This window comes from Faecalicatena sp., assembly GCF_058819085.1.
Window position 1 is genome coordinate 1 of the sequence record NZ_JBZUUL010000048.1, and the last position, 57,671, is coordinate 57,671.

Below are 57,671 nucleotides of genomic sequence, written 5' to 3' on the forward strand. Positions count from 1 at the left end.
TCCGATCTGCAAGGCGGGCTATGTCGTCATTGTGGGTAATCATCACAACAGTTTGCCGGAACTCCGCACTGGTGCGCTTGATAAGCCCCAGCACTTCGGCGCTGGTCTTGCTGTCAAGGTTGCCGGTCGGCTCGTCGGCCAGCACAATAGCCGGTTTGGTAATCAGAGCGCGGGCAATCGCCACACGCTGCTGCTGTCCGCCGGAAAGATTGTTCGGCATATTTTTCAGTTTATCTTCCAGCCCCAGCAGGTGAACAATCTCGTCCAAAAACTTCTGATCCACCGTGTCCCCGTCCAGCTCCACCGGCAGGACGATGTTCTCATACACATTCAGGATCGGAACAAGGTTATAGTTCTGGAAGATAAAGCCGATGTTGCGGCGGCGGAAGATGGTGAGCTGTTCGTCGTTCATTTTTGACAGTTCTTTGTCCCGGACAATCACATTGCCGGAAGTAGGGGTGTCCAGCCCGCCCATCATGTGAAGCAGGGTGGATTTGCCGCTGCCGGAGGTTCCCACAACGGCCACAAACTCGCCATCGTTCACGGAGAAGTTTACGCCATCAAGGGCGCGGGTAATGTTCGGCTCTGTGCCGTAATACTTTTTCAGATCAATCGTCTGCAAAACGCTCATACTCAAAACTCCTTTCAAGGCTTTCTGCCTGTTGATAAGGCTATTGTAAAACCCAAATGTCCGCGAAATGTTACAGCGGCTAAAAAATTTCATTGAAAATCGGGGTGAAATGTTACAACGCTCGGACATTTCAAAAAAATTTACGGCGGGCAGCCGGAAATGGCCGTCCGCCGCGTTCTATTTTGTAGGCAGCATAATGGAAAATTCCGAACCCTTGCCCGGCTCCGAAACCACTTTGATATAGCCGCCCTGCCGCGTTACGATCTCGCGGGTCAGATACAGGCCAATGCCCACGCCCTGCTGCTCGTGTACTTCTTCCTCACGATAGAAGCGTCGGAAGATGGCGGCCTGATTGCTTTCGGAAATGCCCTTGCCGGTGTCGGTCACTTTGATCTCCACATACATTTCCCACAGCACCACCGACACCGTGATTTTCCCGCCTGCCGGGGTGTACTTCACCGCATTGTCCAGCAGGTTAAAGAGGGCTTCGGATGTCCACTTGCTGTCATGGGAAACGGTCAAATCTTCCGGGCAGTCCACGGATACGGCGATTTCCTTTTTCTCCGCTGCATACACGATTCCACTCATGGCCTGTGCCACGGTATCAAAGAGGCGGCCCGGCTTCTTATCCAACTGGATCACGCCCGTTTCCAACCGGGAAGTTTTCACAAGGGCCTGAAAGAGAAAGTCCAGCTTATCCGTCTGGCTGCGGATTCCCCAGATAAAGTCGGTGCGCTCCGCCTCGGTCATGGGCTTTTCCAGCAGGGTGTCCGTCGCCATTTTCAGATTGCTTACCGGCGTTTTCACCTGATGGGAAATATCCGATACAAGGGTCTGTAACTCCTGCCGTTCCTCATCCACCCGGCGGCGGTTCTCCTGCATGATCTGGTAAAGCCTTGCCAGCCGGTGTCCAATTCTGGCAAGCTGGGTTTCGCTGTTCTCCGGGCGCTGGGGCGCTTCATTCCCTGCGATCATGTGGTCTAAGGTCTGGCATAGGTCAGCGGTGAATTGTGACAGCCGCTTTCCAAACACCTGCGTCAGTACAAAAATCCCCACAAGGGCGCACGGCAGCAGCGCCCCGCCCGTCAGCAGCACCGCCGTCTGTTTTGTCACAAGAAACAGGGCTATGGTGATCCCGGACATGGAAAGGACAAGTCCTATTGCCACCCGGCCAAACATCCGCTTTACCGAGAGGTTTTGAAACATCATTTTGCCTCGCCTCCCGTCCATTGATAGCCCATGCCGTAAACGGTCTTGATGTAGGGCGCGCCGCCGTCGGATTCGATCTTGCTGCGAATCCGGCTGATGGAGGTTGTTAGAGTGTGTTCGTCCACAAACTTCTCGTCTATATCCCACAGCTTTTCCAAGAGCTGCCCACGGGTCAGCACTTGCCGGGGATTTTTACGGAACAGGTTCAGCATTTTGTACTCCATCGGGGATAGGGTCAGGGGCTTGCCGTTTAAGGAAGCCCCCTGCTCCGAAAAGTCCAGAAACAACCGCCCGTCATCGTAAATATCCTTGGCTGGTTTGTGGTGTTCCAGCATGGCGAACATGGCTTTGATTTTCCGCTGCAAGGCTCCGATCACAAAGGGCTTTGTGATGTAGTCCACCGCACCCACCTCATAGCCTTGTATCTGGTCGCTCTCCTGATCGTTGGCGGTCAGGAAAATTACGATGGTGTCCGGGTGCTGGGGCTTTATCCTCTTGCACAGCTCAAAACCGTTCCCATCCGGCAGGTTGATGTCCAGCAGCACCAAATCAAATTCCCGCTGGCGGATGGCGTCGGCTGCGGTTCTGGCATTTAGGGCAGAAGTCACACCGTAGCCGTCTGCGGTCAGGTTATAGGCCAACATCTTATTCAAAAAACTGTCATCCTCGACAATTAAAATCTGCTTCATATCCTCACTTCCTTTACTTTTTGCAGATAGTATAACAGGCAAATGTCCGAAAATTGTTACAAGGACAAATATATTTTTCATTTTACAGCTTTTTTCTGTGTACTGCAATTTTATAAAAGAAAAGACAGCAGTATCAAATTGCTGTCCTTGAGTTTTATTATAGCTAGTAGTGTATAAGCGTGGGTTCATCATATTTGGTGTGGTATCTTTAACTATGGGAAACTCCTCGTTCCCATTTGCTTACTGCTTTATCTGTGACGCTCAGCTTTTCTGCCAGCTCTCGTTGTGTCATCCTTTTTTCTTTTCTAAGTGATGATATCTTTTTCCCAGTATATATTGCATCCATTAAACAACGCCCCTTTCTCTCTTAGTATAAAGATTGAGTGCTGTTTTGTCACTCTACGAAAAGTAGAATCGCCCATTTTATCACGTTTTTTCAACGTTATGTCTGTTTTCTTTTTCAAATAAGCAGGTTACAAATCTACCAGTTGCTGGTATAACGAAATAATAATCACATCTATGGAAGCACGCATTCATCAGGTAAAAATCGTACTGACATAGATAACTAAAGGAGGAGAAAAGTTTGAAACCAAAAGGAAAAACAAAGAAACTGATGGCAGCACTTCTTGCTGTCATGCTGACAGCGGGGATGATACCTGCAACAGCGTTCGCCGCTGATTCCCCCGAGACAGTAGGAGAGATCGTACAGTCACACTCTCACGAACTTCGTTCGCTTCGCTTGACGGGCATACGCCCTATAAAAATAAAAGAAGGTGCTCTCATTCCTGCAAGCAGGATGAGCGCACTTTCTTCATCAGGCTTCCTCTACCTTTACGGCAGTGCTACAAGCTCACGAACTCCGTTCGCTTCGCTTGACGGGCATACGCCCTATAAAAATAAAAGAAAGTGCTCTCATTCCTGCAAGCAGGATGAGCGCACTTTCTTCTATTTTTGCACTGCCTATTTTTGCACAATGTTTATGATTCGTCCCGGAACGTAAATCTCTTTTATGATATTTCCTGTCAGTTTATCGGCAATGGCTTCTTTTCCGGCTGCTATTGCAGTGTCTTTATCGGCGTCTGCCGGGATGGTGATGACTGTTTTGGTCTTTCCGTTGATCTGCACGGCTACTTCGATCTCGTCATCTTTCATCAGGGCCTCGTCATAGGTCGGCCATCCTGCCTTGAAGACGGTTTCGTTATGACCTAACTGCTCCCACATTTCTTCTGCAAAGTGTGGTGCGAATGGAGCAAGAAGTACAGCGATTGTTTCTAATGTCTCTTTGTCGATTCCGCCCTCTTTCTTCGCGATCTCGATAAATTTGTTGTTGTATTCCATGAAACCGGAGATAACGGTGTTCAGGCTGAAGCTTTCGAGACGTGTTGTGATATCACAAACCAGTCTGTTGCGCTGTTTGATCATTTCCTTTGTTGCTTTGACCTCTTTTTCCTTACTGTCCATAAGCAGGTTCCAGAGACGTTTCAGGAAACGGTTTACGCCGTCGATTCCACGGTCATCCCACTCTGCATCCAGTTCCGGAGGTCCTACGAAAAGTTCGTACATTCTCAGGGAGTCGCATCCATAGTCTCTTACCAGATCATCCGGTGAAACTACATTTCCTTTGGACTTACTCATCTTGATTCCGTTCTTTCCGGTGATCATCCCCTGGTTGAACAGCTTGTGGAACGGCTCATCAAAATCAACCACTCCGATATCGTATAAGAACTTGGTATAGAAACGGGAGTACAGAAGGTGAAGTACTGCATGCTCTACACCGCCGATATACATATCTACCGGCAGCATCTCATCTGCTTTTTCTCTGGAAACAAGTTCTTTGTCATTATGACTGTCTACATAGCGCAGGAAATACCAGGAAGATCCTGCCCACTGAGGCATGGTGTTTGTCTCACGTTTTGCCGGCTTTCCGCAGACCGGACACTTGCAGTTCACCCACTCGTCGATTCCGGCAAGCGGTGACTCTCCTGTTCCTGTCGGCTCATAGGATTCTACCTCCGGCAGACGAAGCGGCAGCTCTTCCTCCGGTACAGGCACGGCTCCGCAGTCCGGGCAGTGGACGATCGGGATCGGCTCGCCCCAGTAACGCTGGCGGGAGAATACCCAGTCACGCAGCTTGTAATTGACCGTTGCGTGTCCGATACCTTTTTCTTCTATAATATGAGGAGCTTCCTTCTTCAGGACAGCGGACTCCATGCCGTTCCAATCCCCGGAATTGATCATGGTTCCTGATGCCTCTGTGTAAGCCTCTGTCATGTCCTCGATCTCTTTTCCGTCTTTCGCGATGACCTGAATGATCGGAATATCGAATTTCTTAGCAAATTCAAAGTCACGGTCATCATGTGCAGGTACACACATGATCGCACCTGTACCATAATCAGCCAGTACATAGTCAGAAAGCCAGATCGGTGTCTTTGCGCCGTTTAACGGATTAATCGCATAGCTTCCTGTGAAGACTCCTGTCTTCTCTTTATCCTGCAGACGGTCAACATTGGACTTCATAGAAGCATCGTAAATGTATTTCTCTACTGCTTCTTTTGTCTCAGGTGTGGCTAACTTTGCAGCCAGTTCATGCTCCGGTGCGAGCACCATAAATGTTGCGCCATACAGAGTATCCGGCCTTGTTGTGTATACAGTGATCTTTTCCTCTCTTCCTTCAACCGGGAAATCCACCTCTGCACCGTAAGATTTTCCGATCCAGTCAGACTGCATCTTCTTTACCTTTTCCGGCCAGTCCAGTTTATCTAAGTCATTTAACAGGCGGTCTGCATACTTGGTGATCTTAAGCATCCACTGGCGCAGGTTCTTCTTTGTTACCTCTGTACCGCAGCGCTCACATTTTCCATTGACAACCTCTTCATTTGCCAGACCTGTCTTACAGGACGGGCACCAGTTGATCGGGAATTCCTTCTCGTAAGCAAGCCCTTCCTTAAACATTTTCACAAAAATCCACTGGGTCCATTTGTAGAAATCAGGATCTGTAGTATTGACCTCCATATCCCAGTCATATAAAGCTGCGATCTCATTGATCTGGCGCTTGATGTTCTTCACATTCTCTGCTGTAGAGATAGCCGGATGAACCCCCATTTTGATGGCATAGTTTTCCGCCGGCAGACCGAAAGCATCCCATCCCATCGGATGTACAATATAATATCCCTGGAGTAATTTATAACGGCTCCATACGTCGGAGATAACATAACCTCTCCAGTGTCCTACATGAAGGCCGTTGCCTGACGGATACGGAAACATATCCAGGCAGTAATATTTTTCTTTCTTATTGCCGTTGTCATCCACCTTGGGATTTACCGGGTTCTGAGCCCAATTTTCACGCCATTTTTTCTCAACAGCCTTGTGATTGTACACAATCTTAGACATTTTTCGATTCCTCCTGTTTAGATCTCTTTTGTCTTTCCATTTTTTACACATTTCATTGAAAATCCTGACGGGTTTCCAACATAAGAAGTGGGCAAGCCCACTTCAAATCCCCCACTCATGAGAGGCTTGCACAGTTTAGCGCCGCCGCGATGCCGCAAAAGCGGTTATATCCCTTATTGCGGCGTGTGCATCCCCCGGTGAGTTCTTATGATATCAGGACATTCCAGAAGATTTTCCTGATATCATAAAAAAGCCTTCTCTTCTCAATTAAGAGACGAAAAGGCTTTGATTTCCGTGGTACCACTCTCATTCATCTGATCATCCAGATGCACTCATTGCTTCTGTAACGGGAAGACCCGCTTTTATCTACTATCCTTTCAATAAAAGAACTCCGAGGGGAGTTGGGAGATTACGTTTCTGCCTCGCACCGCCCGGCAGATCTCTGAAAACGATAGGCTCTTACTATTCCTCATCAACGTTTCTGCAATATTCTTACTTATTATAAGAAGAATGTTAAAATAAGTCAAGACCTTTTCTCTAAGATTGAGCAAAAGGCGCCGGAAAACTGGGAAGATGCATCACATCTGCATTTTGGTAACAGGCAGCATGAACAGTATGACGCGTCTTTCCTATCCTAATGCCACGTCCAGAATCATCATGAGCGTAAATCCGACAGCCACTCCGATGGTACTGATGTTGGTATGTGGTTCTGCCTGTGCCTCAGGGATAAGCTCTTCCACAACAACGTAGATCATCGCCCCGGCTGCAAACGCGAGCAGATACGGCAGGATCGGCACCACCAGGCCTGTCAGCAGTATAGTGATTACCGCGGCGATAGGCTCAACAATGCCGGAAAGAGTTCCGTATACGAAGGCTTTCGTCTTTGAGACGCCTTCCCCTCTCAGAGGCATGGATATGATCGCCCCCTCCGGGAAATTCTGAATAGCTATACCAATGGACAGAGCAAATGCTCCAGCCAGGGACATTGTCGTATTTCCCGACGCCACGCCTGCGAACGTAACGCCAACAGCCATACCTTCGGGAATATTGTGCAGTGTTACTGCGAGAACGAGCATGGTTGTCTTCTTGAAGTTGGATTTCACCCCTTCCTCATCTCCGGTCAGATGCATATGCGGTGTCACAGTATCTAAAAGCAGCAAAAATCCCATTCCTAAAAGGAAACCAACTGCCGCCGGGATCCATGCGATTCCTCCGCCTTCCTCAGCCATATCGATGGCAGGGATCAGAAGGGACCAAACGGATGCTGCGATCATGACTCCTGATGCAAAGCCTAAAAGGGCCTTCTGAAGCTTTTCGTTCATTTCCCTGCGCATAAAGAATACCATTGCTGCGCCTAATGTTGTCCCCGCGAAGGGAATGAGTATACCTATTATCATGTTTTGGTTCATGTGCGTTCCCCCATTCATCTTTGTAGTCTTTTGCATACAAGTTTATCTTATGCGTGAAGGAATACATTTGTCAATCAAATTATTTATCTCTTCTTTCCCCGCTTTTGAAAACACTATAGAGATCATAACCGGGATCTACAGTTTGTTCTTTATGATCCCACAGATATTCATTCCCGTCAAAAATTCATTAACAGCACGATTTTTCGCCTCATCATACTGATGGAAGGTCCACTCTGCCCGGGCCGGATCGCTGTAGACCTTCCAATATCCGGACAGCACATATCTTTTCCCCTCATTTTCAATAAATCCCTTTACATCTTCCAGCGGATAACCAAGGAAAATACCAATTTCATGAGGAAATCCGATCTGCTTTTCTGCGAATAGCGCCGCACGCATGACGAGGCGGTCCAGCATTTTGGAAAGCCCCATCTCTTCATATCCATAATCACGCAGGAAACTCCTTGTGCCGATCCGGTTGAGATACTCCCCCAATTCCTTCTCCCGATAAAATAAAACCATGATTCTATCCCCTGTTTCCAGAAGTTTCTTATAAGTAATCCCTGTATCTTTTAAAACAGACTCTAATCCATAGTACAGTGAATTCTCCAGCATAATACCGCAGGATACCCTCATCCCCTTTAACAGCGGTGCACATTGAAATACAATCTGAAATCTAAGCCTCACCTGTGCATTTTTATGTTGAAAAAAATAAAACAATACCTCTGCCGGCATCTCTTTTCCCTCCTGCAAATGCTTCTTGTTACCACTCCAATTTTATTTTTTCTTTTTGTGCAATTTATCCTTTTTTTAGTTGTTACTGGCGGCACTTTAGTGTATAATAGTCATAAGATATCTGAGCAGTGTTTGGCTCAAATAACATACATAAAGGAGAGATTCGCCATGGTAAATTTAATAACAGGTCCTAAGGGCAGCGGAAAGACACAGCAAATGATCGAACTTGCAAATGAGAAGGTGAAAACTTCCAACGGTAACGTAGTTTTAGTTAAAAAGAGTCATCGTGATACATACAGCGTAGACTTCAACGTCCGTGCAATCTGTATGGCAGATTACAAAGACATTTCAACTCTAGAAGAGTTTGTTGGTTTCATATATGGCATGGTAGCCGGTAACCACGATATTGAGACGATCTTTATTGATGGTGTATTGAAGCAGGCAGACATTTCCCTTGACAGCCTCCCTTATTTCCTTGAAAAATTGAATAAGATTTCCAAAGAGAATAATATTGAATTCTTCGTAAGCGTAAGTGCTGAGAAGAAAGAAATCACAAATATAGATCCTGAATCACCGGACTATTCTTTTCTTAACTAAATGAAAAGGAAAAAGGTACATCAACAGCGTCCTGCTGTCTGATGTACCTTTTATTTTGTCATATTCTATCCTGAAATATACGCCTCTGCTGTCTTTTCTTTTCTCTTTGCTTCACAAAGAGTGAAGCCCCATGTTACGACACATAACACAGCCATACCGATCCCGCTGATCAAAAACTGATTTTCTGCAGTATTGCTTCCGAAAACACCTGCGGAAACTGTTCCTAAAAGCAGGGGAGAGATCAACCCGCCGATCCCTCCGATGACTGCAAACACTCCACTTGCTTTTGCCACGGCTTCCATTTTGACAGAGAGGGAGATCAGGTATGAGCACTGTGCCATAAAGCAGCTTAGAGATGCCCCGCAGCACGCACTTCCAATATAAACCCCCGCCATACCGGGAATCAGAAGGATCGCCCCATATCCCGCCGCAGCCAGCAAAATTGAAACAGGCAGTGTATGTCTGCCCAGAAATCTGGAGATAAATGCAAAGCCTGCCCCTACCATCAATGCAAATGCAGCATTAAGTGCTGTCACAACACCTGTGACGGCTGTATTTTTCGTGATCTGCTCTAACACATAGATCGCAATGTTGGTATTGTATACAGTGATGAATAACGTATGTACAAAAGAGGCACCTGAGATCAGGTATACCTTTGCATTCAGTTTTGCCTTTCCGGCTTTTGCCTCCTTTGATGGCGGTGTATCTGGCAATAGGAGCCTGACTCCCACAAGTGAGATGAAAGCGATCATATAAACCAGATAAAAGAAACGATACCCCAGTCCTGAAAGCGCACCTCCGATCAGATTGCCTGCCATACTTCCCACGCCCATCCCAACCACGTGAAGTCCAAGATAAGCCGGGCGTTCGTTCGGCTGAAAGAATTCCGCTACGATCGCAGTATTGATCGGGGAAGTGATCCCGAAGCCAAACCCGATCAGGATCCTGGATACCAGCAGCATACCATATCCGTTCAGGAAGAACGGCAGTATCCCACAGATTCCAATTACAGTCAGTCCGGCCATTGCGATGTTTCTCTTACTGAATTTGGATGTCAGCCACCCGATGACAAGTGAACCTGCCATCAAAAGTGCATAGGGGATGGTCTGCAGGATCTGCACCGCGCTTGTCCCCTGTGCCGCATATTGTTTATTCAAAATACCTAAGATCGGCATGATCCCTGTAATGTTCAATCCGAATGCAAATGCGATCATAAAGATAGAAACTGCTATTTTTTTACGATTCATGATTTTCACCATCTTCTATCGTCTATGGCTATTCGTGTTCAAAACGGATCGCTTCTCCTGTCCTTGCGGACTCACGGACTGCCTCCATAACTGCCAGCACTCTTCTGACCTGTTCTGGCTTTACGATAATTTCTTCTTCCTTATTGAATGCTTTCAGGAAATGTACAAAATAATCTCGCTGTGCCACATCCACCTCTGGAAGCGGCTCGTCAACCAGGAGTCCTGGTGCTGCCGGGCCGAAGCTTCTTGTCGGACCTGCTGCCGTCATCGTGATCTTACCCGGTACATTTTCAAGGAGATGTGCCGTACGGACGATCTTTCCTTCCCCTGCAAAACCGTCGATCATGGCGCTTCCTGTATTTCCTCCGATAAACCATGCCCTCTTCGGCGTCAAATAGTAGGTTCCAAGCTCAATCTCGGCGGTGATCCCGTTTTTAAATTTCAAGATGATCTTGAAGAAATCATCCACCTTCTCGTTGATAACATTTCTTAAATCCGCATACAGGGAATCGATCGGGGAATCGATCATATCCAGCATCTGGTCGATCAGATGTACACCCCAGTCATAGAGCATTCCTCCGCCCATCTCCGGGTACACATGCCAGTCATGCATGTTTCCGTTGAAACCGTAGAGCTGGGATTTGATGATGTAGACATCTCCTACCATTTTCCTGTCATAGACTTCCTTCATAATGCGGTAGTCCTTGTCCCATCTTCTCTGCTGGTGTACGGTAAAGATCACTTTGTTTTCCCTGGTTACCTCCACCATCCTGTCAAACTGTGCGACAGTCATAGCTGCCGGTTTTTCACAGATAATATGCTTCTTGGCAGCTGCACATTTTTCTACCATTTCCAAATGGCTTGGGTTTGGTGTGGAGATCATCACAACATCAATATCTGCGTGCTCCAGCATGTCCTCTATACAGTTATATGTCTCTACACCTTCCGGTGCGTCCTTTAACTGCTCCGGATTTGTATCCGCCACGGCTTTTAATTCGATCTCATCAAAGGTCTTCATCATATCTGCATCGCAGTGTCCCATAAACCCAAAACCTACGATTCCTAATTTCATTTTTTCCATTTTCTCATCTCCTGATATTCTAATTCAACGTCTGTTTCTTCTTACAGCTTTGCTTACTTTTAGATTACAAACTGCTCCATATATTTCTTGCTTAACTCAAGGCTCTTTCTCACTTTTTCCGCTGTTCCTTCAAAAGCCTTGTCCTCGACCTCGATGCAGGTATATCCGTCATATCCGATATCTGTCAAAGCGCTAACATATCTGCCCCAGTCTACATCTCCAAGACCCGGAAGCTTCGGTGACATGAACTGCAGAGGATATCCCATGATACCGACTTCCTGTAATCTGTCAGGATATACTTTAATGTCTTTATAATGTACATGGAAGATCTTATCTTTAAATTCGTAGATCGGTTTGATGTAGTCGATCATCTGCCATACAAAATGAGATGGGTCATAGTTGATTCCCAGGTTCTTGCTTGGCAGTATCTCAAATACCTTTTTCCAATTTGCCGGAGTTGTCATCAGGTTCTGTCCTCCCGGCCACTGATCCCCGTCGAAAAGCATCGGGCAGTTCTCAATAGCGATCTTTACATTTTCCTGCTCGGCAGTCTCTATGATGGACGGCCATACTTCTTTTACAAGCTCCAGGTTTTCTTCCACTGTCTTACTCTGGTCGCGGCCGATGAATGTGGTCACCATATTGATTCCCAGCATGCTGCTGGCCTTGATCAGGTTCTTTAAGTGTTCTACAGCAGTCTCACGCTTTGAAAGATCTGGATCCAGCGTATTCGGGTAGTATGCAAGAGAAGAGATCTCCACGCCTTTTTGGCTCGCATAATCCAGAATATGCTTTGCATATGCCGGGTCAGTGAGCACCCGCTCTGCATCAATATGTGATACGCCTGCATATCTTCTCTCGGCTTTTCCCTGCGGCCAGCATGCTACTTCCACACACCCGAATCCCAGCTCACTTGCTGTGTCCATCATCTCCTCATAGCTGCTCTGATCCAAAATGGCACTTACAAATCCTAATTTCATATTCAAATCCTCCTATCATTTATTTCCATCGAATTTCTTTTTCTATTTGTATCTTATCACGGTTTTGATAAACCAACTTTCTGATATTTGCCATAAACGTCATATTATATAGCAGTTTTTTATTCATATCATTACATTTTATTTACCTTTTTTCACTGCGAATTAATTTTTTTCAATTTAAATTAATATTTTACTTCCTGTAATACGTCCCAATGCTCTGCCAGCATTCCGTCCTTGACCCGGTAAAAATCGACTACCCGGCATCTTGTGTTTCCGTCCTCTCCCACATTTTTCAGATAGACTGCTGCCATATCTCCCTCCACGATCATCCACTTGATCTCCAGCCGGAATTCAGGGTGTTCCCGGAACTTCTCCGCAAAAGCTGTCATCAGTGCCTGACGCCCCTGTCCCAGTCCCGGATTATGCTGGATGTAATCCTCACGCACATATTTTTTCGCCGACTCCACATCATGTCCGTTAAAAAACTCCTTATAAAAATTCTGGATCAATGTTCTAATCTCTTCGTTCATTCCTAAACTCTCCTTCTTTCCAACCTCTTTTTGTATGCGCTTTTACATACGCCCTTTTACATCCGGTCATACTTCAAAATTCTGCCAGAAAAGCCCCCTGTAAAGCAGAGACTAAATGCTTCTCTTCTGCTCTACAGAGGGCCTGTCTGATCTGGTCAGCTTCTGTTTCTTACATTTCCGCGATCACTTTATCAAAATCTTTGTATTTCTGAAGCTGTTCATCCAGCCACTCTTTATTGTTCACGATTTTCGGGATGCAGACTTCCTTCATGTGCTCGATCTCCCAATAATGGTCATACAGGCCTTCCATGTTCATTCTGGAATTTTTCAGATCCTCTTCCTTGAAGCTGTATTTCACTTCACCGTCTTCCATGTACATTGTGCCTTTTACCCCGCATGTTGCACATACAACTTCTGGAGCATTGTCCATCATCATAACTTTTCCATGGCAGACCGGACATACACCTTCCTCGCCGAACCATTCTACTTCGTCATACTCTTTGCCGTCCGCTTCCACGATACGTTTTCCAAGTTCACGACACTGTGACATCAGCTCCTCGTCAAATACCGGATTTGCACGCTGTCCCTGTCCATATGCGTCAAGCTGTCCAACCGTTTTCATGTGGATGGAGGTTCCGAACATGTTCATGATCGGAAGACCAAAAGCTACCCAGTGCGGAGTATCTGCACCGCCGACGGAAATATAGCCCACATAACGTTTCTTAAAGTAACGAGGATCTAAAAGCTCATCTCCTGTTTTGCCTTCTGCGATTCTCTTCTTCTGGATCTCATCCAGTGCTGCCCTGTCATGTGCGGCACCAAAACGGTCGATGAAGTTCTTGATCTGTCCTGTGATTCCCACTGAGAATACCGGGGCAGCCACGATCAGACCGTCTGCATCCAGAATCTTTTCTTCTAATGCAAGGTAATCATCCTTCTTGATACAGCGGACATTCTCACCCTGGTCACGCTTCGTGCTGCATACACCGCAGCCAGAGCAGTGATCGATCCGCATGTTGATCGTGCGGATAAATTCCACTTCCGCCCCAGCCTCTTTTGCTGCAAAAAGAGCCTCCTTGATCATAATTTCTGAACACTTCATGTTACGTCCGCCAAAATTAATTCCTAAAACCTTCATTTTTTCCTCCTATTTTCAAAGGGGTCTGACCCCTTTGCTCTCCGTTTTCAGAATATTCTTAAAATTCATCTTTTTCTTCGTATTAATATCTTTTGAACCGACCGACGCGGGTGAGTCTGTCCGGCAGGGACGGCACTCGTTTTTCGGTTCTTATGATCGCATTCTCTTCGCAGACTTCCATACATTTTCCGCATTTGGTACAATCGATATCCTCGATCATGTAGATATATCCGGGCAGACCCTCGATGCAGTCCACCGGACAGGACGGGATACATTTTCCGCATCCGGTACATGCCGACGGATCGATATACATGTTGATAAATGCTGCACACTGGCCGGACGGACATTTTCTCTTCTTGATATGTGCTTCGTATTCCTCCGGAAATAAACGAAGGGTATCTATTGTGAAGTCCGCTCCTCTCTGTCCCAGGGAGCACAGGGATGAAAACGGCATTGCCTCTCCAAGCTCCTTCATGATGTCTAATCCGGCAAAATCGCCTTTTCCTATTGTGATCTCATGAATCCTGGTGTAAAGCTGGCCAAGACCTTCCCTGCAGAAGGTACATTTTCCACAGCTTGCTTTTCTCTTTTCCAGCAGCTGTTCCTCAGAAGCCGCAATCATACAGCAGCGGTCTGTGAAAATCGTGATCACGCCGTTTCCAAGATCTGTCTCATCTGTAATCTCTACATCCAGGACCGGAGGGTCATATAAATGAGACCCTATCTTAACGGCTTTGATCCCTTCCAGATCTTCCGGTATCAGGCTCGCCGGCTTTGTACCATAAGGTACAAATACCGGATCCATGCACTCTGTCTGATACGTGGTCTTATATTCTGTATCCACTGCTGATTTTATCTTGATACAGACATAAGTCCCTGGTTCATAGCACTCCCCGATAACATCAGAAAGTGCCGCCAATGTCTCTATATGGCTGATGATGCTGCCCCGCAGACGACGCACATCCGCAATTCCTTCTTCTATCTGAACGGAAACTCCCAGTTTCTCAGCCTTCTGCTTTAGCATGTTCCGAAGCTCATCCCTGCCCTCAGGCACATACAGGATGCTTTCCTCTGCCCCCACAAGATAGGAGAGGACACTTAATCCGTCCAGCACCTTCTCAGGCATTTCCTCTGCAAGGAAAAGAAGCATCTGCTCGGTATCTTCATTATTCAATGCACCTGCTGCCATAAGCGGGCCGTCATACTCTGTATGTTCTGCCTGGATCCGTTCGATCTTATCGGCCAGGTTTTCTGCATAAACGCCAAATTCCTTTAGGCCTGACTGTCTGATTTTTTCAACAGTGGTTTCTCTTCCTGCCTGCTTTGCTTTTTCTAATGCGCTCATACTCTCTCCTCCTTTGCTTCATAGTCACCCCAAAGCCTTGGAGGTGTTATCTTAAGCCTCAGGTCACACTGCAGGCATCGTCCTGCCTCACCGCAGATCTCACTATCACAGATTCCATGGTCGATCTTTGAAAAATTGTCCATCCTGTTTTCAGGAGCCTCTACCTGTGCTTTCGCTCTCTTCTGGTACGCGAAACCTTCTATTTTACCGATACATGCATCAGCCTCTTCCTCAGGAGCCAGTTTTTCACTGATATCACCGTCGCCCCCTAAGAACCGGTCAATCTCACTTGCAGCGTCTCTTCCCGATGCAATAGCCTGGATGACAGACTTTGTTCCATACACCGCATCACCTGCCGCAAAAATTCCTTCCACTTCTGTGGCAAGACTGCCGTCCCTGACAACAATGCTGTTGCCCCGTCCCAGTTTCAATCCTGCCTCTTCCGTGATATCCGGACGCTGTCCGGTTGCAAAGATCACCGTATCTGCGTCAATATGATGCTCGGAGCCTTCTTCTTTTTTGATCACTGCACGGCGGTTCTCGTCAAAGGTAAAAGAGAGCACGTTCATGAAATCCACTCCGGTCACGGTCTTTTCACCTGTAATTCTTTCGAAAGTCTGTGCAGGATGTACCTGAATGCCTTCCTCCTGTGCCTGCTTAATCTCCTCATCATCTGCGAGCATTTTCTCCCTTGCTTCCAGACAGGCAAGGTGAATTTCCTCTGCACCCAGACGTTTTGCCGTTCTTGCACAGTCAAAAGCTACGTTTCCACCGCCAAGTACAACCACTCTTTTTCCCAGTCCGGTCTCCTGATGGAGGCTTGCATTTCTCAGGAAATCTGTATTGATCAGAACTCCGGGAAGATCACTTCCCTCTATCGGCAGGCGTACTCCTTTGTGTGTTCCGACTGCCATCAGAACTGCATCATACTCTTTTAAAAGCCCGGCCGGATTCTCTACTCTTGTATTCAGCTCGGTATGTACCCCGGCCTCGCGGATCACTTGGAACTCCTCATCTACGATTTCTCTTGGTAAACGATATTCGGGAATTCCATAGCTCATCATCCCGCCGACTGACGGAAGAGCTTCTTTGATCGTTACGTCATGTCCCTGCTTTCTAAGGTAATAAGCCGCCGTCATTCCGGCCGGGCCTGCGCCAACGATGCAGACCTTCTTTCCGGTATCCGCAAGCTGTTTGCCCTTCCCCTTCCAGTAGGAGCCGGTGTCCGCCTCTGCCGCATAACGCTTGATATCACGGATGGACATGGCTTCATTGATCTCTTTGCGTTTACAATCCAGTTCACATACATGGTTACATATGTATCCCAATGCCTTCGGGAACGGAACCTTCTCACGGATCACCGCTGCCGCCTCGTCGTATTTTCCTTCCTTTACGAAACGGATATAACGCGGAACATCTGTGTGTGCCGGACAGGCAGCGCGGCAAGGTACAACCACATCCTCCTTCGTCTTCCCTTGTGTATCTGCCATCATCAGCTTGTCACGGATGGTACCCGTCGGGCAGACCTCCGCACATGCCTGACAGAAACGGCAGTCCGCATCTTTGAGCAGTTTATTATGAAGGGCGCCGACGTAAACCTCTGTGTTCTTCTTCTGATACTGTAAAACACCGACTCCTCTTAAATCATTACATGCCCTGACACATCTGCCGCAGAGAACACAGCGGTTCATGTCATGCGTCAACAGAGGATTTTCCTCATTGGCTTTAAATCCCTTTGCCCGGTGTCTCATGCGTGAACTTGCCCCGCCTAAATACTGCATCAGAGTCTGCAGTTCACAGTTTCCATATTTCGGACAAGTTGAGCAGTCCTCCGGATGCCCTGCCAGCAAAAGGTCCAGTGCCAGGGAACGCAGTTTATCGATCTTTTCACTTTTTGTCCGAATCACCATTCCATCTTTTGGTCTCAAGGTACAGGAAGTGACTACCTCATCTTCTCCCTCCACCTCTACAATACACATCCGACAGGAGCCATTTTCTGGCAGGTCCGGGTGATGACACAGATGCGGGATGTAGATTCCATTCTGGAGGGCACTTTCCAATACGCACTGATTTTCAGGCACTTCCAGCTGTTTTCCGTCAATTGTAATTACTGGCATTTTGCTTCCTCCTCTCCTGATCTGTTTACATATTCCACCGCACTCATCCCGGCGATGCGCCCGGTATTCACGGCATATCCCATGGAATTTCCAGGAAGCAGGAACATGTAGCTGTCATCGTAAATATTACAGGAGTCCGCACCCGCACAGTATAATCCGGGTATCGGCATGAACTCTTTGTCACATGCCTCACAATTTTCATTGATGCGCACGCCGCCTACTGTCCCATATCCGCCCGGATGAATCGCTGCCGCATAATAAGGCGGCTTAAACAGCGGACGAAGGTATTTTGGATCCTTGTAAAATTCCAAATCACGTGTATCGCAGAAATAGTTATATTCATCGACTGTCGCTTTGAGATTCTCTACGTCGATCCCTGCCTTTTCGGCAAGCTCCTCAATCGTGTCTGCCACGAAATAGTTGGTAGAACCATTTTCAAGCAGCATCTCGATCCCCTCATAAAAATCAGAGACATCCGGGTCAGGAGTCACGAGACTGGTCACATCTACTCCGTTTTTGATATAATATTTTACAATCGAAGTATCTACAATAGAGAAACAGGTCTTGTCCTTCTGATGATTTGCCACATTGCTCAGATAGGTCGTATTCTGCATGTAGTCCTCGTTCATGATTCTTTTTCCCATTTTATTAACAAGCAGGTTCGGCTGCTTCATAATGTTGGTCACACCGCCTGTCGTCGGGTCACCTCCACCTAAATCCGCTGCCATCTCGATGCGGACCGGAAGCTGGTCTGCACCTGCCTCCCATGCCATCTTCAGTCCGTCTCCCATGATTCCCGGGATCGCGAAGTTAAAGACTTCTTTACCATGCTCCAGACCAACTAACTCCTTGATCATCTTCTTATTTGCACCCGCACCGCCTGTACAAATGATTGCTGCAGGACAGTTTACGCGGACTTCTTCCCCATTCGGATCATTAGCAAGGATTCCGACCACCTTGTTTCCTTCTTTGATCACCGATTTTACCGGATGTTCCAGAAGAATCGTAACACCAAGTTCCAGCGCTGTCTGATAAAGCGCTCTGTTCATAAAGGATGCGGCTCTCGGACCGATCCCCTGGTCTGTCTTTACGATATGCCAGGTAGCCTCAGACTGCGGGAAATATCGGAATGCACCTTCAAACTCAACTCCCATATCCTCCAGCCACTCGATAGTCTCCGCAGACTGTGAGAAATATCTCTTGATCAGTCTTGCATCAACATTGTAATGTGTATAATCCATAAACATTTTAAAAGCCTTTTCCACACTGATGTCTATCATCTGCTCTTTCTGGAAATGAGTTCCGATTCCCAGAGGTCCCATACCCATGTTCGCAGCGCCGCCGACAGCAGCAGCCTTCTCCAGAACGACAACCTTCGCACCCATCTGGGCAGCCTGAACAGCCGCCGCCAGTCCGGATGGTCCGGCTGCGATCACTCCGATCTGTGCATCATACTCTTTCATAATCGCTGTATCCTTTCTTCCTTTAAATTTACCTTTAAGTATATTTTAAAGAAAGAAAGGGAATACAGCCCGTCAAAATCATATCTTTTCGGGGTAAATTGATTATATATTTAACCTTGATTTCTTAGAATTGAATACTTTTTATAATAAGATATTAATTTAGATATGAAATATTTAATATCTGTATTTACTTACCCTTTATTAACCCTTACTAATTCTTATTGATCTCTTCGCTCAGCTTCCTGACATCCTCTTCCGTAAGACTGATCACGATATCCATGATATCTTCCACAGCATCCCCTCTAACAAGCATTTTCTTTATTAACCTTTCCTCGCTTTCTCTGGCTGCCTTTTCCGAAGCCAGTCTTCCATATTCAATTTTTTCCTCTTCAAACAGCTTTGCAACTTTTGTCATCATAATCCACTCCTGTATTCTCTTAGAATCTTCCGTATCAACTACTTTGTCTGAAAACACCAGCATACCTGCCAGCAGAAATATCTGTTTCGTCTCATCCTCTACCTTCTTTGCCATCTCAAAACAACGTCTGATACACTCCTGTTTCCGGGTTTTTCCTTCATATGTAAGAGGCAGAATAATGAACTGCATCAGTTCTTCCTCTGTAAGCTCTTCTCCCCGATCTAATCTCCTACATATATCAGACTCAATTCTCTTAGAATCAAGCTTCATCAGAAATGCCTCTTCCAGATGAAACTGCAGGCAGCCTACATCCAGTTTTGGACGTGTCTGTTCCGGCTTGATATCTGCTGTATAAATCACGATCATCCTGATCGGGCGCATAATATTTTCCTGGTTCATACTCCGTTTTAACGTGCGGATAATATAATTCAAATACTTAATCTTATGCACATCCGCATAAACACTCTCGTAGTCCACAAGTGCAAGTGAACCGTCTTCAAGCAAAAACAAATTATCAAGCCTTAACTCATTTGCCTCTATAATGGGCAGGTTTGTAGGCAGTACCTGTACGATTTTCGGAACATCGATTCCGTACACCGAAAAGCTTTTTGATGTAAAATGCTCCTCCAAATACTTTGCAGTAATATCCTTGTTTTGATACGCAATGTTACCTTTTTCTGACATGATGTCTCCTCCTTCTTGGGCAGGATTATGTCAGAAAGATTTCACGTATCATCACTTTTGCCTTTCCCTATATATCTACAAATAGTAACTGTTCAGAACCATGAACAGTTACTATCAATACATATAAAAGGACTCCCTTTAAAAAAGTATTATGAGCCGAAACGATACCTAAAAGGGATGCCCTATGGGTATACTTTTATTATACAGAATAGTGCTGCTATGTTCAATCTAGTGCTGCCTCAATAACAAACCTTTCATGGTATCCTTAATAAAGCACCATGACTTTCCTGCACACACTTAAACCAAAAGACAATCTTATTATCCGACATATCTACCCTATTTAATTATTATTTCACCAAAATTGAATGCCCGGTCGAACCACCAAGAAATTCAGAACTCTCCCCTAACCAAAAGAAAGTGAAAACAGACCCGCGATTTTTAAGAATAAAATGAGTCTGTGATTTTGATGTAAAATCAATATATCACTGCACATCACAAAATACAATTACTTTATAGAAATTTAATACCTTACTCTGCAGCTATTGCTGTCCCCCATATAATAAGCCGCGCGGCAGTTTCCCTGCCCGCGCGGCCCATATCGGTCTACCCTATATTTTATTTTCTCACTTACACGCTCTTCCTACTCTTCGATCGCTCTTCTAAGTGCTTCCTGCTGTCTGCGTACCTGCTCAATGCTGTCCACCTCAAGTGCATCGTTCAAGAGTCCGTTTCCTTCATATTCTGAAGACAGATATCCATGGTATCCTGCCTTTTTGTAAGCAGCTACCACTTCCCTGATCGGAATGGATGTCTCTTCGTAATCTTCATGCATGTTGTAGAATTTTGCATGTGTATGGTAAATATACTGGATATTATCGATGATATCCTGTGGGTCACACCAGGTATATGCAAAGGTAGATGCGGCATAGCCAAGTGCTGTTGCATCACCGCCCAGTGCTTTCACTTTTTCCATCAGCTCTGGTTCTCCGTTTGCTACACGGTACTCGTGGTTTGCTTTTCCGAGATTCAGGTCATATTTGATCTTTACAAATCCTTTTCTGACCCGTTCCTCAAACGCTTCATCCACTACTTTGATGATATCCTCGCTGACACCTCTTCTGCGGGCCTGGTCACGCAGTACATCCGGCACAGATTTACAGAAGATGCCGAAGTCCGGCATGAATCCGAAGTATTTCGTTCCTGTGCGCAGGATCATTTCCATATATCCGTCTGCCCATCCTGAATTCAGAGAGAATGGAGAATGCACCTCCAGACAGATCTTAACATCCTTTTCCTCTGCATATCCGATGCTGCCCTCGATCACGTCCATCGGTGTGGAGACCAGAGTACGCAGGGTCTTGAAACCGAGCCTGTTGGCAAGGTCGATGTCACGTTTCATCATGTCGACCTGTTCTCTTAAGGTGCACATGCGGTTGTCATAGATGTGGTTCTCCAAAAATGCGTCGTAGCAGGTCGGTACTGTACCGTATTTGTCCATCCAGCCAAACCATTTGTCCACAAACGCGTCGGAGATATTCGGGAATTCATCTACCATCTGCTCTGCTAAAAGCTCAATCCCGGTAGCCCCTGTCTTTGCCACTTCTCTGATGCAGCCTTCCAGGTCGATCTTCCCTTCATAATATTCCTGCTGGTAGCTGTATAAAGAGACACTTCTTCCAATCTTGTAATCCATAAGTCTCTCCTCCTTCTTAAATTTCAAAATCATATTCGCCGGCATTTACAAGGATCATCGGCATATATGATGGTGCGATTGTCTGGGTACACTTGATGTGATGCGCTCCTGCTTCTAAGCCCCCGTCTGTCAAAACGGTAACGGTCGCATACTGGCCGAACAGCCAGCGGTTGCTGATCACCGTACGCATCTCCTCCAATGTGAAGGTTTCATCATTTACTGTGAAACGGATAGACTCCCTCGGATACTCTGTCCCGTCTACATTTACTTCGATATTTCTGATAATGGAAAGGGTGACGCCGCGGTAATACTGGATCTTCATATCAAACTGGAACCCTATTACTTTTCCGTCTTTTTCCACATTTTTAAATCCATCCGGATTATACATTTGTCTTGGAAACATTTGATCAGACTCCTTTTCTTATTCAATTCTCTCTTTTGGAACATTTCCCCGGAAAAATCTTTTTCCGGGGAAATGTTGTGTCCACTGTTATACTTCTTTTTAGAAAAATACCTCTTTGCCAGTCTCAGCAGATTTATAAATTCCTTCCAGGATCTGAGTTACTACAAATGCCTGCTCTGGTTTTACAAGCGGTTCTGTGTCATTGATAATAGCCTCTAACCACTGTTTCTGTTCTCTCACACCTTCTGCAGATGCTCCGCCCTCGAAGAAGTCAACGACTCCGGCTGGGGAGATCGTCTTCTCCATCAGCTGGTTATGCTCTACTGTATTGTAGATCAGTTCATCCTGCGGATAGCTTCCGCCGTGGTGGATCTCAGCACCAGCCTTTGTTCCGCACAATGTGGTGGATGCTTCCATGGATTTCAGGACATTCAATGCCCAGGATGCCTCCAGGTAGATCGTTGCGCCATTTTTCATTTTTACAAGGCCGAATGCAGAATCTTCTACCTCAAATGTCTCCGGATCCCAAGGTCCAAATACATTTCCGTCCGGTCCGTCTGCCTGACGTCCTAATTTGTAGAACACCTGTCCGGATACAGATACCGGCTCGTAGTTGTCCATCATCCAAAGTGTGATATCCAGCGCATGGGTTCCGATATCGATCAGAGGACCGCCGCCCTGCAGAGCCTTGTTCGGGAACACACCCCAGGTAGGAACGGCTCTTCTTCTTAATGCGTGTGCCTTTGCAAAATAGATATCTCCCAATTCTCCCGCTGCACAGGATGCGTGCAGTGTCTGTGTATCATCTCTTAAACGGTTCTGATAACCGATGGTAAACTTCTTTCCTGATTTTTTCCATGCATCCAGCATTTTCTGTGCATCAGATGTGCAGTGTGCCATCGGCTTCTCGCACATAACATGCTTTCCAGCCTCGAATGCTGCTACTGTGATCGGGCAGTGTGCCACGTTTGGAGTACACACATGAACCACATCCACATTTGGGTCATTTACAAGCTCATTGTAATCTGTGTAAACCTTAGCGTCTGCTGTACCGTACTCCTTTGCAGCCTTCACTGCTCTCTCTTCGATGATGTCGCAGAATGCCACGACCTCATTCAGCTCTGCGTTTGCCTTTAAAGACGGAAGATGTTTCTGATTTGCAATTCCGCCGCATCCTACAATACCTACTCTTACTTTTTCCATAACGATTACCTTTCCTTTCTTGAAGACTTATTTCTATACTCCATATAAAGACAGTTTTTCTATCCATTGTATTGCTGACTTATGGTATTTCTAATTCTATAGCTCTGCTTTATGACATGTCAGCTCTTACTGCTCTTTTTCTGCCATAGCTGCCTGATGCTGTCTCTCACGTTCCTCATTGCGGATTCTAAGTTTCTCTCTGATCGCCGGCATATCGGATTCTTTCAGGTCATAGATCAGAACCGGGATGATTCCAAGCAGATATACGATGGCCGGGATCACATTTGCTGCGATCGTGATTCCCTTCTGAACATGAGGAGTCACATCCTGTCCTGCCTGATATCCAAACCATCCGATCACTGCCATTCCAAGAGCAGAACCAATAGCTGGTCCAAGCTTTGAGCCGAGTCCGTTTAATGAGAAAGCCGTTCCGTCTGTACGGACACCTGTCTTTAAGTCCATGTCATCCAATGCATCTACGATCATACATGCTCCGCATGGTCCTGCAATGTAACCGCAGCCATACACGATATGACAGACGAACAGATACGGGATGTTCTTATATGGCCCGAATACCATCATGATTAAGCCTGCTGCCTGCACGATCTGTGCAAATATAATAGTGTTTCTTTTCCCGAATTTCTCCATCACCTTCGGTGCAAACGGCATAACAACCGCACCTACCAGCATCTGCATCATCATGAATACAGTAATGAATCTGAAATCCTGTACCACATACATATAATAGTAAACTGCAACTCCGATTCTTCCGAGCATTCCCATCATATTTAAGATGGTGTAAAGCACGATCATCATCAGGTTCTTATTTTTGAAGATCAGCTTCATGGATTCCTTGACCGGTACCTGATGCTCCTTGCGGACAATCACGGTCTCTTTACAGGTCTTCGCGCAGAACCAGAACATCGGAAGGGCGATCAGTGCAAAAATACCTGCTGTTTTCTGATAACCTGCCGTTGCATCTCCACGTCCGAAGAATTCAACCAGCGGAAGTGTAAACAGGTTCAAAAGGATCATTCCCAATACCATACCCATCATCTGTGCCGTATTTAAACGGTTGATCTTGGAAGAGTCTGTCGTCATAACTGCCGGAAGTCCCTGATACGGTACGTTTGTCATTGTGTAGATCATTCCGAGTCCGATATAAGTAACATACGCGTAAACCAGCTTTGCAGTACCGCCGAAGCTTGGCACTGTAAACGTCAGTATGGTGAACAGAACTAAAAGCGGTGCACCGATTGCGACATACGGACGGAATCTTCCCCAGCGTGTATGCGTATGCTCCATGATCTCGCCCATCATTGGGTCATTGATTCCATCCCAGACCTTTGCCACCAGGAACAAAACTGCAACTGCACCGGCCTGCAGGCCAAAAACATCCGTGTAAAAAACTGCAAGATATGTACTTACCATCGTCCAGGACAGCTGTGATGCAAAGTTACCTGTACCGTAGGCAAAATATTGCAATGGTCCTATCTTATATTCTTTATTTCCCATTTTCCTACTCCTTCATTATCCCTTTATCGTCTTGCGTGCCTGCACTGTGAAATCCACCGGTGTTTCTTTTGATTTCTATAATGATGATACCAAAGATATGATATTTCTACTTTCCATAGTTCTCCCAATTTACAGATGTTTTCTTACTTTTTTATCTTTCGGTATAAAATTATCACATGTTCGAAACCTGAATATTAATTTATTTTTCTATTTTTTAATATTCCTGTTTATTGACTGCCCTCTTCCCATATGGTACATTACAAATATAAATGCCACATATTTTTCAAATACCGGAGGTGCCTCATGCGCTTTATCAAAGAATTAAATGCGTTGCTTCGTTCATGTACCGTACATTATCTCACAGAAAAGGATGATTTTTATTCTCCCGACTTTGAATTAGTCGGTATTCTGGAGGGGCATGCTGCCTTCCTTTCCGATGCTGTTCTTTATAAGGAAGGGGCTGTTTTACTGCTGCCGCCTTTCACAAAGACTGTGATCGAGCCAGAAGGAAGCTGCATCCTTGTGAATCTTGCCCTTGCCCCTGAACTTCTTTATGATGTCCTGGACAGGGATGAGCTCTTTTTGAAACCTGCAGTTTTCCGGCATGCCGCAGGGCTTTTTTCCCACATAGCAGAATATGCGCTTTTTTCCTGCCAGGAGCCCTCTCCAGATCCATACCAGGAGTCCTCGCTTTTGCTGCCCCTGCTTGGAGAGCTTGCAAAGCTGTATCCTTTGGCAGAGCAGCTTCCTCCTTCGCCTGAGATCATGACTCAGAAGCAGATACAGTTTTTGTCAGAGATCCTGGGCTATGTACAGGAGAATTATAGAGACGAGCTTTCCCTCAGCGAAGCCGCTGCCCATTTCCAGGTGACTCCGCAGTATTTTGCCAATTTTTTCAAAAAATTTATGAATCAGACCTTTCATCAGTATGTCCAGAACGTCCGCTGCCAGAAAGGCTCTGTCTATCTTGCTTTTACCAGCCTTACACCTGAGGAGGTCTACGGCAGGGTTGGACTTAACCAGGCCGGCCCCCTGCTTCAATACGCTGCCTCCATCCGGCTTACTCACAAAACGGCCATAAGCCGGAGTGCGCTTTCTTCTCTCCTGCCGCCGGATAGTGCCAAGACATATCTTTCCCGTTTCGCAGGATATGCTTCCAAAAAGAAGTCATCAGAGGCACTTCCCTGCGTTGTCGAGGCTGATGTGTCTATGGATACTACTTTTACTGCCTCCTGGAGGCGTCTGATCAATCTGGGATATGCCTCAGATTTTAGCAGCATCCAGATCTTCAATCAACTCATCCGTACCCAGGAGGAGATCGGTTTTTCCTATGGCCGGATCTGCCGGCTGTTCGACCTGGTCACAGAGTATACCGTTGGCACCAGAACACTCTACGATTATAACCGCATCTTCCGTCTGCTGGATGTCATGATCGAGCATGATATACTGCCCTTTCTGGAACTTAGCAATAAGCTGTTCCGCATCCAGCTGAATCTATTAGAAACAGTCCCGGTCAACTTGAACAAGGACTCTGCCGCTTATTACGACCGGCTTATGGAACTTCTTCCTGACTTTCTGCGCTCCTGCATCAACCGTTATGGGCAGGACTGCGTGGATCAGTGGCGGTTTGAGATCAGTTATACAAATTATGACTTTGTGGAATCTGCAGAGAATTTCCCTCTGATGAAATATGTGCGCTATTTCCGGCGGATCAAGGAGATCATCCGGGCTTACAGTCCCCGCTGCCAGGTCGGCGGTCCTGGTTTTAATTATTGGAAAAGCCCTCAGAGACTGGCAGAGATCTTTTCTCTTTTTTCTGCAAACCAGACCATGCCTGATTTTGTAAGCGCTTATATCTATCCACTGACCAGTGACGATGCACAGGCCTCCCTCTCTACAAATGAAAACCTTTCTATCGAAAGGCTTCGCGCACTGCGTGATGTTGCCAGGGGGCAGTTTCCTGATATGGAGATTTGGATCACCGAGTTTAATTCCAATCTTTCTTCCAGAAATTTACTCAATGATTCTGCCTACCAGGCCGCCTTTCTTGCCAAGACACTGGCAGCCGCTGCAGAGCTCGGCATCCAGGCCATGGGATACTACCTGTTGTCGGATGTCCCCTTACGGTATGTGGACTCTCTGGACCTGCTGTTCGGGGGATGGGGGCTTTTTACAGACCAGGATATTCCAAAGCCCTCCTACCATACCTATCGGCTGCTCGCCCGGCTGGGCAGTTATCTTTTGAAAAATGAGGCGCCTTACATACTGACCTGCCATTCCAACTATAGCTTTCAATGCCTCTTTTATCATTATGAGCATATTACTCCTGATTTCTGTCAGAAAAATGTTAGCATCAGGGACTTTAAAAGGCCAGAGGACATCTTCTTACGCTCCGAACCCAAGACCTGGGAAGTGCGGTTAAATGATGTCCGGCCGGGGACCTATCTGGTCAAAGAATATGTCATTTCAGGTGAGGAAAGCAATCTTTTGGCCCAATGGAGGAAAATCGGCTGTCTGAACCTTTCCAAGCCTAATGATATCCAGGCATTAAAGCTTGACTCCCAGCTCATACCGAAACTGAGAACGATCGAAGTCCGGCCCGGACAGCCGCTGACCATACAGGCGGTATCCGGCAGACAGGAGGTCCGCCTTCTTAAGATCGACCTGATCACTTCTGTCCACACCCTAAACAAGGAGGCTGATTAATATGGATATATCCAATACACTGCCCATCACTTTTTTAAACTATACGAATGTAACAAAGCCGGCAGAAATCTGTCACGATTCCTATGATGTGATCTATCTTTTGTCTGGCAGGCTTACGATCTCCAGGGCCGATGAGCTTTTTGATTACTCACTGGGAGATCTCAGTATCATCGGGCCGGAGACACCATACTGTCTGGATTCTGACATAGGGGGCACGATCCTGCACATGGGAATTAAATCCTATTTTGTAGAGCAGCACCTGGGAAGCTTCCAGACCCTGATCTGCGATTCTGTTCTCGAGCCCAATAATAATTATACGGTGATCAAGCAGATCATCACGGCAATTGCCGCAAAGTATCTGGAAGATGCCTCCGCCCATGATCTCGCCATCTATGGGCTTTTGTTCCAGCTTTTGGATCAGCTGAAAAAGGGAAACTGTCTCGCTGCCTCTCTGGATCATGAGATCCCGGAAAAATACCAGCAGCGTGTCAGTACTATCATTGAGTATATCGACGGGCATTATCAGGAACCACTGACCCTGTCATCGCTGTCAGAAGCCCTATTTTTGACCCCGCAGTACCTCTCCAAGTTTTTTAAGAAATATCTTCATAAGAACTTTAAAGAATATCTGCTGGAAAAAAGGCTGTTCCATGCATACCGCGATATCTGCTATACGGATGATTCCATCACAGATATCGCGATCCGCCATGGTTTTTCCGATATCACCGCATTCAGCAAGGCATTCCGAAGCCAATATAAGGACACCCCCAGTAAATACCGGAAGTCCAAACAGAATGAGCTTTTACAGGAAGAGTACCTGAGCCTGGAGCTCACAGAAAAAACGGACCACCCCTTTGGTGCCGATATGCTTTACCGGCAGCAGCATGCGATCGACGTACAGGATTCTGTCCCTTTTGCCAGGAAATTCACCAAGCTTATGAATATTGGTTCCGCAAAAAACCTTCTCATGGAAGATTTCAGAAGACAGCTTACAGAAGCCAGACAGCCGCTAAAGCTTGAATATCTCCGTATTCAGGGGCTGATCAGCAGTGCGTTTATTCCCAGGGTGCTCCCTGATTTTGAATATTACTTTCTGGATGTGGAAAATGCGCTGGACTTTTTATATCGATACGGTTTTTTCCCAATGATCGAGCTTTCCAGGCTTCCTTATAACTACAATGTATCTTCAGCTACGATTACCGAGGCCTCCTCCATACCGAGGAACAACCGCTTTTTTGATCTGTTTGAGGCGTTTCTCCTCTACTGCCGGTCATCCTATCCTGACGCTTGGACCTCCAAATGGATATTTGAATTGTGGAAGACCCCCAAAGAATCTTCTGCCCAGTATGCAGCAGATTTCAAACGGATCCAGCTTCTGATCGAAAAGCATTTGCCCGGTGCTAAGCTGGGAGGCCCCGGACTCGATTCCTGCCAGAGGCCGGAAGAGCTTCGTCTTATTTTAAAGGATCTGCAGGAAAAGGGAATACGGCCCGATTTTCTCTCTGCTTACTTTAATCTTCTGACGAAGCTGGAGGATTCGCAGTATATTATCAGCACAGACAAGGATATTTTTTCCAAACGGGCCAAAACAGTGCATGATCTGGCCGCAGAATATTTTCCGGGAATCCCCTTTCGTATCACGGAATGGAACTCGGTCTTTATTCCTAATATCCCCATCCAGTATTCCTGCTTTCAGGCTGCTTTCATCTGCAAGACAGCTCTGGAGGCTGCACCTTACTGTGATATGCTTGGTTACTGGATCTTTAGTGACTCCACCTCACTCCAGGATCCAACAAAGGCAGAACCTCTGTATTTCTGGGGACAGGGCCTGTTCAATAAGGACCATGCGGCCATGCCCTCTTATTATGCTTTTCAGATGCTGAACTACCTTGGGACCAGACTGATCCAGAAGGGACCTGATTATTGTGTCACGCAGAGCGGAGCGGACCACTACCAGATCATGACGTTCAACTATTCACATTTTCTGGCATCAACCGTGCTTAAGTCTGAAAAGGAAATCTCTTTTGCGGACACTTATAAACTGTTTGAAAATACTCCGCCTATCCAGATGTGTTTTGACCTGCTAAACTTGACCCCCGGCACCTACCGGATCAGCCGCTTTTTGCTGGACCGCGCCAACGGAAGTATCCTGGATCTCTGGATCGGAGGATTCGCAGTCAGCAATATCGATGAGATCGAATATCTGATGGATATCAAGCTTCCGGTCCGGGAACAGTTAAACTACCTGCAGCGTGCCTGCCTGCCGGAGGAAAGGACGATTTTCCTGAAAGTAGAAGAGACCCTCAGCCTGGACAGTCCGCTGAAAGCACATAATGTGTGTGTCTGGGATATTATTCGGCAGATCTGACAAAACGGGCCCACTGTTTTCCCCCAAGTAATATTACGAGCTTGGAGAGGAACAGTGGGCCTGTTATTTTACAACATGATTCCTTTATTTTGTTACACTGCATAAATCTTTGTCCTGCAGATTCTTTGATACACCAGTACTGTTGCAGCCAGGATCATAACCGTCGTACACAGAATGATGATGACACAATATTTCGAAAAAAAGATACTAAGATACAGCGGGAGCATGCTGCCGGCCATGCCCGTTCCAATTGTGGCCAGGACAGAGACCGCGCCTCCTTTTACCGCATAATATTCACTCGTCCAGTCGTATTTCGGGAACTTGATGTTCAGAAAAATGCCAAGGACCGAGATAAAAAAGGCATAGACGGCGGGTGTGACAAACGTAAGTATCATCTGTACCGCCGAAAGCCGGAATGCAATGCTCAACAAGAAAGTGCTTATCGTTAGGACCGGCAGTATCACCGTCAGATTGACCGCGATCTTGGCATCATAAATGGTTCCTGCATCTGCCGGAACAGAACACATGATCCAGCGGTTCTTCCCTTCCAGTGAAAGGGAGGGGGCCGTTGTGGAAGTCATACTCACAAAGACCGCAAGTGCCAGCGGCAGGACATTTCTTATTATATCCATCATACCGGATCTCTCTAATTGTACTTTTAGAGTGTCCGTGAATAAGAAAACAGCCATGATCGAGACAACCAGGAGCAGGATGATCCCTATACATGAGTTTAAGGCGTAGATCGTACATGAGGCCAGACGGCTTAACTCCTTCTTATATAACGCCATAAAAGGCGATGTCTGTTTGAACCTCCCCATGACGTAATTTTTATCTGCACGGTGGGAAAACACGGCCGTATTCAAACGCTGATAGAAATGTGCGGACACGATGACAAATGCACCTCCCACTGCCAGTGAACTGCCGGTAAAGATAAAAAAGCTGCCCCAGTCATGATGTAGAAGCGCCTTGGAAACCAGCTTTGCAGGAGGATAAAACTGATTGACCGCATCCGTCACAACTGCGCCTATGTCCGTGATCTGAGCAGTGTCCATGGTCTGCGTTTTTGCAGAGGCAAAGACAATCAGCAGCACACCGGTGATACTTAACAATAAGGAAAAGAGATTCTTATGCTTTGCCCGTGATGATACTGCAACGATCAAAACCCCCAGGGTCAATGAGATCATCATCGGGATCAGAGGTGAGAAAAGAAGGGTGCCAAGCAGAAACAAATATCCGCTAAAGTCCGGGTGCATGTACATACTGTATACGATGCCGGATGGCAGCATCGCAATAAAACCGATCAGTAAATTGATGAAATAAAGCATCGTGATCCGGCTCATAACGATCGCCAGACTGTTCACCGGCATTGACATCACCATATCATAATCTTTCAGGCCGATGAGTACACCTGTACTTTTTACAAATGTCAGCATCAATGCCGCCAGAGAACAGATCACAAGCATCATGGAGGGAAGTGCTTCTGCCAGTCCGGCCTCTGCCATGCTGTGACTTAATTTTGCCGTGTAGCCAATGAGAATAGAAACGGCTATAAAGCCTAAAACTCCGACGATTACAAAACGCTGTTTTTCCTTTGCATCATGGGTATGGAGCAGACGGTTTATCCCCAAAAGATGATAAAACTGCATCCGCAGAAGATAGCTATATTTTTTGATCATTTTCAACAACCTCCATAAATACATCTTCAAGACTGTGGCTGCCTTTGATCTCTTCCATGGTTCCGCTTTCTGCCAGCCTGCCGCCGTTGATGATGGAAACCTTATCGCATAACTTCTCTGCCACTTCCAGAACATGTGTCGAAAAAAAGATACCCGCTCCCGTATCGCACAATTCCCGCATCATCTTTTTTAAATAGAATGACGCTTCCGGATCAAGACCAACAAACGGCTCATCTAATACCAACAGTTTTGGAGTGTGTACGAATGCCCCTGTCAGGGCAAGCTTTTGTTTCATGCCGTGAGAATAAGAACCGACCAGATCTCCTAAGCTGTTCGTGATCTTAAAGATATCCGCATACTTTTGTATTCTTGCAGCCCGTTCTTTTGCCGGAACCGAGAACATATCGCACATATAGTTTAAATACTGGATCCCCGTAACAAAATCATACAGGTCCGGGTTGTCGGGGATATATGCGGTCATCGACTTACACTTTACCGGCTCCTTTTTCACGGAATGACCATCAATGAGGATCTCTCCCTCGTCAAAATCCATGATCCCGACCACGGCACGGATCGTGGTCGTCTTGCCTGCACCGTTATGTCCGATAAATGCATGGATCTCTCCTTCCTTAACAGTCAGGTTCAGGTTATCAACCGCCTTCTTTTGATCGGAATACACTTTAGAATAATTTCTGATCTCCAATACGCTGCTCATCTGATACGGACCTCCTTTTCCCTTTTCGCCACTTAATTTTTGTACTTTTTCACAGTTGCCCAGTAGATGAATGCCGGCACAGGTGTAAACAACAGAATACAGAATTTGTTTACTTCCGGGCCCGAACCTGACACCCCAAAGTGCAGTGGAATTTCCCCGGGCAGCACGAATGTCAGCGCGATTAAGAAAACAAAGGATACGACTGTGATGATGATACTTTTTTTCTTCATAATGATTACCTCCATAGTGATATTATTATCATTAAGATAATAATATCACTATGATAATAATAAGTCAAATAAAATCTCCCACTTTTTTCAAATGAGAGATTATTGGGGGAATAAAAGACTATATTTCAAATGAAATCTTTTCTTTCAAACTATTTTTTTGTTGGAGGCGAAACGATCAAACCAATGGAGTGCAGCTTCCTGCCTGCTGAAGGTTCGTTGTTCATGTATGGTTTTATGTCCTCATGTATATCTGTCATAAGACTTTCCAGCTCCTCATCTGTCAGATATAAAGGGGCCAGGGAATAGCCAGATTTATCCTTCTTAATATCAATACCGTCACGGTCACAGTACTCCTGGAACTGCTTCATAAAGCCCATAACGAACTGGGTAAAAGCCTGCATATATAATTGACCGGAATTATGATCCAGCATCTCTATCCCATCTGCGTTTAAGTCAATGGCAACACTGTAAGTCCGCTCAACAGCCCCCCGGATCTGTGTCTGGTCTACGATTTTCAAGATCCCGTCTTCTGTCATCTTCTTAAGATAACGATACAGCGTTGCCTGAGGGATATCATTGAACTTCTCGGCCAGGTGCTTTGCCGTCGTCTGCCGGCACGCCTCGATCTCGAATAAAAGCTTACACTTTACAGGATTTGTTATGACTTCCATTAATTTCTTACTCACTTTTGTTTCCTCCTGCCTATTAGATAGGATAATATTATCACTTTGAAAACAAAAGTTCAACTTATTTACCTCCTCTCCGTAAAGGCTGCCAAGCTGCTCCTGAATATTTTCGTAATCATGCAGCGGTAAACCATATGCTTTAACTATTGACGCATATTTCTAAAGACTGGTTCCAACGGATACTGCACAGAATTCCAACTGTAAGTGAAAAAATCAGCGTTACAAATGATGTAAATGCAATTCCATAAGCCCCGAAAAAATGTTCCAGCAAATACAAAACCGGAATATAGACGAGGCCCTTATCAAGAACCGATACAAACGTTGCATAAGCCGCTTTCCCCGTGGACTGCAGGAATGTCTGGCATAGCTGATAGAGACCATAGATCGGACCGGCAAGGAGTGATGCTATCACCATAACCTGCCCATATTTTATTACTTCTTCATTATCAATAAAAGCTGCGATGATACTATTTCTAAATACCAGACATATGACTGTCAAAGCGCTTCCAACTGCAACCGTAAAAATGGCTGTATTTCGGATAATCTGAACCATCCTCGCCCGGTTTCCTTTACTGTAATTGTAAGAAATCGCCGGCTGGAATCCCATACAGATTCCCATAGACAGCATGGTGAGCAGCATGCCGATCTTTCCTGAGACCCCTGTTGCCGCGAGCGCTGTATTTCCGTACCCTGTCATCAGCCGATTGGCAAGCATACCAGAAAAACTCATCAGCAATGTACTGCAGGCCATAGGAAGTCCCAGTGTCAAAACAGGAGTCAAAATTTCTGATTTCAGGCAGATATCCCCGGGATTCAATGAAAATGCCGGCTGCTTTCTGGTAATGTAGTAAAACAGATACAGACAACTTACAGTATTTCCAATCACTGTGGCAGCTGCTGCTCCGGTTACTCCCCATTGAAACCCCATAATAAACAGCGCGTCCAATCCAATATTCACAAATGTCCCGAGAAGATTGGAGATCATCGACTGGGCTGCTGCTCCATCTGCACGGATAATATTGGCAAAAACGTTATTGAACAAGATCAGAGGGGCACCAAGTGCGATCACCCTGAGATATTTCACTGTATAATCTATGGTATCTGCATCTGCTCCTAGCATTGTGCAGATAATCGGTGTAAAAAAGTACACAAATACCAAAAAAATGATCCCGATCAAAAGTGCTCCATAACAGCATACACTGGTAACCGCCTTGATACGCCCCCGTTCATTCTTTCCAAGCGCCAGCGAAATTGCGGTACAGCCGCCACTGCCAAATAAAGTTCCCAATCCGGACAGGACAGAGAAGAGCGGGCCGCAGAGCGAAATCGCCGCAATCTTATTCGGGTCCCCTGTCTGGCCGATAAAAAAGGTGTCTGCCATATTATAAATGATCATAACAAGCATAATAATAATCGTCGGTATGCTCAATTTTAAGATCAAACTCCCATAAGAACCCTTTTCCAACATTTCCTGATTTTGCTGCATCGTATCTCCTCCTATTAATACACCACTTGTAGATTTAATATATTTCTAGTATAATCATCTTGAAACCGCACCACAAGAGACAATATTGCTATATGTGTAGAAATAATGGAGGCAGTATGAACACAAAAGGGAATAAGCGATATATAGAAACCAGGAACAAGATTAAATGGGTGTTTTTAAATCTGTTAGAAGAAAAAGAACCAGAAAAGATTACCGTCAGTGAGATCTGCGCCCATGCCCAGATCCACCGGACTACCTTTTACGGGCATTACGATGATATTCCGGCATTGATGAGGGAATTAATAGGTGAGATGTATAAGCAGATTATGGAATTTTTTCTGCCAGAGAATGGCAGCAGAGTAGAAAACGGTTTTATAAAGCTTTTTGAGTTTATAAAAGAGCACGCAGCTTTCTTCCAATACTATTTTCACAACAGCCGCTTTTCAGAACAAAGAGAAGTTCTCCTTCCCAATGCACTACAGAATAAGCTGCACCTGCTGCTTAAACGGCTTCATTATGCATCGGAAGAAGAGCTTCTCTATCATCAGACCTTTTTTTGCGCAGGTCTGATTGCTGTGATCGAACGCTGGCTTACGAATGGCTGTATTGAAAGCCCGGAAGAAATGAACCGGATGATAGAAAACGAATATTCTTCGGACAAAACACTTTTATTCTGACTGACAGCCGTGCTGACCTCCATATCGTATGGGCGCCCCTGGATCGATCAGCAGTTCTTTGTTGTCACCTGTATGCTTTTGCAAAGGCGTCACGGCTAAAATATCCGGAGCACGCCTTTTCGCAATATCATATGAATTTTTCCGCCCATGCCTTCAATTCTTTTTCTCCTGTACCTGCAGATAATGCAAAAATGACGAAATAACCCGCAGCTTGTTATTATAACTTTCGGCAGAGATATGCTGCATAGACAATCTTTTTAAATATTCCCCTACAGAATTATGCTCAATATCTGCTATGTTCTTTTCACATTCTTCCAAAAATCTCAAAAACTCTTTGATATAAGTATGATGAATACGGATGGTTCCTAAATTTAAGGAAGTAACCATCAAAAGATATTTCAAGTATCTTTGCAGGCTCTGACGATTATCGCTGGAATGAATATCTAAAAAAGAAAAACTTTCAATGGCATTGCTTCGGCTATATCTCTCTGATGAAATATTCAGTTTTTCTATAAACCAAACATTAGCTCCCCAACTTATTTCCTCGGCTTTCAGAAATAATACCTTACGGCAAAAAAGGATGAATTTTTTTGACCGCAAACAAGGATTGGCATATTCCTCTTTAAGCATACAAAAGTATTCCTGCTCTTGATCCGCCTCCATTTTCATAATATCTCTCATTCCACTTTTTTCAGCATAACAAAACAGACACTTGAGTGGAAGCACATACCCGTTTCGTCTCTCTTCTCGGTTTTTTATTAATTTTACAATCTCATTCAGAAGTATTTCTATCTGCATTTTCACCTTTTCATCAAGAGTTTTTCTAAAATCCCAGTATAGGATTCTCCGTTCGGACTCTTTTTCAAAGGTTCTTGCAACAGTATCACTGAAATATTCCGGCAGATAGATTTCCTGATCAAGCGGAAGTTTTTTCTTCATATCTTTTTCTCTGAGTAAAATGCTATTTAACGACCCATTGTCCTGATTTGCGGCTACCAATACGCTCAATAATCCCTTTTTCTCTCAGTTCTTTTATAACTCGTCTTATCTGCCTATCAGAACGATTCAGTTTTTGAGAAAGCTGTGCCTGTGTGATATGAGAATTTTCTCTCATTGCTGATAATACTGTTTCCTCCAACGAAACATCTAAGAGGACATTTAATGGGTCATTTATTAGGACATTGTGATCTTTTAAAACATTCTTCTGTCCTAAAGGCGTAAATTTTACCATAATATCTTCTAAGTGAAGCGTATATTCCGGTATTGGAACACCATGTTTTTTACATGTCTCGCAAATTTTTTCTTTTCCTCGTCCCCATGTCTCTACATATCCTGCTCTAAAAAAACCATTGGCTATATTGGGGTTGTAAGGCTGTGAACGATGTCTTTCCATCAAAGTCTCTACTGTCCAGCCTACCGGAAAGACACAATCATTACTGATGTATACCGCATCCTCATGTATCCGAATCTGTATTGGAACTAACGCCGCATAATTTGAATGAATAATCGCATTATATACCGCTTCCCTAACTGCCGCTTTAGGAAGAGGATATGTCTCAATTCTGGTGACGTTATCATAGGATATGATGGCTCTCATATACTTCAGATAGATCAATTCTATGACCCTGTCCGCCTGTATAAATAAAGAGCCATGAATCTCATCCTGATAACGCAAATCAGAGCCTTCGCCAAAATATCCGATTTTAATATATGCACCCGTAACCCATTTTTCCGGATTGCGATGAAATAAGAGAATTGCTGCACGTTTCAGCTTCCTATTCTCAAGAAGACCTAGGCTGTCCAAAAGCTGTTCATTGCTCATGTTCAAATCTTTTTCCGTCATGCATCCGCTTCGCAGAGCCTCTCGCCGGAAAATGTCAAAACTCTCTTTATCCAGATCTTCAACTGTAACACCATCCACCGGAACCGCATCCCATTTATATCCCGTTTTTGATAGTAAAAACTCCGTCAAAACGGCTCCCCTGAGAAGTTGCTTTGTACTACCGCTGCGATAATGATATTCGCCTTTATAATTTACCGGATAACTACTCGGATTCACACATATTTCAATATAATCCTTCAGCTTTTTGCTGTCTGGCACGCCAATGACATTACCGTTGTCATCGGTTCCAATATATATCTTGCCGCCTTGAGCGTTTGCAAAACCGCAGATCCATTTCAAATATTCATCACGCCAGGATTCTTTCCATTCTGTGTTTTGATTTTCTGCTATTCATTTTCCTCCCAATATAAATATCGCTTGCCTTACCTTTTTTATTATCTATATGTCCGTAATTTATGTATTTAAATTCCATACTTTTCGTTAAAGTATATCATGTTTCCACCTCATTGGAATAGATAACTTGGCAAACTACTTACTATCTAAAGATAAAACAATTTGGAAAGTAATAACTCTCAGATTATGTCTTATCAAAAGAACTCTTCTCTTACTGTTCCATGTTTTCCACTCAAATAACCACATCTTTGACAAAAGCATTGGAATGGAAACCCATACCTTACTACCAGTCACCAGCTACAACCAGCTTAACCAATAATTCGTCACTCTCGCCCAAAGCAGACCTTGCTGATATATACCTTCCACTTGCCCCCTTTCACTCATTCTCCATCTGACCATCTTCCATTTTCAGGATAGCTTCCACCAGATATTGGTTCTTCTGCCCTTCGGAACACTTCACAAGATTTCCCATGCCCTCTGGTGTTCTGAGTTCTGCTGACTTAGGCAAAACGAAAAAGCGGGACAGCTCACAGCGTTCTCATCTGCCCCACAATCCGTTATACCCGGCAGCATTAGCATAGCATCTGTCAGGTAAATCGGGCGGCAAAAGCGGTCCTGTGCGGTCACACGGTGCTTTAAAATGGCGGCACCTCCGCCCATAAATACCGAGGGTACTGCCCGTAGGTCAAAGCCTGCTTCCGTAATGGCAGACAGAATTTTCTCAATATACCGCCTGCCCTGATGCGTAATGATGGACACAACTTCCTGCGGCATACTGCAGGACTTTCCGTTTAAGACACGTTCGATCGGGGCATCTGTCACAGACAGTCCGGTGTTTCTTCGCACCTGCTCCATAATCTCATTCATACACCGATGTCGATCAACAAAACTGATGGTTCATCTTTTAGATATTCCGGGTACAAAGCCAGCGCCGAATACCCTTGGGGGAACAGCTTCACATCCTCAATGTGGATCTCATACCGTTCCTTTTCATACTGGAAACAAAGCGGCTGCTCCTTCCGGAACAGATACTCCCTGAATGGCTGCTTTTCCCTGCCGAATCCCGCCAGTGGAAGTCCGGCTGCAAGAACAACCTTTGCAGTACGTTCGCCCCTCCTCTTTTGTATCTCCTGTGCGATCGCTGCCATTGTCAGCAGGTAATAATTTTCATTGGCGGTTTTATCTTTTACCAGTGTCTGGCGTCCGGTATCGCAGACATAATAACTGCCTTTATACTGCAAGACATTCTGCATGGTATATGGCTCATACTCATAGCGTGTGATTCCTGTCAGGAAACACACCTGCCTTGTTTTGATGGCTGAATAGCCATGATCAATTACGATAACTATCGCAATCACTCCCTTCTTTATTCGTAAGCGCTAAATAGCGAGTACGATGGACTAACTGCTGATTAATTTATAAATTGAATTTTAACAAACTAATTTTTTAATCTATTTCATTCACTAAAATAGTCGCTTTTCCCTTTGTTTAGCAATTTTATATTACTGTTATTTCTCCGATAGGTACTGGTTCTTTCAACCGCCTTCTTTCATAACTTACCTTACTTTGCATCTCCCGTATTTCCGAAAATACATCTGTTAAAATTAATTGATTATTTGATGAATTTTTTTCAAAAAGATACGCAAGCATAAAAATGGGAATAGCATGCCGATTTGTTGCATTATCATGATATTGTATTCTTTTATCTACAAAAAGATATAAAGTATCAACCTCTCCCTCTTTAGAAAAATCAATCTGATTATTAAATAACTTATTCAAATTATTAATATCACTTTCTAAATAAGCTTGATGCTTTTCCAATTGATTATCATATATTTTCTTTAAGGCATCTTCAATTCTTATGTAATTTTCACGGTTTTGATACACATTTTCCTTCCATTTACACTCTATAATTAGTAATTTTTTTCTCACTTGATCATATATTGCAACATCAATATCACTATTAAAGGGCTTACCCTTAAACATCACATTCGGTACCGAATAAATAAAATTTGTGGTGTAATGAACATTAAAATATTTACTACTATGGTTAATTATATAATCAATAATTGATTGTGAAACCGTCTCGTCCTTATTTTCGAAACGAATGCTTTTATAATAATGCCCATTTACTATTGAAAATTGAAAATCATTTAACACTATGGAACTCGGTATCCAGATAATCTTGTTTTTAAATTTTAATAATGGAAATTCAGTAAAATTTCCATTTGTAATATTAATGTCCAACGAAAAATAATCAATATAATTTATAATAGCCTCCCTTGAAAGTCCTACCCGTTTTCCTAACGCTAATATCTTCGAGAGGTCATACTGACATACAAATTCTAATTCACCAACCATCGTTGCAGAAACTAACATATATTTCTGCATACAAAGTCTACTCAAATAATAGAACAACGCCAAAAAAGTAACTAATTCATCTTTACTCTCGATAACCACTTTATTTGTATGGTCATTTTTGCTTCTAAGTGATGACGATGATATTTTATTTATATCCAATGCTACACGTTCTTTACACAGTTCAAAATATTTAAGATCAATACAATTTGCCATTCCTATTAAAATATTATAATAAATGTAAACTTTTCTAGGGTGTGTTATCAATGTTTTCACATTAATTTTATTATGTAAATATTTCTCACATTCAACAAATACTGACCTTTCTGCTTCTGAATTTAAAATATCATCCAAACCATAATAGTATAATAATTCTTTATTGTACTTTTCCGAAATAACAGGAAAATAAAGGCTATATTTATTATCCCCTTCTGAATTCAACATCACTTTTGAGGCACAATTACGAATCTCTCTAATCTGTTCTCCACGCTTAAAATTATCATGTAGCTGCAATACATACTTAATAAACGACTTCCTTTCCTCTTCACTAGGAATATCTGTTCTCTTTGAAAATATAATCCGCTTATTTGATGCCAATTCTTTATGAATATACCAATATATAGCTTCCCGAAGAGGATTAACCAATATGAGATACTCATTTGAATCTGCCAAACCATCTGCTACCGACTGATCCGATTTCATTTTAAAAGTCATTTCTAAAATAGTAAGTGGAAAAAGAATTTCTTTATAAAAATCTTGGTTGAGTAACTGTATACTTTCATAAAATATTTTGTTAACATCTTTTTCCATAGCATCTGCTATCTTGTTTCTTAGTTCATACTCTTTCTGCCTTTCCATACACTAATTTTTCTCCTAAAATAATTTCTTTTTTAAAGCTATAACACACTTATATAAACAACATTTTATTATCTAGATTTTCCGCAACATTTTTTATATTTCAATCCACTCCCACAAGGACATACATCATTAGGATAAACTTTCTTTTTCTTTTTTTCTAATCCCAATACCTTTTCTCTTACATTTTTATCTGTAATAAATGATGGCATAATACCTTTATTCGCTAAAATTTGAATTTCAATATGATGAATCAATTCATTAAAGACTCCCAAACATTTATACATCTGCCAAATATCATAACAAATTTCAACAAGAGACATATCTATTGACTTACTCCGGTCTTTTGAATCAAAAAATCGTATAGTTTGTCCATAACTATCGGCAATCTCTTCCGACTCATAACTAAAATGTCCGATACTATTTCTAATATCTGAATTTAAACATGTACATATAAGTGATTCAAAAGGTGCATTATTATCAATTAATTTAATAATATTTCCCTTATTCCTCATACCAGGAACTTCTTCAAGTAAAGAAATATTTAAGCCTTGGATTTGTCTCATCTCATTATAATTAGTTCTCTCTATAATATTGTCTAGACCTATAGGTATAATTAGCAAGTTGCAAATCAATTCATATAAATCAACATAAAGTTGCTTAATATCCTCAAATGAGGCCGTCGTAATAGCATATTTTCCAGATAAGCAACTTGCTTTTTCTTTATAAAAATCAATACTAATTGCCGGAAATAACAACTCTATTTTTTCATATATATGATCGCAAATATTGTGTAGCTGTTTCTTGCATTCAAAGAGATAAACTAATCCTGATAAAAACTCGATTAGTTTATTAACTTCTTCCGAGTATTTTTTATATGTAGTAAAAAACTGATTTGTTACAATCTGGGTTTGATTATCATTTCCCAAACTCAAAAATTGAAACTGATTAATCATTGTTACAGCACGTAAAATGTCTGCATCATTATTAAGGGGAAAAAACTGTCCATTTCGATCAAATTTTTCTTTTATAATAGAAATAAGTGTTTCTTTATTATTTGCTGAGTATAACTCATTCACTGCCCGCACAAATGACCTTCTTGTATCTCGGTAATGTATAATACTAGAAAATGTTTTTCTATACTCTTCATAGTTCATGTCTTGTACTGCTTTAATAAAAGGGCTTATCGTTATAGTATCTTCAAAAGAATCGACATGATATGGCAAATTTGTTAAAAACTCTCCTGATGACACAACAACATAATTTGGTGTTTTATCTTCAGTGATAATAGACGCATTTTCAAAAACAATTTTTTCATCTTCTCTATATTCTCCCCTAATAGAAACACCGCAACTACATTTATATCTTATCGGATGTCTTTTTAAAAAACCCATTTGATATTTCAAATCACATATTTTTCCACAAATATTACATTTTATAAAATAATTAGATACCATAAATTTTCCTGCTCTCATTTCAAAATATTTACTACTATTATAACGTAAATTTAAAAGAGCTTCTACTTCTATTTCATTTACGATGTGTATGAATAAAATTAATTCACCCAAATTTATACAATCAAAAATGACCTGCTCTCGGAATTTTCTTCCAACGCTAGTCATTCACAATTACTCTATTTACTATATACACATATTTTCCTATCAACTGTGTCTTCTGTACCTATATTCCCATCTTTTCTCACTGTATGTACTCTATACACACCTAAATACAATACTGCATTTTAGGAAAGGCTGTGAAAATCACCTGGTACTGCTCCATGTTCTCCACTTTGTTTGCCACCGCCGGCCTGAAAGACTTGTCGTTCATTTCTACGCTGCTACGGCTCTTTTTATCCATCCAATTCAAATCCGCTTCTGTGTAAGGAACCTCCGGCTGAATCTCATGCAAATCTGCTCCGATTGCCTTTGCAAGTCGTTCTGCCAGTTTTGCAGTGACTCCGCTGGCACTAAAATATGCCACTAATACCTTACTCATAATCAATACCTCCTATCATTAACGTTATTCATTACCAAGTTATTTATTACCGTCTATTATTTTAATCACCCTCGCAGGCACACCGCCTGCAACCGTATTCCCGGCAACATCTCTGGTCACCACAGCTCCTGCCGCAACCACTGCACCATCACCGATTGTGACTCCTGCAAGGACAGTTGCATTAGCGCCTATCCAGACATTTCTTCCTATATGGATCGGCGCGGGCAGAATCTCTCCTCTGCGCTCAGGATCCAGATGGTGATTCAGTGTTGCAAGAACAACATTGTGTCCGATCTGGGTGCCGTCACCGATAGTAATTCCTCCCTGATCCTGAAACTTACAGCCTGAATTCAAAAATACATGTTTCCCAATTGTAAGGTTCTTCCCACAGTCTGTATAAAAGGGCGGAAACATACAGAATGTTCCATCTATTGGTTTTCCGGTGAGCTGTTCCATGAGTGCCCTGACTTCCTCCGGGGTATGATAGCTTCCATTTAATTCTGCCGTAATACGCAAAGCTTCCTGTGATAGTTTATGCATATACTCACGTGCTTCTGTGTCAACGGGTATCCATTTACCGCTATCCATATCTTCTATAAAATCTTTTAATTCCATTGCTTTATGTTCTCCATAACTTCCCTATTCAATTGTCTTATCCTGCATTTTATTTTTAATCTGGTAAACAAGGTAATCCAGACAGGAAATGTGTCTCTCTTCTTTATGCACCTCGCTTAAAAGCTGCTTTCGGTGTCTTTCCAGTAACAGCAGCTGTTCACGCACATTTCCCGTGTCATAATATTCCATAAAATCCTGAATCGCATCTGTGCTGCACCCCGCATCTTTTAGATTTTGAGCTACTGCTTCTCTCTTCTCAATACTTTTCATTCTGTTATCATCCCCCCTGCTTTTAAAACAGTTTCCGTTTTCAATTATAGTATAGTCCAGATCGGATATAATAGCCAATACTTATATTATATTCATTCTCATAGTTAAAACCTATTTGTTTTGTGCTAGAGTATTAGTACCTGACCCATTTCCCAGTTCAACCGTGGATTAGCCGGGAAAATCTTTGAAGACGTAAAACGCCATGGTGCCAAGGTTGTCATGAAGAACAACTCTCCGGAGTGTGTCCTTCTTTCCCCGAAAGAATATATCCACCTTCTGGATGAGGTAAATGATGCAAAGCTCTTAGCCACTGCCACACAACGCATGTCTGCTTTTAATCCCTCCACCGTTATCTCCCAGGAACCGGTGGACCGGGAATTTGGATTCAACCTCGCAGACTATGAAGAAACGGACGACATTGAATTTGAATGAGCTGGGATGTCAAATACCTTCCAGAAGCCCTTGAAGACCTCCGCAAACTGGATGGCAGCCAGAAAATCATGATTCGGAAAGTGATTCAGAAAGTCTGCCAGAATCCATTACCAGAAAACGAAGGCGGCTATGGAAAACTCCCGGGAAATAAAAACAACACTAATCTTTCCGGCTTTTTAAAAGTCAAGCTCCGCGGTGCGGGGCTGTGTATCGTCTACCAGCTCATCCGCCGTGATGACGATATGCTGATTGTTGTAATCGGCGCACGGGACGATGACGAAGTCTATGAGATTGCACAAAAACGCATCCTTAAACATGATTTGTAAAAAAGAAACGGCAGGTGCTTTGCCGTTTCTTTTTGCCTGTCAAACCCCATCCATTTATCACAACCAAAAGCATATCCTCCTTATATTTATGTGGAGGATTATAAGTGAGTATTCCAGGAGCTTTTACAGTAAGTTTTCATCTAATACCTTCAGGGCATCCGCCTCATCACACGAGATATCGGGGGCGATAACATTCTCTTCGGCCTCAGAATCGGCTCTAAGGAAATATTTTGTTGAAACCTTAAAGTACAATCCTGAAGACGGTGCCTGAAAAACTGCTATATCACCGCAGCCAACCGGGGCATTGCCCGGTGCCTCCCCGATGATAACACCGAGTTGATTATCCTTGATGTATTCGGCAAACAGCATTGCGGAACTGAACGTTTTCGAAGAGGTTAACAGGAATACCCTGCCATGAAAAAGCAGATCCTGATATTTACTATTTGTCTGCATCTCCGGCTCCGACTCCGGACAGAACGGACCATACCGCACTCTGGCTCCGATCCCTTTGTAACTGTCTATGTCCAGATAATGCAGAAACTCATTTGCAACCGAGGAGTTTCCGCCTCCATTATTTCTGAGGTCCACCGCTACATTCCGGATATCCGATGCTGCCACTTCTGCAAACATCTCCTTTAAACAATTTCTGTATTCCTCATTATAGTTACATTCATTCAATGTAAGAACAGCCAGGCTTTTTTCCGGATCGACCGTATACGAGACAAACGAAATGCCATCTTCGTCCCCAGATGTGTCCGCCTCATCTGCCTCCTTAAAAACAAAGTCATCCGGATAATATGTACATTCTGTCTCTTCCCCTGTGTCCGTCTGATATGTATAACGGATTCCATCCGGATCAAGACCCAGAAAGTTCAGCCCTTCCAACGTTCCCAGATGTGAGATCATACTGTCCTCCTCCCGGCTTTTCAGCTCAAAGGAATACAGATTCTCTTTCTGCTCAAGCAGTTCCTGAAGTGCTGTACCATTGACCGCTTTCAGTTCCATGCCCGAATCCAGCCGGGTGCTTAAATCCTCCAGCCTGTGCAGAGCCGCATACTGGGCCTCCGCCCTCGTATGCGCGTCCTTAAGCACAGATGTGATATTCTGCATTTTCTGATGGATTAGCGTCACTGTCACTGTATCCGCCTCTTTCAATTCATCCAAGGCTGTTTCATAAGCCTCCTGCACATCCGGCGGCACTCCTTTTAAGAACATGGGATGATTCTTCTTCAGATAATGCATCAGATAGTCGATATCCTTCTTCGCCTCCCTGTAACTCAGCTCCTGACTGCCGGACTTCGTATACCCGGCCTCTTTATATATAAGACTGTTCCAGTAAGGATTGCAATAAGCGCCCAGAATCGTCACTGCCGCAAATATGAGTGTATACCCGGTCACGAGAATTTTTGAAAACAGCTTCCCATTCCCTTTTTTAAAAAACAAAACAGCCGCTCCGGCCATAAGTCCTGCCGCGATTACCGTCACCAATTCCGGCATATTCAGATAATACATATTTACGAACTTAAGCCGGCTGCCGAGTACACAGATCATAAAACTCAGCAGCAGATATCTCTTTTTCATCCTCTTCCTCCTCGGAGCCATGTTATAATTTCATAAAGCTATATAGCGTATAATCTGAATGTTAAGCCCGCTCTTTTTATTACATTCTTTGGCAAGTGCATCTAACAAACTTTATATGAATTTTTCGGCCCATGCCTTCAATTCTTTTTCTCCTGTACCTGCATCCAAGCGCCTGACTTCCCGCAAATCGGCTCCTTTGCAGGAATCCGCCAGTTCTGCATTCGTACTTCCCATCGGGCTGCTGCCGGACGTTGCGAATGGTATGCCATGTTACAGGCTCTCCCTAAAGATATCTCTGATTTTCTCCTGTGTCAACACTTTGTATCCACCTTCCATAATAAAAGTCTCCATCAGCCTCCTCTTTTAATTTTAAAACTACTTTTCTTTTCATTATCAGTAAAGTCCGAAACAATTATAATAGCCCATACTTATACTATATTGATTTTCATAGTTGAAGCCTATTTATTTTCGTGTTAAAGTATTAGTAAAGTCAAAATGCAAAGGAGATTTCCAAATGGAATTAAGAGTGCTTCATTATTTTCTTGCAATAGCGAGAGAACAAAGTATTGTGCGGGCTGCTGAGTCTCTTCACCTGTCTCAGCCAACACTCTCAACACAGATAAAAAATATGGAAGAAGAACTGGGCAAACAGCTTCTTATAAGGGGAACAAAAGGATCACGTAAGGTAACCCTGACGGAAGAAGGGATGATCCTGCGGAAACGCGCAGAGGAGATTCTGGCTCTGGTAAGGAAGACGGAGACTGAGATCACTCTCTCCGACAATATTATTATGGGGGATGTCTATATTGGAACGGGAGAGACAGATGCCGTGCGCCTGATTGCCAAAGCTGCCAAAACCCTTCAAAAGTCACACCCCGGGATCCATTTCCATATTTCCAGTGGCAATGCCACTTTTGTCATGGAGCAGTTGGATAAGGGACTGATTGACTTTGGGATTGTATTCGGAAATGTAGATTTCACAAAATACAACGCCTTAAAAATGTCTGATGCAGATCTATGGGGCGTGTTAATGCGTAAGGACTCCCCTCTTGCAGTAAAAGAAGTGATCAATCCGGAAGATTTATGGGACAAACCATTGATTCTCTCTCAGCAGGAAAACAGAGGCGGAGATATTACCAGATGGTTAAAGCGTGATGCATCCGAGCTGAACATCGTTGCCACTTATAATCTTATGTTTAATGCCTCCCTGCTTGTTGAGGAAGGACTCGGATATGTGATCGGCTTAGATCATATTATCAATACCTCCGGTGACAGCAGCCTCTGTTTCCGGCCGCTTGCACCAAAGCTTGAAAATGAACTGAGTATTATCTGGAAGAAATATCAGGTGTTTTCTAAACCGTCACAAAAGTTTTTGGAGGTTTTGCGGCAGTATCTGGACACAGAATCACACTAATTCCTCAAATATACTGCATTCCTTATATCCTTGACATAAACCACTCCACTATTTCCGGATCATAATGTGAGAAGAACAGACTCTCTCCACCATCCAGCTGTTCGATTTTTGCCATTTCCTCTGCAGTCAGTTCAAAATCAAATACGTTAAAGTTTTCCTCCATCCTCTCTTTATGTGTAGATTTTGGGATGACAACCACGTCACTCTGCAGCAGGAAACGAAGTGCTGTCTGAGCAGCAGACTTTCCGTGTTTTTGACCAATCTCTTTCAGAACCGGATTATTAAAATAATCATTCTTTCCTTCTGCAAAAGGTCCCCAGCTTTCAATCTGGCAGTTATTTTTCTGCATATATTCTTTCGCCAGTTTCTGCTGCTGGAACACATGGGTTTCCACCTGATTGACCGCAGGCTTAATCTCCGCAAAATGATGCATATCGATAAAACGGTCCGGGTAAAAGTTGGATACGCCGATCGCCCGGACTTTTCCTTCCTTATATGCCTCTTCCATCGCCCGGTAAGTTCCGTAATAATCTCCAAAAGGCTGGTGGATCAGCAGAAGGTCTATATAAGTTGTCTTAAGCTTTTTCAGCGATTCTATGATAGAAGCCTTTGCCTTCTCGTATCCGGCATTGGATATCCACACCTTTGTAGTAAGGAAGAATTCTTCCCTTGGCAGGCCGGACTTTGCGATTGCATTTCCTACGCCTTCTTCATTTCCGTAAGCCTGCGCCGTATCAATACTGCGGTAGCCGGCTTCAATGGCCTCCTGTACACAACGCTCGGTTTCTTCCGGCGGTGTCTGGTAAACTCCAAAACCCAGCTTCGGCATTTTCACTCCATTGTTCAATGTTACATATTCCATAATTTTCTCTCCTTTTTCTATTTATTTTTTGCAATCCGGATTTTCTTTACAATTAAAGTTTACAGGAAAATGGAAAGAATGTACAATAAGAATATTGGAATCTATATTTCATAAAATGAATACTGAAACCAGAAACGGTAAGGAGAAAATATGTTAGATTTATCTGAATTAGAACAATTTGTTGCTTTTGCAGACTGCGGTACACTTTCAAAAGCCGCAGAACAATTGCATATCTCGCAGCCTACTATCACACGTACCATGCAGCATGTGGAAAACGCTTTCGGTGTTTCTTTATTTGACCGTGGCAAAAATAGAATCTCTTTAAATGAAACCGGACAAAAAGCCGTGGAGTTTTCCAGAACTCTTCTGCAGAATGCGGACAATGCTGTACGGCAGGTTCAGGTCTTTGAGAAAAGTCTGCATACCATTGTGGTGGAATCCTGTGCTCCCGCCCCATTATGGTCCCTGCTTCCGGAGCTGTCCACCAGGCATCCGGACATGACCATTTCCTCCAGCTTAGTGGAAGTAACGGAAATCATACGGCACGTCACAGACGGAACCTGCGATATCGGAATCCTTCCCCATAAGATAGAGCAGGCGGCGGTTGAATGCGTTCCTTTTTTAAAGGAATCCCTCTCGCTCTGCATTCTTCCTTCCCATGAGCTCGCCTCTAAGAAAAGCCTGACTTTTGCTGACATGAATGGCTTTAACTTTCTGCTCCGATCAGAAATCGGCTTCTGGGATACCCTGTGCCGTGAAAAAATGCCTTCCTCTAAATTTTTAGTGCAGACAGATGATTTTTCTTTCAAAGAGCTGATCCGCGAGTCATCGCTGCCCTGTTTTACTACGAATCTTGCAAAAGATATGACGGAGCTTCATGGCAGAATACCTATCCCAATCTGTGATACCGAGGCAAATGTAACTTATTATATGATTTATAATCCTTCTAAAAGGAAATATTAATCGGTTTGGCAAGATATCTGTTCATTCCCGCATCTGCTGTCTTCTTTTAGTCGCCTGCAAAAGCGTTCGCAGTCTTATATCACTGTGTTATTACCGTATAGGATGCCTGCGAAGGATACCTGGGGTGTGCTCATGCGCAGAGATTCCGTGCTGGCTAAAAAGGAGGCGATCACGCCGGAAGACTTGTGGGATCAGCCGCTGTTCATTTCCCATCAGAGAAACCAGGACAGCCTTTTCCTCTCATGGCTGAACCGTGATGTAGAACAGCTGAATATTGTGGCAACTTATAATCTGCTGTTCAACGCTTCCCTGTTGGTGGACGAGGGGCTTGGATATGCCATCGGACTGGACAGGATCATCCATACCTCAAAAGACAGCAGTCTCTGCTTCCAGCCTTTGGAACCACTGGTGGAAGCAGAAATGAGTATTGTATGGAAAAAATATCAGATATTCTCAAAGGCTGCTGAAAAATTCATGATGAAAATGAAGTAAATCCAGGAGGGAGGAAGGATGGAACTGTAAAAGTGGTCTAAAGAATTACCCCCTCTATCTTCTCCCGAACCCTCTTCACCTTCCCGGGATCTTTCCCTCCGGAATTAATACCGACCACGATATCGTCCTGTTTAATCACAGATGGAAAATAAAAATCGCACAGCTCCCGGTCACTTGCCACGCTGAGAAGTATCCTTTTTCCACTTTCCGTTTCCTTTTTCCGGCACTCCTGTGCAATTTTCTGATTGAGTTCCTTATCATCGGTTGCCGCCAGAACCATATCCGCATCGAGAATATCTCCTTCCTGATATTCCCGATGCATAAGGCATATTTTTCCTTCCGTTTCCAGCAGCTTCAAGGAATCTGTGCCATCAGGTGCGATTACGGTTATGTCCGATGCAAACTGCAGCAGGGTCTTAATCCTTCGCGTGGCGATCGTTCCACCGCCGACAACAATGATCTTCATTTCCGAGATATCTACAAACATTGGGAAATATGCTTTTTCCATTTTGAGTCCTCCATAAACTCCTAGTCCAGCATGTAAAGCAGAGCGTTACAGATGCAGGCCGCAATATTGCTTCCGCCCTTGCGCCCTCTGGCAACAATGGAAGGTACATCTTTCAGCTCCAGGATCAGTTCTTTTGACTGCACCACGTTCACGAATCCTACCGGAACTGCGATGATCAGTTCCGGATCCAGACGTCCTTCTTTCACAAGCTCATACAGCCTGACCAGTGCGGTCGGCGCATTTCCAATGGCAAAGATCAGCTTCTTATTAAGGGCAGCCGCCTTATCCATGCTTGCTGTGGCCCTGGTCGTTCCCTGCTCTTTGGCAGCCGCAGCAACGTCTTCGTCTGACATGAAGCAGAACACCTCGCCACCATATTTTGCAAGCTTCTTCTTATTGATCCCGGCTTTTCCCATCTGAGTGTCGGTCACGATACATGCACCGTCTTTCAAAGCCTGCAGTACCTTCTCCACAACACCCTCCGTAAACACCAGATTTTTCGCATAATCAAAGTCCGCGCTTGTATGGATACACCGCTTCACGATCGGCTCTGTACCGGGAATCAGCGGTGTATCCCCAAGCTCCTCTGTGATCATTTCAAAACTTCTTGCCTCTATTTCAGCCGGAAGTACTTTTTCCAGTTCTATGTGCTCCATCATGATTCTTCCCCTTTCAATGTAACGCCTATCCCACAGACTACCCGGTCCACCCGGGAGGAAAGCTGCGCCAGCTCTGTTAAGATGCGTCCTGTCTGCTCTCTGTATTCTCTGTCAAATGCCTCGACCGGGACAAGCCCGTATCCGATTTCCGTACTCACGATCACGAGTTCCGGATTCTTCTCTGCGATCCGAGCGGGAAGGGTGGAAATGTCCTCTCCGGCTTTCAGCATCCGTTTGATCAAAAGCTCGAAATGCTCAATACCGTCGCAGGAATAAAGCTCTTCAAAAGAGCAGCTCTCTCCGTCAGCCCAGACAAAGTTCTCCTTCGTGTCGTCTGATGCATCCGAATGCATCCTGCTGTATTTTCTTTTTGCATACTCTGATTTTCCCTGATGCGCACCGCCGATTACTAACTTCATATGTGGCTCTCCTTCACTGCTCCAACTATCTTTCGTACTATCCGGTTCTGCCGCGCCGGGACATTTCACCATAACGGGAATCCCATACACCACTTCTGTGACCGCATCCGCCATCTGTGCAAGCCTGACATTCACTGCCGCCAGAATGCGTTTGTACATCTGCATCTCTTCGGAATCCTCTGCACACTCCGAACAGACCTCATTGGTCACGATCACCAGATGGCTGCATCTCTCTTTCAGCGCCATGACTCCTCGCAGGATCCGCTCTGTTACTGTATCCTCTGCTGTTTCTTTTGTTACTGTTTCTTCTGCCAGAGTTTCCTCCGCCCCGGAACGATCCGGCTGACCGGCCTCATTCGCTGGCTCATAGGCCTCACTCGCCGGCTGGTAGATCTCATTCGCCGTCAGATTGGACATGCACTCCAGCAGGACACAGGGCTTTTTCGCGTTCTCCCAGCCGGGGCAGTCCCTGCTGCCCTGCCTGGCCATCTGTTCCAGCCCGGTATAACACTCTATAGTCTGAAATCCCTTATCCGCGCGCATCCTGCGGTGGCGATTGATCTTTTGCTTTGTCTCTTCCCCGAAGGGCATCATGGTGGCGATATAAAACAAGTCTCCTGCACACTCTGCGGCATATCCGCAGATCATATCCTCTGCAAACGCAGATTTTCCGCTCCCGCTGCCCCCGGTTACAAGATGAAACATCTAAGGCACCTCCCTAACACATGTATGTCATATCTATGTCATATCTATTCAGGCATATCCATTCGTCATAACTATTCAGTCCAATCTACTCAGTCTGATTTATTCTGTGATGTCCGCATACCGGTATTCTAACGCTCCGGTGGCCGGGATCTGTGTGATACCCTTGATAGTCGGACGGATCAGGTTACAGCTTTTCATGGAATACAGCGGGATGATATAAAACTCTTCCCCCACCGCCAGCTTCTCCGCCTCATGCATCAGCGCCGCCCTCTTTGCCGGATCTTTTTCCGTGTCGGACTGCGCAACCAGGGCATCATATTTCTCATCGTGGATGCAGCTGCAGTTGTAAGTACTGTTACTTAGCAGCATAGAAAGATAGGTATACGGATCTGCAAAGTCCGCAGTCCAGTTCATGCGGCACAGATCAAAGTTCCCTGCCCGGCGCTCCGTATAGTTCACCTGAAGCTCCTGTGCATTAAGTTCGATCTCAATATTTAAGTTCTGTTTTAACTGCTCCTGAACCACCTGGGCAGTGTCCGAATCCATTTCCAAAGACGGATAGTTATAAGTCAGCTTAGGGAATCCCTTTCCATCCGGGTACCCCGCCTCGGCCAGGAGTTTCTTTGCCTCCTCTAAGTTTTCCTCAAAGGGCGGCTCTGCCTCATCCACAAAATACCCTCCGGTCTGCTTATCCTTCATATATTTTGCGATGAAGTTCACGGTAGGGGACGTATCATCTCCCACCATCTTACACAATTCCTCGCGGTTGATGGCAAGATTGATAGCCTTTCTGACCCTCACATCATCCAGCGGTTTTACGTTCAGGTTCGGGTAAATGTATCTGGTAGCGATCGTATCCGTGATCACCAGATCGCCCTTCCCCTCATACAGCTCCATCACAGAAGACTGCAGAGCCGGCGCTACATCCACTTCCCCGGTCTCATAGGCACTGGCCATGGACTGCTGATCATCAAAGAAACGATACGTGATCTGGTCTAACTTGATCTGATCTGCATTCCAGTATTTCTCATTTTTCTTTACCACAAAATACTGCTCCGGCACATATTCCGCCAAGTAGAACGGGCCGTTTGCCACGCTTGTCTCAGGATTCTTATCCCATCCGCTGTCCACGGCATCCGCATATTTGACACAGGACGGTGTATACACAGGCAGCCTTAACAGATCCAGGAAATACACACAGGGCTTTTCCAGTGTAAATTCCAATGTGTAGTCATCCACTGCCCTGACGCCCAGTGTATCCACATCGGCGTCTCCGTTATAGATGGCCTCTGCATTCTTGATCGGGAAAAGATAATTGGCATATCCGTTCCCGCTTTTGGGATCCAGAGAGCGGACCATGGTATTTATAAAATCTGCCGCCGTCACCGGAGTCCCGTCCGACCACACCGCCTCTTTCCGAAGGTGAAAGGTCCATACGGTAGAGTCGTCATTGACCTCGTAGGATTCTGCCGCGCGGTAATCAATCTCCCCATTTTCATCATAGGTCAGAAGCTCATCCAATGCAGAAACCGAATAAGACAGATAGGTCAGGGCGATCATCCCCGCCGGATCTAATCCTCCGGTCTCGCTGTTTGTGGCGACCACGATTTCCTTTTGATCTCGGCCTTTGCCGTCTGTCTTTTTGTCCGGTGAATCCTTTCCTGCTCCGGCACATCCCCCCAGAAGCACTGCCGTACACAGCGAAGCCGTCATAAGAGTGCACAGTACTTTTTTCATTCGATTTTTCATTCACGTTCTCCTTCTATCCCGGTTAACGGTGTCATTTTCTAGTTGTGATTAAATTTGTGAAGTCATCTTCATGCCCGCGCTTCGTCTGCCCGCATGTTCCTCTGAATAGAGGAAACAGGCCACCTGCCGGCCTTCAAAATGGTATCTTTCGGGTCTGCCTGCAAAGCAGATATCCATGGCATATCCACATCTCGGAGCAAACGGGCATCCTCTGCCCAGAGGGACCTCCACCTTTTTTTCTTCCGTATGGAGGATTCCCTTTTTTCTTCTTGCTTTCCACGGATCGGGCACCAGTACCGCCGAGAGCAGCGCCTTTGTGTAAGGATGCCAGGGATCCTCATAGATCTCCTTTGTGCATCCGGTTTCCACAAGGCTGCCCGCGTACATCACTCCCATGTTCCGGCTGATACGCTTGACCACATTTAAGTCATGGGAAATAAACAGATAGGAAATTCCCCATTTTTTCTGTATTTCTTCCAACAGGCTTAGGATCTGCTCTTGAATCGACACATCCAGCGCCGAAACAGGCTCATCACAGATCAGAAGCTCCGGCCTTAGGATCAGCGCCCTGGCAATGCCGATCCGCTGGCGCTGCCCGCCGGAGAATGCCTTTGGATATTTTTTTGCATCCTCCGGGGTCAGACCGACCAGTCTTAACATCTCTTCTATTTTCTCAAGACGCTCTTCCTTCGTATCCTCTGTATTGAGAAGAAGAGGTTCTTCCAGGATCTCCCGGATCGTCATCCGGGGATTTAGGGATGCATAAGGATCCTGAAACACCATCTGCACCGGGTATTTTAGTCTCTTCTTTTCGCCCTCATACAAAATGGTTCCGGCCGTTGGTTTCAGGATCCCGGTAACCATCTTTGCCAACGTGGATTTTCCGCATCCGCTCTCCCCCACCAGTCCGTAGGTCTCCCCTTTTCTAATCTCAAAGGAGACATCCAGAACTGCCTCTGTCTTCTCCGGTTTCCTCCAATAGCCGAGATCCGTATAATACTTGCTCACGTGCTCCACCTTTAAAAGCGGATCTCCCACTTCCCGGCTTTTGGGAAGCTGTTGTAAATGGGAGGCCCGTTCAAGGAGTTTTTGGGTATAAGGATCCTTCGGCTCATAGAAAATATCTTCTACCGTGCCTTCTTCCACCAGCCTTCCCGCCTGCAGGACAAGCACCCGCCTGCATAAGGAGGCAATCGCTCCCAGATCGTGACTAACAAAGAGAATGGCTGTTCCCGTCTCCACGGATATTTTCTTTAACAGCTCTAATATCTGTCCCTGTACGGTCACATCCAGTGCTGTGGTCGGCTCATCCGCAATGAGCAGCTTCGGCTCGCAGGCAAGTGCGATTGCGATCACGACTCTCTGGCGCATCCCCCCGGACAGCTCGAAGGGATACTGCCCCATCCTTTTTGAGGCTTTTCTAATCCCCACCAGATCCAGAAGCTCCATCGCACGCTCCCCGGCCTCCTTCCTACTGCACTTTTTATGAGCGCGGATGGTCTCCGTGATCTGGCGCCCGATCTTCACGGTCGGATTTAAGTAGGTCAGCGGATCCTGGAATACCATTGCGATCTCATTTCCCCGCACAGACTCCATGGTCCGCTCATATGCCTTCCAGGCCTTTTTGTCCTTCCCCTTCTGATCTGGCGGAGTGATGTCTTTTCCATCCAGCAGGATTTTTTCACAGGACACCTCTGCCCTCTGGGGCAAAAGTCCCAGGACCGCGTGCATTCCGGTGCTTTTCCCTGAACCGGATTCCCCGACGATCCCCACGATCTCTCCCGAGCGCACTTCGAAAGACAGATGGCTTAAGGCCTCCTGACTTGTGTCTCTGCCATGAAATTGTACGCTTAAATCCTGTACGCTTAGTAAACTCATCTTTTCCTATCCTTCCTCCATCTGCCTCAGATGCCGTTCCAGTCCGGCCCCGATCAGATTCATAGAAAAAATCAAAATACATAAAACCAGAATGGGATACAGCATCTGGGACGGATATACCTGCATCTGGCTCCTCGCATCCTGGATCAGGGTTCCCAGGCTTGCCGCGGGGGCTGAGATCCCCACTCCCACAAAGCTTAAAAATGCCTCCGTAAAGATCGCCTTCGGTATCATAAACGTCAGGTTCACGATGACCGGCCCTGCCGCGTTGGGGAGCAGGTGACGCCTTAAGATCCGCCCTGTGCCCGCCCCTGCAAGACGGGCCGCCGTACAGAACTCTCTTGTTTTTAGCCGCTGCACTTCCCCCCGCACGATCCGCGCCAGATCGATCCAGCCCGAGATGCAGATTCCAAACAGGATACTGCCCACATTGGCCCCCATCACGAGCATGATCAAAATCACATATAACAGGGAAGGGATCGCATCGATCACATCTGCCCCGCGCATCATAAGAAGATCCGTTTTCCCGCCCAGATATCCTGCCGCACTCCCGTATAATATCCCGATGATCCCGCAGATCAGGGTGCTTCCGATTCCCACCGTCAGGCTGATCCTGGCTCCGTACCAGACTCTCACGAAAATGTCCCGTCCGAATTTATCCGTTCCAAAGGGATGGCGAAGTGAGGTGGCTGCATTCTGAAGCTCTGCACTCTGCTGTGTATGGGAATAAGGGGATATGGCCGGGACCAGCACTGCCAGAATCACCAGAACCGTTAATAACAAAACACCTACAAGGAACAGCCTGTCTATCTTCGGGGTCTGACCCTTTTGCTTTCCTATCTCTTTTCTCTTCTTCCAACTGCTCATCGGTATGCCCTCCTGACTCTCGGATCCAGCCATGCACAAAGCAGGTCTGTCAGGAGATTGATCCCGATCACGGTGACTCCCATGAAGGTGGTCAGTCCCAGGATCAGCGTATAGTCGCGGTTTGCGATAGAATTGACAAATTCCCTGCCTAGGCCGGGGATCGTGAAGACGCTTTCCACGACAAAGCTTCCTGTCATCAGAAATGCAGCCGCAGGTCCGATGTAGTTGAGCACCGGGATCCATGCATTTTTCAGGATATGGGTGATGGCTGTGCGTCTCCATTTCAGCCCCTTTGCCTTTGCAAGGATCACATAATCCTGCCCCATCTCCTCCCGGAATGTATTCTGCATCAGCCTTGTGATCACGGCCGCAGGGTATACTGCCAGGGAAATGACAGGCAGGATATAGTTTCTGGCCTCAGTCAGCCCGGCGATCGGAAGCAGTTTCAGTTTTACACCGAAGCACAACATCAAAAGAAGCGCGATCACAAAGTTGGGGATGCCTGTCCCCAGCATAGTCCCGAAGAAAATGCTGCCCTTCACGGCCTGTTTTTTAGAAGAAGCCTGCCAGATTCCTAAGGCTGTCCCCACAACTGCTGCAAGCAGGATCGCCAATGCTCCCAGAGCGGCCGTTGCGGGCCATGCCCGCCGGATCACCTCTCCCACGGTTACGCCAGGCTTCTTAAAGGACACTCCCAGGCTGCCGTGCATCAAGTTGGCAAGATAGGTCACATACTGTTTGGATACAGGCTCGTCAAGCCCATACTCCTCCTCCATAGACTCTAGCACAGACTCCGATACATTGCCCGTCTGGAACGGACTTCCCGGCATCATCCGGGTCAGGAAAAAGGCCGCCGTCACGAGTACAAAAAGAGAGAGTACGCCGATTAAGATCCGTTTGCATGTGTATTTGAGCATTTAAGCCTCCTCCTTTCGTACATTTCTGTTCAGTCTGTTCTCCCCAGACTATTCCACCAGGTCTGTTCTAACGCAGTCTGTTCCAAGTGATTTCATAAACTATTTTTCTGCCGCAAATTCTTCCAGGATCAATTCCACCATACTGTCGATGGAGGCTTTCTTCGAAATGCGGATCTGCATCCCATATTTCTCCGCCTCCGCCGCAGTCTGTTCGCCGATGCACACCGCATGAATGCCGTGATAATCCGGCAGATTAAGAGAATGAACGAATCCCTTCACCGTTGACGCGCTGGTAAAGGTCACTGCGTCGATCTCCCCGGATGCAAACTGTTCCTGTATCTTATCCCTGATCTGTTCATGGGTCTCATATACGGTCTCGTACAGCGGAATGTCCACTGCCTTGATCCCGGCTGCACGAAGCGGCGGGAGCAGTTCTTCCGATCCGGCGGCCGCGCGTACAATGGTTACCCGGCTGCCCGGCTCTGCCGCTTCTGCGATCTCCTCTCCAAGGCTTTTTGCACAGTATACCTGCGGCACAAGATCCGCGAAAAG

The 57,671-nt window shown here is 45.1% G+C and carries 54 protein-coding genes, 1 pseudogene and 1 other annotated feature (1 of these 56 running past the window's edge); of the genes and pseudogenes, 10 read left to right on the forward strand and 45 right to left on the reverse strand.

Features of this window, described 5'->3' with window-relative positions; all coding sequences use genetic code 11:
- The 4 genes from AC4OGX_RS20310 to AC4OGX_RS20325 all read right to left on the reverse strand — a co-directional run.
- Positions 1-631, reverse strand: a 631-nt coding sequence (locus tag AC4OGX_RS20310) for an ABC transporter ATP-binding protein (protein WP_493332635.1), incomplete at its 3' end; no start/stop codon positions are given.
- A gap of 177 nt (positions 632-808) precedes the next feature.
- On the reverse strand, positions 809-1,840 hold the full coding sequence (locus tag AC4OGX_RS20315; RefSeq protein ID WP_493332636.1) for a sensor histidine kinase: 1,032 nt from the start codon (positions 1,838-1,840) through the stop codon (positions 809-811).
- Complete coding sequence (locus AC4OGX_RS20320) at positions 1,837-2,529, reverse strand: response regulator transcription factor (RefSeq protein WP_493332637.1); 693 nt, start codon at positions 2,527-2,529, stop codon at positions 1,837-1,839. The genes AC4OGX_RS20315 and AC4OGX_RS20320 overlap by 4 nt, the downstream gene beginning before the upstream one ends.
- Before the next feature lie 208 nt (positions 2,530-2,737).
- Positions 2,738-2,875 carry a helix-turn-helix domain-containing protein gene (locus AC4OGX_RS20325; protein ID WP_493332638.1) on the reverse strand — a complete coding sequence of 46 codons (138 nt, stop codon included), beginning with the start codon at positions 2,873-2,875 and terminating at the stop codon, positions 2,738-2,740.
- Between the two features lie 237 nt (positions 2,876-3,112).
- On the opposite strand from AC4OGX_RS20325, the gene AC4OGX_RS20330 reads away from it, so the two are divergent.
- On the forward strand, positions 3,113-3,529 hold the full coding sequence (locus AC4OGX_RS20330; RefSeq protein ID WP_493332639.1) for a hypothetical protein: 417 nt from the start codon (positions 3,113-3,115) through the stop codon (positions 3,527-3,529).
- On the opposite strand, the gene leuS is transcribed toward AC4OGX_RS20330, so the two are convergent.
- The 3 genes from leuS to AC4OGX_RS20345 all read right to left on the reverse strand — a co-directional run bounded on the left by leuS (position 3,490) and on the right by AC4OGX_RS20345 (position 8,060).
- The gene (gene leuS / locus AC4OGX_RS20335) at positions 3,490-5,919 is read right to left on the reverse strand and encodes a leucine--tRNA ligase (protein WP_493332640.1); all 2,430 of its coding nucleotides are present in this window, start codon (positions 5,917-5,919) and stop codon (positions 3,490-3,492) included. The two genes, AC4OGX_RS20330 and leuS, sit on opposite strands and share 40 nt — an antisense overlap.
- 267 nt (positions 5,920-6,186) lie before the next feature.
- Positions 6,187-6,404: a binding site (T-box leader), on the reverse strand.
- Positions 6,405-6,548: 144 nt separating this feature from the next.
- The gene (locus tag AC4OGX_RS20340; protein WP_493332641.1) at positions 6,549-7,328 is read right to left on the reverse strand and encodes a ZIP family metal transporter; all 780 of its coding nucleotides are present in this window, start codon (positions 7,326-7,328) and stop codon (positions 6,549-6,551) included.
- A 135-nt stretch (positions 7,329-7,463) separates the two neighbouring features.
- On the reverse strand, positions 7,464-8,060 hold the full coding sequence (locus AC4OGX_RS20345; RefSeq protein ID WP_493332642.1) for a DUF3793 family protein: 597 nt from the start codon (positions 8,058-8,060) through the stop codon (positions 7,464-7,466).
- 168 nt (positions 8,061-8,228) lie between these two features.
- Between AC4OGX_RS20345 and AC4OGX_RS20350 the strand changes: the two genes are divergently transcribed.
- Complete coding sequence (locus tag AC4OGX_RS20350; RefSeq protein WP_493332644.1) at positions 8,229-8,657, forward strand: hypothetical protein; 429 nt, start codon at positions 8,229-8,231, stop codon at positions 8,655-8,657.
- A gap of 65 nt (positions 8,658-8,722) precedes the next feature.
- Here AC4OGX_RS20350 and AC4OGX_RS20355 read toward each other — a convergent pair whose 3' ends face one another.
- The 13 genes from AC4OGX_RS20355 to AC4OGX_RS20415 all read right to left on the reverse strand — a co-directional run bounded on the left by AC4OGX_RS20355 (position 8,723) and on the right by AC4OGX_RS20415 (position 24,474).
- Positions 8,723-9,904, reverse strand: a complete 1,182-nt coding sequence (locus AC4OGX_RS20355; RefSeq protein ID WP_493332645.1) for an MFS transporter — start codon at positions 9,902-9,904, stop codon at positions 8,723-8,725.
- 28 nt (positions 9,905-9,932) lie between these two features.
- The gene (locus AC4OGX_RS20360) at positions 9,933-10,985 is read right to left on the reverse strand and encodes a Gfo/Idh/MocA family protein (protein WP_493332646.1); all 1,053 of its coding nucleotides are present in this window, start codon (positions 10,983-10,985) and stop codon (positions 9,933-9,935) included.
- 59 nt (positions 10,986-11,044) lie between these two features.
- Positions 11,045-11,965: a sugar phosphate isomerase/epimerase family protein gene (locus AC4OGX_RS20365; RefSeq protein ID WP_493332648.1), complete on the reverse strand. Its 921-nt coding sequence runs from the start codon at positions 11,963-11,965 to the stop codon at positions 11,045-11,047.
- 182 nt (positions 11,966-12,147) lie between these two features.
- Positions 12,148-12,495, reverse strand: a complete 348-nt coding sequence (locus AC4OGX_RS20370; protein ID WP_493332649.1) for a nuclear transport factor 2 family protein — start codon at positions 12,493-12,495, stop codon at positions 12,148-12,150.
- A gap of 169 nt (positions 12,496-12,664) precedes the next feature.
- Positions 12,665-13,633: a flavodoxin family protein gene (locus AC4OGX_RS20375; RefSeq protein ID WP_493332651.1), complete on the reverse strand. Its 969-nt coding sequence runs from the start codon at positions 13,631-13,633 to the stop codon at positions 12,665-12,667.
- 82 nt (positions 13,634-13,715) lie between these two features.
- Positions 13,716-14,978, reverse strand: coding sequence for an NADH-ubiquinone oxidoreductase-F iron-sulfur binding region domain-containing protein (locus AC4OGX_RS20380; RefSeq protein WP_493332652.1), 1,263 nt, complete (start codon positions 14,976-14,978; stop codon positions 13,716-13,718).
- Positions 14,975-17,095 carry an FAD-dependent oxidoreductase gene (locus AC4OGX_RS20385; protein ID WP_493332654.1) on the reverse strand — a complete coding sequence of 707 codons (2,121 nt, stop codon included), beginning with the start codon at positions 17,093-17,095 and terminating at the stop codon, positions 14,975-14,977. Before AC4OGX_RS20385 ends, AC4OGX_RS20380 begins: the two co-directional genes overlap by 4 nt.
- Positions 17,086-18,558, reverse strand: a complete 1,473-nt coding sequence (locus tag AC4OGX_RS20390; RefSeq protein WP_493332655.1) for an FAD-dependent oxidoreductase — start codon at positions 18,556-18,558, stop codon at positions 17,086-17,088. The genes AC4OGX_RS20385 and AC4OGX_RS20390 overlap by 10 nt, the downstream gene beginning before the upstream one ends.
- 211 nt (positions 18,559-18,769) lie before the next feature.
- Positions 18,770-19,660 (reverse strand): hypothetical protein, encoded by an 891-nt coding sequence (locus AC4OGX_RS20395; protein ID WP_493332656.1) that lies wholly within the window; start codon positions 19,658-19,660, stop codon positions 18,770-18,772.
- Between the two features lie 640 nt (positions 19,661-20,300).
- A complete protein-coding gene (locus AC4OGX_RS20400; RefSeq protein ID WP_493332658.1) occupies positions 20,301-21,353 on the reverse strand; it encodes a sugar phosphate isomerase/epimerase family protein in 1,053 nt (350 codons plus the stop codon).
- Between the two features lie 16 nt (positions 21,354-21,369).
- Positions 21,370-21,756 carry a C-glycoside deglycosidase beta subunit domain-containing protein gene (locus tag AC4OGX_RS20405; protein ID WP_493332659.1) on the reverse strand — a complete coding sequence of 129 codons (387 nt, stop codon included), beginning with the start codon at positions 21,754-21,756 and terminating at the stop codon, positions 21,370-21,372.
- 99 nt (positions 21,757-21,855) lie between these two features.
- Entirely contained in the window at positions 21,856-22,959 is a 1,104-nt protein-coding gene (locus AC4OGX_RS20410) for a Gfo/Idh/MocA family protein (protein WP_493332660.1), read from the reverse strand.
- Positions 22,960-23,085: 126 nt separating this feature from the next.
- A complete protein-coding gene (locus AC4OGX_RS20415) occupies positions 23,086-24,474 on the reverse strand; it encodes an MFS transporter (RefSeq protein ID WP_493332661.1) in 1,389 nt (462 codons plus the stop codon).
- Between the two features lie 303 nt (positions 24,475-24,777).
- Between AC4OGX_RS20415 and AC4OGX_RS20420 the strand changes: the two genes are divergently transcribed.
- Both AC4OGX_RS20420 and AC4OGX_RS20425 read left to right on the forward strand, forming a co-directional pair.
- Complete coding sequence (locus AC4OGX_RS20420) at positions 24,778-27,180, forward strand: GH39 family glycosyl hydrolase (protein WP_493332662.1); 2,403 nt, start codon at positions 24,778-24,780, stop codon at positions 27,178-27,180.
- A 1-nt stretch (position 27,181) separates the two neighbouring features.
- A complete protein-coding gene (locus tag AC4OGX_RS20425; RefSeq protein WP_493332663.1) occupies positions 27,182-29,548 on the forward strand; it encodes a GH39 family glycosyl hydrolase in 2,367 nt (788 codons plus the stop codon).
- A gap of 92 nt (positions 29,549-29,640) precedes the next feature.
- Here AC4OGX_RS20425 and AC4OGX_RS20430 read toward each other — a convergent pair whose 3' ends face one another.
- From AC4OGX_RS20430 to AC4OGX_RS20450, 5 genes are all read right to left on the reverse strand, one after another.
- A complete protein-coding gene (locus AC4OGX_RS20430; RefSeq protein ID WP_493332665.1) occupies positions 29,641-31,224 on the reverse strand; it encodes a hypothetical protein in 1,584 nt (527 codons plus the stop codon).
- Positions 31,208-31,939 (reverse strand): ABC transporter ATP-binding protein, encoded by a 732-nt coding sequence (locus AC4OGX_RS20435; RefSeq protein ID WP_493332667.1) that lies wholly within the window; start codon positions 31,937-31,939, stop codon positions 31,208-31,210. The genes AC4OGX_RS20430 and AC4OGX_RS20435 overlap by 17 nt, the downstream gene beginning before the upstream one ends.
- A 32-nt stretch (positions 31,940-31,971) precedes the next feature.
- Entirely contained in the window at positions 31,972-32,169 is a 198-nt protein-coding gene (locus AC4OGX_RS20440) for a DUF1648 domain-containing protein (RefSeq protein ID WP_493332668.1), read from the reverse strand.
- Between the two features lie 149 nt (positions 32,170-32,318).
- Entirely contained in the window at positions 32,319-32,855 is a 537-nt protein-coding gene (locus AC4OGX_RS20445; protein ID WP_493332669.1) for a helix-turn-helix domain-containing protein, read from the reverse strand.
- 139 nt (positions 32,856-32,994) lie between these two features.
- Entirely contained in the window at positions 32,995-34,341 is a 1,347-nt protein-coding gene (locus AC4OGX_RS20450) for an MATE family efflux transporter (protein WP_493332670.1), read from the reverse strand.
- A gap of 116 nt (positions 34,342-34,457) precedes the next feature.
- On the opposite strand from AC4OGX_RS20450, the gene AC4OGX_RS20455 reads away from it, so the two are divergent.
- Positions 34,458-35,018 carry a TetR/AcrR family transcriptional regulator gene (locus tag AC4OGX_RS20455; protein ID WP_493332672.1) on the forward strand — a complete coding sequence of 187 codons (561 nt, stop codon included), beginning with the start codon at positions 34,458-34,460 and terminating at the stop codon, positions 35,016-35,018.
- A 153-nt stretch (positions 35,019-35,171) separates the two neighbouring features.
- On the opposite strand, the gene AC4OGX_RS20460 is transcribed toward AC4OGX_RS20455, so the two are convergent.
- The 9 genes and pseudogenes from AC4OGX_RS20460 to AC4OGX_RS20500 form a co-directional block, all read right to left on the reverse strand.
- Positions 35,172-35,957, reverse strand: a complete 786-nt coding sequence (locus AC4OGX_RS20460; protein WP_493332673.1) for a site-specific integrase — start codon at positions 35,955-35,957, stop codon at positions 35,172-35,174.
- Positions 35,958-35,979: 22 nt separating this feature from the next.
- Positions 35,980-37,200: an ATP-binding protein gene (locus tag AC4OGX_RS20465; RefSeq protein ID WP_493332674.1), complete on the reverse strand. Its 1,221-nt coding sequence runs from the start codon at positions 37,198-37,200 to the stop codon at positions 35,980-35,982.
- 510 nt (positions 37,201-37,710) lie between these two features.
- Positions 37,711-38,121, reverse strand: a complete 411-nt coding sequence (locus AC4OGX_RS20470; RefSeq protein WP_493332675.1) for a hypothetical protein — start codon at positions 38,119-38,121, stop codon at positions 37,711-37,713.
- Positions 38,118-38,612, reverse strand: a complete 495-nt coding sequence (locus AC4OGX_RS20475) for a ParM/StbA family protein (RefSeq protein WP_493332676.1) — start codon at positions 38,610-38,612, stop codon at positions 38,118-38,120. The genes AC4OGX_RS20470 and AC4OGX_RS20475 overlap by 4 nt, the downstream gene beginning before the upstream one ends.
- A 139-nt stretch (positions 38,613-38,751) precedes the next feature.
- Positions 38,752-40,470 carry a hypothetical protein gene (locus tag AC4OGX_RS20480; protein WP_493332677.1) on the reverse strand — a complete coding sequence of 573 codons (1,719 nt, stop codon included), beginning with the start codon at positions 40,468-40,470 and terminating at the stop codon, positions 38,752-38,754.
- Between the two features lie 68 nt (positions 40,471-40,538).
- On the reverse strand, positions 40,539-42,035 hold the full coding sequence (locus AC4OGX_RS20485; protein ID WP_493332678.1) for a YecA family protein: 1,497 nt from the start codon (positions 42,033-42,035) through the stop codon (positions 40,539-40,541).
- Between the two features lie 163 nt (positions 42,036-42,198).
- Positions 42,199-42,462 (reverse strand): annotated as a pseudogene (locus AC4OGX_RS20490) (flavodoxin); the annotation flags it as partial.
- A 39-nt stretch (positions 42,463-42,501) separates the two neighbouring features.
- Positions 42,502-43,077, reverse strand: coding sequence for a DapH/DapD/GlmU-related protein (locus AC4OGX_RS20495; RefSeq protein ID WP_493332679.1), 576 nt, complete (start codon positions 43,075-43,077; stop codon positions 42,502-42,504).
- Positions 43,078-43,101: 24 nt separating this feature from the next.
- Positions 43,102-43,347 (reverse strand): MerR family transcriptional regulator, encoded by a 246-nt coding sequence (locus tag AC4OGX_RS20500; RefSeq protein ID WP_493332680.1) that lies wholly within the window; start codon positions 43,345-43,347, stop codon positions 43,102-43,104.
- A 219-nt stretch (positions 43,348-43,566) separates the two neighbouring features.
- Between AC4OGX_RS20500 and AC4OGX_RS20505 the strand changes: the two genes are divergently transcribed.
- Together AC4OGX_RS20505 and AC4OGX_RS20510 are read left to right on the forward strand one after the other, a co-directional pair.
- Positions 43,567-43,779 carry a hypothetical protein gene (locus tag AC4OGX_RS20505; RefSeq protein WP_493332681.1) on the forward strand — a complete coding sequence of 71 codons (213 nt, stop codon included), beginning with the start codon at positions 43,567-43,569 and terminating at the stop codon, positions 43,777-43,779.
- Positions 43,776-44,105, forward strand: a complete 330-nt coding sequence (locus AC4OGX_RS20510; RefSeq protein ID WP_493332682.1) for a type II toxin-antitoxin system RelE family toxin — start codon at positions 43,776-43,778, stop codon at positions 44,103-44,105. The genes AC4OGX_RS20505 and AC4OGX_RS20510 overlap by 4 nt, the downstream gene beginning before the upstream one ends.
- 123 nt (positions 44,106-44,228) lie before the next feature.
- Here AC4OGX_RS20510 and AC4OGX_RS20515 read toward each other — a convergent pair whose 3' ends face one another.
- Positions 44,229-45,686 (reverse strand): S41 family peptidase, encoded by a 1,458-nt coding sequence (locus AC4OGX_RS20515; RefSeq protein ID WP_493332684.1) that lies wholly within the window; start codon positions 45,684-45,686, stop codon positions 44,229-44,231.
- A gap of 111 nt (positions 45,687-45,797) precedes the next feature.
- The gene (locus tag AC4OGX_RS20520) at positions 45,798-45,950 is read right to left on the reverse strand and encodes a flavodoxin (RefSeq protein WP_493332738.1); all 153 of its coding nucleotides are present in this window, start codon (positions 45,948-45,950) and stop codon (positions 45,798-45,800) included.
- Positions 45,951-46,200: 250 nt separating this feature from the next.
- Here AC4OGX_RS20520 and AC4OGX_RS20525 point away from each other — a divergent pair, with 250 nt between their 5' ends.
- A complete protein-coding gene (locus AC4OGX_RS20525) occupies positions 46,201-47,100 on the forward strand; it encodes a LysR family transcriptional regulator (RefSeq protein ID WP_493332685.1) in 900 nt (299 codons plus the stop codon).
- A 22-nt stretch (positions 47,101-47,122) separates the two neighbouring features.
- Here AC4OGX_RS20525 and AC4OGX_RS20530 read toward each other — a convergent pair whose 3' ends face one another.
- Positions 47,123-47,962, reverse strand: coding sequence for an aldo/keto reductase (locus AC4OGX_RS20530; RefSeq protein ID WP_493332687.1), 840 nt, complete (start codon positions 47,960-47,962; stop codon positions 47,123-47,125).
- A gap of 150 nt (positions 47,963-48,112) precedes the next feature.
- Between AC4OGX_RS20530 and AC4OGX_RS20535 the strand changes: the two genes are divergently transcribed.
- On the forward strand, positions 48,113-48,925 hold the full coding sequence (locus tag AC4OGX_RS20535; protein WP_493332688.1) for a LysR family transcriptional regulator: 813 nt from the start codon (positions 48,113-48,115) through the stop codon (positions 48,923-48,925).
- Between the two features lie 84 nt (positions 48,926-49,009).
- Positions 49,010-49,417 carry a LysR family transcriptional regulator substrate-binding protein gene (locus AC4OGX_RS20540; protein WP_493332689.1) on the forward strand — a complete coding sequence of 136 codons (408 nt, stop codon included), beginning with the start codon at positions 49,010-49,012 and terminating at the stop codon, positions 49,415-49,417.
- Positions 49,418-49,454: 37 nt separating this feature from the next.
- Here the strand turns inward: AC4OGX_RS20540 and AC4OGX_RS20545 are convergent, their stop codons facing one another.
- The 8 genes from AC4OGX_RS20545 to cobA form a co-directional block, all read right to left on the reverse strand.
- On the reverse strand, positions 49,455-49,925 hold the full coding sequence (locus AC4OGX_RS20545; protein ID WP_493332690.1) for a precorrin-2 dehydrogenase/sirohydrochlorin ferrochelatase family protein: 471 nt from the start codon (positions 49,923-49,925) through the stop codon (positions 49,455-49,457).
- 20 nt (positions 49,926-49,945) lie between these two features.
- Positions 49,946-50,584: a precorrin-8X methylmutase gene (locus AC4OGX_RS20550; RefSeq protein ID WP_493332691.1), complete on the reverse strand. Its 639-nt coding sequence runs from the start codon at positions 50,582-50,584 to the stop codon at positions 49,946-49,948.
- Positions 50,581-51,708: a bifunctional adenosylcobinamide kinase/adenosylcobinamide-phosphate guanylyltransferase gene (locus tag AC4OGX_RS20555; RefSeq protein ID WP_493332692.1), complete on the reverse strand. Its 1,128-nt coding sequence runs from the start codon at positions 51,706-51,708 to the stop codon at positions 50,581-50,583. The genes AC4OGX_RS20550 and AC4OGX_RS20555 overlap by 4 nt, the downstream gene beginning before the upstream one ends.
- 99 nt (positions 51,709-51,807) lie before the next feature.
- Positions 51,808-53,457: a peptide ABC transporter substrate-binding protein gene (locus AC4OGX_RS20560; protein ID WP_493332694.1), complete on the reverse strand. Its 1,650-nt coding sequence runs from the start codon at positions 53,455-53,457 to the stop codon at positions 51,808-51,810.
- A gap of 48 nt (positions 53,458-53,505) precedes the next feature.
- A complete protein-coding gene (locus tag AC4OGX_RS20565; protein ID WP_493332696.1) occupies positions 53,506-55,335 on the reverse strand; it encodes an ABC transporter ATP-binding protein in 1,830 nt (609 codons plus the stop codon).
- A gap of 6 nt (positions 55,336-55,341) precedes the next feature.
- Positions 55,342-56,202, reverse strand: a complete 861-nt coding sequence (locus tag AC4OGX_RS20570) for an ABC transporter permease (protein ID WP_493332697.1) — start codon at positions 56,200-56,202, stop codon at positions 55,342-55,344.
- Positions 56,199-57,119 carry an ABC transporter permease gene (locus tag AC4OGX_RS20575; RefSeq protein WP_493332698.1) on the reverse strand — a complete coding sequence of 307 codons (921 nt, stop codon included), beginning with the start codon at positions 57,117-57,119 and terminating at the stop codon, positions 56,199-56,201. Before AC4OGX_RS20575 ends, AC4OGX_RS20570 begins: the two co-directional genes overlap by 4 nt.
- Positions 57,120-57,218: 99 nt before the next feature.
- Positions 57,219-57,671: the final stretch of a uroporphyrinogen-III C-methyltransferase gene (cobA, locus tag AC4OGX_RS20580; RefSeq protein WP_493332699.1), read on the reverse strand. 1,086 nt of this gene lie beyond the right edge of the window; 453 of the gene's 1,539 nt are visible here — the last part of the coding sequence; its start codon lies off the right edge, out of view; its stop codon occupies positions 57,219-57,221.

Bases quoted from the DNA above. Each gene is read 5' to 3' on its own strand.
- AC4OGX_RS20315 (WP_493332636.1), bottom strand. From the start codon at position 1,840: ATGATGTTTCAAAACCTCTCGGTAAAGCGGATGTTTGGCCGGGTGGCA.
- AC4OGX_RS20320 (WP_493332637.1), bottom strand. From the start codon at position 2,529: ATGAAGCAGATTTTAATTGTCGAGGATGACAGTTTTTTGAATAAGATG.
- AC4OGX_RS20325 (WP_493332638.1), bottom strand. From the start codon at position 2,875: ATGGATGCAATATATACTGGGAAAAAGATATCATCACTTAGAAAAGAA.
- leuS (WP_493332640.1), bottom strand. From the start codon at position 5,919: ATGTCTAAGATTGTGTACAATCACAAGGCTGTTGAGAAAAAATGGCGT.
- AC4OGX_RS20340 (WP_493332641.1), bottom strand. From the start codon at position 7,328: ATGAACCAAAACATGATAATAGGTATACTCATTCCCTTCGCGGGGACA.
- AC4OGX_RS20345 (WP_493332642.1), bottom strand. From the start codon at position 8,060: ATGCCGGCAGAGGTATTGTTTTATTTTTTTCAACATAAAAATGCACAG.
- AC4OGX_RS20350 (WP_493332644.1), top strand. From the start codon at position 8,229: ATGGTAAATTTAATAACAGGTCCTAAGGGCAGCGGAAAGACACAGCAA.
- AC4OGX_RS20355 (WP_493332645.1), bottom strand. From the start codon at position 9,904: ATGAATCGTAAAAAAATAGCAGTTTCTATCTTTATGATCGCATTTGCA.
- AC4OGX_RS20360 (WP_493332646.1), bottom strand. From the start codon at position 10,985: ATGGAAAAAATGAAATTAGGAATCGTAGGTTTTGGGTTTATGGGACAC.
- AC4OGX_RS20365 (WP_493332648.1), bottom strand. From the start codon at position 11,965: ATGAAATTAGGATTTGTAAGTGCCATTTTGGATCAGAGCAGCTATGAG.
- AC4OGX_RS20370 (WP_493332649.1), bottom strand. From the start codon at position 12,495: ATGAACGAAGAGATTAGAACATTGATCCAGAATTTTTATAAGGAGTTT.
- AC4OGX_RS20375 (WP_493332651.1), bottom strand. From the start codon at position 13,633: ATGAAGGTTTTAGGAATTAATTTTGGCGGACGTAACATGAAGTGTTCA.
- AC4OGX_RS20380 (WP_493332652.1), bottom strand. From the start codon at position 14,978: ATGAGCGCATTAGAAAAAGCAAAGCAGGCAGGAAGAGAAACCACTGTT.
- AC4OGX_RS20385 (WP_493332654.1), bottom strand. From the start codon at position 17,095: ATGCCAGTAATTACAATTGACGGAAAACAGCTGGAAGTGCCTGAAAAT.
- AC4OGX_RS20390 (WP_493332655.1), bottom strand. From the start codon at position 18,558: ATGAAAGAGTATGATGCACAGATCGGAGTGATCGCAGCCGGACCATCC.
- AC4OGX_RS20395 (WP_493332656.1), bottom strand. From the start codon at position 19,660: ATGTCAGAAAAAGGTAACATTGCGTATCAAAACAAGGATATTACTGCA.
- AC4OGX_RS20400 (WP_493332658.1), bottom strand. From the start codon at position 21,353: ATGGATTACAAGATTGGAAGAAGTGTCTCTTTATACAGCTACCAGCAG.
- AC4OGX_RS20405 (WP_493332659.1), bottom strand. From the start codon at position 21,756: ATGTTTCCAAGACAAATGTATAATCCGGATGGATTTAAAAATGTGGAA.
- AC4OGX_RS20410 (WP_493332660.1), bottom strand. From the start codon at position 22,959: ATGGAAAAAGTAAGAGTAGGTATTGTAGGATGCGGCGGAATTGCAAAT.
- AC4OGX_RS20415 (WP_493332661.1), bottom strand. From the start codon at position 24,474: ATGGGAAATAAAGAATATAAGATAGGACCATTGCAATATTTTGCCTAC.
- AC4OGX_RS20420 (WP_493332662.1), top strand. From the start codon at position 24,778: ATGCGCTTTATCAAAGAATTAAATGCGTTGCTTCGTTCATGTACCGTA.
- AC4OGX_RS20425 (WP_493332663.1), top strand. From the start codon at position 27,182: ATGGATATATCCAATACACTGCCCATCACTTTTTTAAACTATACGAAT.
- AC4OGX_RS20430 (WP_493332665.1), bottom strand. From the start codon at position 31,224: ATGATCAAAAAATATAGCTATCTTCTGCGGATGCAGTTTTATCATCTT.
- AC4OGX_RS20435 (WP_493332667.1), bottom strand. From the start codon at position 31,939: ATGAGCAGCGTATTGGAGATCAGAAATTATTCTAAAGTGTATTCCGAT.
- AC4OGX_RS20440 (WP_493332668.1), bottom strand. From the start codon at position 32,169: ATGAAGAAAAAAAGTATCATCATCACAGTCGTATCCTTTGTTTTCTTA.
- AC4OGX_RS20450 (WP_493332670.1), bottom strand. From the start codon at position 34,341: ATGCAGCAAAATCAGGAAATGTTGGAAAAGGGTTCTTATGGGAGTTTG.
- AC4OGX_RS20455 (WP_493332672.1), top strand. From the start codon at position 34,458: ATGAACACAAAAGGGAATAAGCGATATATAGAAACCAGGAACAAGATT.
- AC4OGX_RS20460 (WP_493332673.1), bottom strand. From the start codon at position 35,957: ATGAAGAAAAAACTTCCGCTTGATCAGGAAATCTATCTGCCGGAATAT.
- AC4OGX_RS20470 (WP_493332675.1), bottom strand. From the start codon at position 38,121: ATGAATGAGATTATGGAGCAGGTGCGAAGAAACACCGGACTGTCTGTG.
- AC4OGX_RS20480 (WP_493332677.1), bottom strand. From the start codon at position 40,470: ATGGAAAGGCAGAAAGAGTATGAACTAAGAAACAAGATAGCAGATGCT.
- AC4OGX_RS20495 (WP_493332679.1), bottom strand. From the start codon at position 43,077: ATGGAATTAAAAGATTTTATAGAAGATATGGATAGCGGTAAATGGATA.
- AC4OGX_RS20500 (WP_493332680.1), bottom strand. From the start codon at position 43,347: ATGAAAAGTATTGAGAAGAGAGAAGCAGTAGCTCAAAATCTAAAAGAT.
- AC4OGX_RS20505 (WP_493332681.1), top strand. From the start codon at position 43,567: ATGAAGAACAACTCTCCGGAGTGTGTCCTTCTTTCCCCGAAAGAATAT.
- AC4OGX_RS20510 (WP_493332682.1), top strand. From the start codon at position 43,776: ATGAGCTGGGATGTCAAATACCTTCCAGAAGCCCTTGAAGACCTCCGC.
- AC4OGX_RS20515 (WP_493332684.1), bottom strand. From the start codon at position 45,686: ATGAAAAAGAGATATCTGCTGCTGAGTTTTATGATCTGTGTACTCGGC.
- AC4OGX_RS20525 (WP_493332685.1), top strand. From the start codon at position 46,201: ATGGAATTAAGAGTGCTTCATTATTTTCTTGCAATAGCGAGAGAACAA.
- AC4OGX_RS20530 (WP_493332687.1), bottom strand. From the start codon at position 47,962: ATGGAATATGTAACATTGAACAATGGAGTGAAAATGCCGAAGCTGGGT.
- AC4OGX_RS20535 (WP_493332688.1), top strand. From the start codon at position 48,113: ATGTTAGATTTATCTGAATTAGAACAATTTGTTGCTTTTGCAGACTGC.
- AC4OGX_RS20545 (WP_493332690.1), bottom strand. From the start codon at position 49,925: ATGGAAAAAGCATATTTCCCAATGTTTGTAGATATCTCGGAAATGAAG.
- AC4OGX_RS20550 (WP_493332691.1), bottom strand. From the start codon at position 50,584: ATGATGGAGCACATAGAACTGGAAAAAGTACTTCCGGCTGAAATAGAG.
- AC4OGX_RS20555 (WP_493332692.1), bottom strand. From the start codon at position 51,708: ATGTTTCATCTTGTAACCGGGGGCAGCGGGAGCGGAAAATCTGCGTTT.
- AC4OGX_RS20560 (WP_493332694.1), bottom strand. From the start codon at position 53,457: ATGAAAAATCGAATGAAAAAAGTACTGTGCACTCTTATGACGGCTTCG.
- AC4OGX_RS20565 (WP_493332696.1), bottom strand. From the start codon at position 55,335: ATGAGTTTACTAAGCGTACAGGATTTAAGCGTACAATTTCATGGCAGA.
- AC4OGX_RS20570 (WP_493332697.1), bottom strand. From the start codon at position 56,202: ATGAGCAGTTGGAAGAAGAGAAAAGAGATAGGAAAGCAAAAGGGTCAG.
- AC4OGX_RS20575 (WP_493332698.1), bottom strand. From the start codon at position 57,119: ATGCTCAAATACACATGCAAACGGATCTTAATCGGCGTACTCTCTCTT.